This window comes from Pseudomonas sp. NPDC089406 (genome assembly GCF_044900265.1).
Lineage (GTDB): Bacteria > Pseudomonadota > Gammaproteobacteria > Pseudomonadales > Pseudomonadaceae > Aquipseudomonas > Aquipseudomonas fakonensis.
The window spans coordinates 170,156-216,036 of sequence record NZ_JBJDNC010000005.1 but is presented as its reverse complement, the minus strand read 5'-3'; the positions used below and the strand labels follow the sequence as shown (position 1 = coordinate 216,036).

44 protein-coding genes (1 of these 44 cut by a window edge) are annotated in these 45,881 nt (G+C 65.1%); 28 read left to right on the top strand and 16 right to left on the bottom strand.

Annotation, left to right across the window (positions count from 1 at the left end; translation table 11 throughout):
* Positions 1-142: 142 nt before the first annotated feature.
* From ACI2KK_RS05820 to ACI2KK_RS05805, 4 genes are all read right to left on the bottom strand, one after another.
* On the bottom strand, positions 143-901 hold the full coding sequence (locus tag ACI2KK_RS05820) for a collagen-like protein (protein WP_404668220.1): 759 nt from the start codon (positions 899-901) through the stop codon (positions 143-145).
* A complete protein-coding gene (locus ACI2KK_RS05815; RefSeq protein ID WP_404668219.1) occupies positions 894-1,169 on the bottom strand; it encodes a DUF1145 domain-containing protein in 276 nt (91 codons plus the stop codon). The genes ACI2KK_RS05820 and ACI2KK_RS05815 overlap by 8 nt, the downstream gene beginning before the upstream one ends.
* Positions 1,170-1,267: 98 nt before the next feature.
* On the bottom strand, positions 1,268-1,990 hold the full coding sequence (locus tag ACI2KK_RS05810; RefSeq protein ID WP_404668218.1) for an OmpA family protein: 723 nt from the start codon (positions 1,988-1,990) through the stop codon (positions 1,268-1,270).
* 89 nt (positions 1,991-2,079) lie between these two features.
* Positions 2,080-2,772, bottom strand: coding sequence for an OmpA family protein (locus tag ACI2KK_RS05805; protein WP_404668217.1), 693 nt, complete (start codon positions 2,770-2,772; stop codon positions 2,080-2,082).
* Positions 2,773-2,934: 162 nt separating this feature from the next.
* Between ACI2KK_RS05805 and ACI2KK_RS05800 the strand changes: the two genes are divergently transcribed.
* From ACI2KK_RS05800 to pdeM, 9 genes are all read left to right on the top strand, one after another.
* Positions 2,935-3,429, top strand: coding sequence for a DUF6231 family protein (locus tag ACI2KK_RS05800; RefSeq protein WP_404668216.1), 495 nt, complete (start codon positions 2,935-2,937; stop codon positions 3,427-3,429).
* 4 nt (positions 3,430-3,433) lie between these two features.
* Complete coding sequence (locus tag ACI2KK_RS05795) at positions 3,434-3,910, top strand: YchJ family protein (protein ID WP_404668215.1); 477 nt, start codon at positions 3,434-3,436, stop codon at positions 3,908-3,910.
* Positions 3,911-3,971: 61 nt separating this feature from the next.
* Positions 3,972-4,175 (top strand): SEC-C metal-binding domain-containing protein, encoded by a 204-nt coding sequence (locus ACI2KK_RS05790; protein ID WP_110701992.1) that lies wholly within the window; start codon positions 3,972-3,974, stop codon positions 4,173-4,175.
* A 191-nt stretch (positions 4,176-4,366) separates the two neighbouring features.
* Positions 4,367-6,796 carry a penicillin acylase family protein gene (locus ACI2KK_RS05785; RefSeq protein ID WP_404668214.1) on the top strand — a complete coding sequence of 810 codons (2,430 nt, stop codon included), beginning with the start codon at positions 4,367-4,369 and terminating at the stop codon, positions 6,794-6,796.
* Positions 6,797-7,292: 496 nt separating this feature from the next.
* On the top strand, positions 7,293-8,309 hold the full coding sequence (locus ACI2KK_RS05780) for a ligase-associated DNA damage response exonuclease (protein ID WP_404668213.1): 1,017 nt from the start codon (positions 7,293-7,295) through the stop codon (positions 8,307-8,309).
* Complete coding sequence (locus ACI2KK_RS05775) at positions 8,306-9,958, top strand: ATP-dependent DNA ligase (protein WP_404668212.1); 1,653 nt, start codon at positions 8,306-8,308, stop codon at positions 9,956-9,958. Before ACI2KK_RS05780 ends, ACI2KK_RS05775 begins: the two co-directional genes overlap by 4 nt.
* A 76-nt stretch (positions 9,959-10,034) precedes the next feature.
* Positions 10,035-11,150 carry a succinylglutamate desuccinylase/aspartoacylase family protein gene (locus tag ACI2KK_RS05770; protein ID WP_404668211.1) on the top strand — a complete coding sequence of 372 codons (1,116 nt, stop codon included), beginning with the start codon at positions 10,035-10,037 and terminating at the stop codon, positions 11,148-11,150.
* Positions 11,151-11,216: 66 nt separating this feature from the next.
* On the top strand, positions 11,217-13,664 hold the full coding sequence (locus tag ACI2KK_RS05765; RefSeq protein WP_404668210.1) for a ligase-associated DNA damage response DEXH box helicase: 2,448 nt from the start codon (positions 11,217-11,219) through the stop codon (positions 13,662-13,664).
* Positions 13,657-14,313, top strand: a complete 657-nt coding sequence (gene pdeM, locus ACI2KK_RS05760; protein ID WP_404668209.1) for a ligase-associated DNA damage response endonuclease PdeM — start codon at positions 13,657-13,659, stop codon at positions 14,311-14,313. Before ACI2KK_RS05765 ends, pdeM begins: the two co-directional genes overlap by 8 nt.
* On the opposite strand, the gene ACI2KK_RS05755 is transcribed toward pdeM, so the two are convergent.
* Positions 14,314-14,544 (bottom strand): hypothetical protein, encoded by a 231-nt coding sequence (locus ACI2KK_RS05755; protein WP_194789305.1) that lies wholly within the window; start codon positions 14,542-14,544, stop codon positions 14,314-14,316.
* A gap of 99 nt (positions 14,545-14,643) precedes the next feature.
* On the bottom strand, positions 14,644-15,210 hold the full coding sequence (dcd, locus tag ACI2KK_RS05750) for a dCTP deaminase (RefSeq protein ID WP_050704036.1): 567 nt from the start codon (positions 15,208-15,210) through the stop codon (positions 14,644-14,646).
* A gap of 343 nt (positions 15,211-15,553) precedes the next feature.
* Between dcd and ACI2KK_RS05745 the strand changes: the two genes are divergently transcribed.
* Positions 15,554-15,763, top strand: coding sequence for a cold-shock protein (locus ACI2KK_RS05745; RefSeq protein ID WP_003254922.1), 210 nt, complete (start codon positions 15,554-15,556; stop codon positions 15,761-15,763).
* Positions 15,764-15,933: 170 nt separating this feature from the next.
* Here the strand turns inward: ACI2KK_RS05745 and apbC are convergent, their stop codons facing one another.
* Entirely contained in the window at positions 15,934-17,028 is a 1,095-nt protein-coding gene (gene apbC, locus ACI2KK_RS05740; RefSeq protein WP_404668208.1) for an iron-sulfur cluster carrier protein ApbC, read from the bottom strand.
* Positions 17,029-17,186: 158 nt separating this feature from the next.
* Between apbC and metG the strand changes: the two genes are divergently transcribed.
* From metG to ACI2KK_RS05705, 7 genes are all read left to right on the top strand, one after another.
* Positions 17,187-19,229: a methionine--tRNA ligase gene (gene metG, locus ACI2KK_RS05735; RefSeq protein WP_404668207.1), complete on the top strand. Its 2,043-nt coding sequence runs from the start codon at positions 17,187-17,189 to the stop codon at positions 19,227-19,229.
* Positions 19,230-19,316: 87 nt separating this feature from the next.
* Positions 19,317-19,865: an Rnf-Nqr domain containing protein gene (locus tag ACI2KK_RS05730; protein ID WP_404668206.1), complete on the top strand. Its 549-nt coding sequence runs from the start codon at positions 19,317-19,319 to the stop codon at positions 19,863-19,865.
* The gene (locus tag ACI2KK_RS05725) at positions 19,862-20,842 is read left to right on the top strand and encodes an RnfABCDGE type electron transport complex subunit D (protein WP_404668205.1); all 981 of its coding nucleotides are present in this window, start codon (positions 19,862-19,864) and stop codon (positions 20,840-20,842) included. The genes ACI2KK_RS05730 and ACI2KK_RS05725 overlap by 4 nt, the downstream gene beginning before the upstream one ends.
* Entirely contained in the window at positions 20,839-21,453 is a 615-nt protein-coding gene (locus ACI2KK_RS05720) for an RnfABCDGE type electron transport complex subunit G (protein WP_404668204.1), read from the top strand. Before ACI2KK_RS05725 ends, ACI2KK_RS05720 begins: the two co-directional genes overlap by 4 nt.
* Positions 21,446-21,946 carry an Rnf-Nqr domain containing protein gene (locus ACI2KK_RS05715; protein WP_404668203.1) on the top strand — a complete coding sequence of 167 codons (501 nt, stop codon included), beginning with the start codon at positions 21,446-21,448 and terminating at the stop codon, positions 21,944-21,946. The genes ACI2KK_RS05720 and ACI2KK_RS05715 overlap by 8 nt, the downstream gene beginning before the upstream one ends.
* A 25-nt stretch (positions 21,947-21,971) precedes the next feature.
* On the top strand, positions 21,972-22,610 hold the full coding sequence (nth, locus tag ACI2KK_RS05710) for an endonuclease III (protein WP_404668202.1): 639 nt from the start codon (positions 21,972-21,974) through the stop codon (positions 22,608-22,610).
* 103 nt (positions 22,611-22,713) lie between these two features.
* Positions 22,714-22,890, top strand: a complete 177-nt coding sequence (locus ACI2KK_RS05705; RefSeq protein WP_217842098.1) for a PA3496 family putative envelope integrity protein — start codon at positions 22,714-22,716, stop codon at positions 22,888-22,890.
* A gap of 41 nt (positions 22,891-22,931) precedes the next feature.
* On the opposite strand, the gene ACI2KK_RS05700 is transcribed toward ACI2KK_RS05705, so the two are convergent.
* Positions 22,932-23,558: a response regulator transcription factor gene (locus ACI2KK_RS05700; protein WP_217888003.1), complete on the bottom strand. Its 627-nt coding sequence runs from the start codon at positions 23,556-23,558 to the stop codon at positions 22,932-22,934.
* A 367-nt stretch (positions 23,559-23,925) separates the two neighbouring features.
* On the opposite strand from ACI2KK_RS05700, the gene ACI2KK_RS05695 reads away from it, so the two are divergent.
* Positions 23,926-24,411 carry a hypothetical protein gene (locus ACI2KK_RS05695; protein ID WP_404668201.1) on the top strand — a complete coding sequence of 162 codons (486 nt, stop codon included), beginning with the start codon at positions 23,926-23,928 and terminating at the stop codon, positions 24,409-24,411.
* A 55-nt stretch (positions 24,412-24,466) separates the two neighbouring features.
* Here the strand turns inward: ACI2KK_RS05695 and ACI2KK_RS05690 are convergent, their stop codons facing one another.
* Together ACI2KK_RS05690 and ACI2KK_RS05685 are read right to left on the bottom strand one after the other, a co-directional pair.
* Positions 24,467-25,690, bottom strand: a complete 1,224-nt coding sequence (locus tag ACI2KK_RS05690) for an argininosuccinate synthase (RefSeq protein ID WP_217842096.1) — start codon at positions 25,688-25,690, stop codon at positions 24,467-24,469.
* A 128-nt stretch (positions 25,691-25,818) separates the two neighbouring features.
* The gene (locus tag ACI2KK_RS05685) at positions 25,819-26,790 is read right to left on the bottom strand and encodes an OmpA family protein (protein WP_404668200.1); all 972 of its coding nucleotides are present in this window, start codon (positions 26,788-26,790) and stop codon (positions 25,819-25,821) included.
* Positions 26,791-26,920: 130 nt separating this feature from the next.
* Between ACI2KK_RS05685 and pyrC the strand changes: the two genes are divergently transcribed.
* Together pyrC and rnt are read left to right on the top strand one after the other, a co-directional pair.
* Positions 26,921-27,967, top strand: coding sequence for a dihydroorotase (gene pyrC / locus ACI2KK_RS05680; RefSeq protein WP_404668199.1), 1,047 nt, complete (start codon positions 26,921-26,923; stop codon positions 27,965-27,967).
* Complete coding sequence (gene rnt / locus ACI2KK_RS05675) at positions 27,964-28,638, top strand: ribonuclease T (RefSeq protein ID WP_217842093.1); 675 nt, start codon at positions 27,964-27,966, stop codon at positions 28,636-28,638. Before pyrC ends, rnt begins: the two co-directional genes overlap by 4 nt.
* Positions 28,639-28,774: 136 nt before the next feature.
* On the opposite strand, the gene ACI2KK_RS05670 is transcribed toward rnt, so the two are convergent.
* Positions 28,775-29,377 carry a peroxiredoxin gene (locus ACI2KK_RS05670; protein WP_217842092.1) on the bottom strand — a complete coding sequence of 201 codons (603 nt, stop codon included), beginning with the start codon at positions 29,375-29,377 and terminating at the stop codon, positions 28,775-28,777.
* A 213-nt stretch (positions 29,378-29,590) separates the two neighbouring features.
* Here ACI2KK_RS05670 and ACI2KK_RS05665 point away from each other — a divergent pair, with 213 nt between their 5' ends.
* Together ACI2KK_RS05665 and bfr are read left to right on the top strand one after the other, a co-directional pair.
* On the top strand, positions 29,591-29,812 hold the full coding sequence (locus tag ACI2KK_RS05665) for a bacterioferritin-associated ferredoxin (protein WP_046854452.1): 222 nt from the start codon (positions 29,591-29,593) through the stop codon (positions 29,810-29,812).
* Positions 29,813-30,014: 202 nt separating this feature from the next.
* Complete coding sequence (gene bfr, locus ACI2KK_RS05660) at positions 30,015-30,488, top strand: bacterioferritin (RefSeq protein ID WP_217887998.1); 474 nt, start codon at positions 30,015-30,017, stop codon at positions 30,486-30,488.
* A 165-nt stretch (positions 30,489-30,653) separates the two neighbouring features.
* Here the strand turns inward: bfr and grxD are convergent, their stop codons facing one another.
* Both grxD and ACI2KK_RS05650 read right to left on the bottom strand, forming a co-directional pair.
* A complete protein-coding gene (grxD, locus tag ACI2KK_RS05655; RefSeq protein WP_103449407.1) occupies positions 30,654-30,989 on the bottom strand; it encodes a Grx4 family monothiol glutaredoxin in 336 nt (111 codons plus the stop codon).
* 91 nt (positions 30,990-31,080) lie between these two features.
* Positions 31,081-33,189, bottom strand: a complete 2,109-nt coding sequence (locus ACI2KK_RS05650; RefSeq protein ID WP_404668198.1) for a molybdopterin oxidoreductase family protein — start codon at positions 33,187-33,189, stop codon at positions 31,081-31,083.
* 364 nt (positions 33,190-33,553) lie between these two features.
* Here ACI2KK_RS05650 and argF point away from each other — a divergent pair, with 364 nt between their 5' ends.
* Together argF and ACI2KK_RS05640 are read left to right on the top strand one after the other, a co-directional pair.
* The gene (gene argF, locus ACI2KK_RS05645) at positions 33,554-34,474 is read left to right on the top strand and encodes an ornithine carbamoyltransferase (protein WP_404668197.1); all 921 of its coding nucleotides are present in this window, start codon (positions 33,554-33,556) and stop codon (positions 34,472-34,474) included.
* A complete protein-coding gene (locus ACI2KK_RS05640; RefSeq protein WP_404668196.1) occupies positions 34,471-35,580 on the top strand; it encodes an ABC transporter ATP-binding protein in 1,110 nt (369 codons plus the stop codon). Before argF ends, ACI2KK_RS05640 begins: the two co-directional genes overlap by 4 nt.
* A 60-nt stretch (positions 35,581-35,640) precedes the next feature.
* On the opposite strand, the gene ACI2KK_RS05635 is transcribed toward ACI2KK_RS05640, so the two are convergent.
* Positions 35,641-36,426, bottom strand: a complete 786-nt coding sequence (locus ACI2KK_RS05635) for a PhzF family phenazine biosynthesis protein (RefSeq protein ID WP_217842087.1) — start codon at positions 36,424-36,426, stop codon at positions 35,641-35,643.
* A 344-nt stretch (positions 36,427-36,770) separates the two neighbouring features.
* Entirely contained in the window at positions 36,771-37,241 is a 471-nt protein-coding gene (gene ybaK, locus ACI2KK_RS05630) for a Cys-tRNA(Pro) deacylase (RefSeq protein WP_217887994.1), read from the bottom strand.
* Positions 37,242-37,546: 305 nt separating this feature from the next.
* Here ybaK and ACI2KK_RS05625 point away from each other — a divergent pair, with 305 nt between their 5' ends.
* The 4 genes from ACI2KK_RS05625 to glpD all read left to right on the top strand — a co-directional run bounded on the left by ACI2KK_RS05625 (position 37,547) and on the right by glpD (position 42,810).
* Positions 37,547-38,398: an MIP/aquaporin family protein gene (locus ACI2KK_RS05625; protein ID WP_404668195.1), complete on the top strand. Its 852-nt coding sequence runs from the start codon at positions 37,547-37,549 to the stop codon at positions 38,396-38,398.
* A gap of 66 nt (positions 38,399-38,464) precedes the next feature.
* Positions 38,465-39,964, top strand: coding sequence for a glycerol kinase GlpK (gene glpK / locus ACI2KK_RS05620; RefSeq protein WP_369990061.1), 1,500 nt, complete (start codon positions 38,465-38,467; stop codon positions 39,962-39,964).
* Between the two features lie 314 nt (positions 39,965-40,278).
* On the top strand, positions 40,279-41,034 hold the full coding sequence (gene glpR / locus ACI2KK_RS05615; RefSeq protein ID WP_369990060.1) for a DNA-binding transcriptional repressor GlpR: 756 nt from the start codon (positions 40,279-40,281) through the stop codon (positions 41,032-41,034).
* Positions 41,035-41,277: 243 nt separating this feature from the next.
* Complete coding sequence (gene glpD, locus ACI2KK_RS05610; RefSeq protein ID WP_404668194.1) at positions 41,278-42,810, top strand: glycerol-3-phosphate dehydrogenase; 1,533 nt, start codon at positions 41,278-41,280, stop codon at positions 42,808-42,810.
* Positions 42,811-42,872: 62 nt separating this feature from the next.
* Here the strand turns inward: glpD and ACI2KK_RS05605 are convergent, their stop codons facing one another.
* Positions 42,873-45,881, bottom strand: the 3' portion of a protein-coding gene (locus ACI2KK_RS05605) for an NEL-type E3 ubiquitin ligase domain-containing protein (RefSeq protein WP_404668193.1). Its footprint extends 1,317 nt past the window's final position; 3,009 of the gene's 4,326 nt are visible here — the last part of the coding sequence; its start codon lies off the right edge, out of view; the stop codon is at positions 42,873-42,875.

Below are 45,881 nucleotides of genomic sequence, written 5' to 3'. Positions count from 1 at the left end.
GCACGGTTTTTGGTTACTTTTTTCCACGAAAAAAAGTAACCCGCCGTAAGGGCGGAAAGGTGAATAAGCGTCACTACAAATAATGAATGCGCATAAAACTCTAAAAACCAACCAACCAACCAACCAACCAACAACCCAAAAATCACAACCGCTGCAATATCAACTCCCCAGAAGCCCCCGCCAACCCAGGCGCCCCCTCGGCCCCAGGCCGCCCATTGCCCCCCGCATCAGTGCGATAAACCAGGCACCCCTTGCTGGCCCCACCCTTGCCAGGCTTGCCAGCCGCCCCAGGCTTACCCGCCGCCCCGCCATCAACCCGCACCACAATCCGATCCCGTTCAAACCCCTCCGGCACCGCCAGGCGAACCCGCCCACCGGCAGCACCATCATGCCCATTACCCCCATCATCGCCATTGGCCCCACGGCTGGCCTGCCCCCAGGTGCAACCACCCGGCTTGCCATTGGCCCCGTCGAGCCCCACATACCCCGGCGCCCCGGCACCACCCCGGGCATCGATGGCCAACTGCTCGGCCTCCAGCGCCTCCAGGCGTAAATCCAGGTTACGCCCGGGCCGCGCCGCACGCTCATAACTGCCCGCAGCCCCAGGCGCACTGAACTCGCTGCCAGCCCCAAGATACGCGCTGGCAGCAACGATGCGCAGGTCATGCTCGGCCGGCGCAATGGCAATACGCGCATCACGCCCCAGCTCCAGCCGGTCGATTTTCAGTTCGGTGAGCGAGGCCGGCAGCAGCAGGGTGGCCGAATCAGCCACACGCAGTTGCTCAAGGTGCACGCTGGCCGCCTTGTTGGGCAGGCGCAGCATCGAGTGGGCGGCGACTTCAAGGCTCTCGGCCTGGGCCATGGGCGTGGCCAGGGCGGCCAGCAACAACAGTTTACGCACGGCTAGACGCCTCTTCAGGTTTGCGGATGGACATCACATGGAAAATCCCGGTGAGCAGAATCTGCAACCGGTCGAACCAGCGGTGGCTACGCCCGCGCAGGCTGGCATTGAAGAACAGCACCTCCAGCACATGCAGCGTCAACAGCACGATACCGGCGGCATTGATCAGCAGATTGATCGGCACTGGCTGCGGCATGAACAGGTTGACCAGCACGATCCACCAGAACACCACCGTCAGCGCCTTGCCCAGGCCCAGGATGAACTTCATACCCCGCCCCCACTGGTTTTTTTGTTATGTCGGCGCGGCTCGTGCGAACGAACCGCGCCGGCAACAGTACCCCTGTTGCAGGGGCACGCGCCAGAGGGTCAGTTCAGGTGCAATTCCACCCGTCGGTTATGCGCCCGGCCCTCGTCGGTGTCATTGTCGGCCACCGGCTCGCTCTCGCCGCGGCCCTGGCTGGTGACCTTCTGCGGCGCCAGCCCCTGGCTGATCAGGTATTCGGCGACGCTGCTGGCCCGGCGCTCGGACAACCCCTGGTTGTAACTGTCCGACCCCACGCTGTCGGTATGGCCGATGACCTTGACGCTGCCCACGCTGGGGTCGTTCAGCTTCGGCATCAGGCTTTGCAGGCGCTGCCGGGCGCCGTCGTTGAGCTCGGCGGAATTGAAGGCGAACAATACCTGGCCCTGGTCATCGAGGGTGATCACCTCGGGCGCAGCAGCAACCGGCTCAGGCTTGGGTTGCACGGGCGGGTACTGGGGCAACGGGCAGCCCATGTGGTCGACCTGCGTACCGGCCGGGGTGTCCGGGCAACGGTCGCGGCGGTCGAAGACGCCATCGCCATCCTCGTCGCCATCCTGGGCATAGCAGATCAGGCCACCGGCGATTACCCCGGCAGCACCGGCACCGGCCGCCCAGCTGGAACTCTCGATGGCGCCCAGGCCACCGCCGACCAGCCCGCCGAGCAGGCTGCACAGAGGCCAGGTCCTTTGATTGAGGGGCGCACTGCCATCGCTGTGGGTGGCGCAACCGGTCAGCAGCCCGGTGGCCAGCACCAGCGGCAGCGCCGCCTTCGACATTACACTCATGCTGAATGCTCCTGTGTCACCGGCCACTACCGGTCACCCAGGAGTAAAGACGCGCCCGCGCCACTTCTCAAGGCGCGGGCGCACTGCACTTAACGCTGGATCTTGATCTCGGTACGACGGTTCATCGCCCGCCCGTCGACCGTGGCGTTGTCAGCCACCGGTTGGGTTTCACCGGCCCCCACCACCGAGACGAAGCTGCTGCGCGGCACGCCGCTTTCGACCAGGTAGTCGGTCACCGAATGCGCGCGGCGCTCGGAGAGCTTCTGGTTGTAGCGGTCGGAGCCGACGCTGTCGGTGTGCCCGGTAACGCTCAGGCGCGCGCTCGGTGCCTCTTGCTTGAGGCGCGTGGCCACGGTGTTCAGGCGCTCTTTGTCGGTGGCGGTCAGGCGCGCCGAGTCGAACTCGAAGTGCACGTCACGGATGACGATGACTTCTTCCTTCTGCACCACCACTTCTTCGGCCACTGGCGCCGGCGCTGGCGGGCAACCGTTGGCGTCCACCTGCACGCCGCGCGGGGTGCCGGGGCACTTGTCGCGGCTGTCCGGCACGCCGTCGCCGTCTTCGTCACCATCGCCATGGGCCCAGCAGTAGCCGGCCGCCAGGCCGCCACCGAGCAAGGCGCCCCAGCCCGCCCAGCTGGAACTCTCGATGGCGCCCAGGGCCGCGCCGCCTACGCCCCCGACGGCAGCACACTTCGGCCAGTCGGTTTTTTGCAAACCTGCACAACCAGTCAACACACTGGTGAGCAGAACCAGGGGTATCGCTGTGCGTACTATGCTCATCTTGTTGCCTCTCCATAGGGGGAATCGGTACAAAACCGACGCTCTGGGAGTAAAGACCGCCGTTTACCGCTCTGCCAGCAATAAGCCATGACCTCAGCCTCTTGCCTCTTTGCCCAACACCTCAGGACCGTTAGTCTTGAGCGACCTGAACGAGGAATGGCAATGACCGACGCTGTCTCACCCCGCACGCCGCAACAGGCCCTGGCCGCCCTGCTCGAGCGCTTCGCCCCGCGCACCCTGCTGCTGGTAGGCAGCCGCTTCCCGGCGCTGGATGCCTTTGCCGAGGCTCACCCCGACACCCGCATCGAGCTGGCCGCCCCCGGCGCGCTGCCCGCTGCACTGGCCGCGCAACGCTTCGACCTGGCGCTGCTGGTGGACTGCCTTGAGCACCTGCCCAAGCGCGATGGCCTGCAGCTGCTGGGCGGCATCCGCAACCTCAACGCCAGCCGCGTTGCGGTGCTGGCCGACCTGGCCGCCTGCGGCTGGCAAGCCACCGACTTTTTCTCGCTGGCAATGTCAGCCAGTGAAAAATTCCAGCGCGACGGGCAGCAGCTGAGCCTGTTCACCTATGATCTGCATGACTACAAACAGGTCCCGGACTGGCTCAACGCCAAGTTCTGGGCCAACCCGCAAAACTTCGGCAAGTACTGGTGGTGATTCAATGAGTGTCTCGGTCTGCCCCTGCGGCAGTGGCAACCTGCTCGATGCCTGCTGCGGGCATTACCACGCCGGCACCCCGGCGCCCGACGCACAGACGCTGATGCGCTCGCGCTACAGCGCCTATGTGCTAGGGCTGGTCGACTACCTGGTGGCGACCACCCTGCCGGCCCAGCAGGCCGGCCTGGACCGCCCGGGGATCAGCGCCTGGAGCGCCCAGAGCACCTGGCTGGGGCTGGAGGTGGAAGGCGCCGAGGTGCTCGGTGGGCAGCCCGAACATGCCTTCGTCACCTTCACCGCCCGCTGGCACGATGCACAGGGCGACCACCAGCACCGCGAACGCTCGGCGTTCGTGCAGAACAAGGGCCGCTGGTACTTCATCGACCCAACCGTGCCGCTCAAGGCCGGGCGCAACGACCCCTGCCCCTGCACCAGCGGGCACAAGTTCAAGAAGTGCTGCGCCAGCTACGTCGCCGGCTGACGCTGCACTTGTCGGCCAGTGGTGAGATAATCGCCGCCATCTTCAACCGGAGTACCCCGCAATGACCCAACAACCCCATGTCCATGGCCCCGACTGCGACCATGGCCACGACCATCACCACGACCACGATCACGGCCATGTGCACGGCCCGCACTGCAACCACGGCCACCAGGAGCCGGTGCGCAACGCCCTGAAGGACGTTGGCCGCAACGACCCGTGCCCATGCGGCAGCGAGAAGAAATTCAAGAAGTGCCACGGCGCCTGATCGGCGAAGCCCAACGCGCCGAGCACAACAATCGCGGGGCAAGCCCGCTCCCACGACAAGCGTGTGGGAGCGGGCTTGCCCCGCGCTGCATGACCACTGGTAAATAAACCGCCCCGGCACCTTGCACGGCGACTGCGCGCTCACTACCTTAGCGCCTTCCGAACCCCGCCACGCCCTGCAGGAGCCCCGTCATGGCCGTCCTTCCCCCCTTCCGCCTTCGCTTCGGCGGTGCTGCCGCGCTGCTCGGCCTGCTTGCGCTGGCCGGCTGCCAGATGGGCGGCTATCAGGACAGCGTGCCGCCAACCACCGGCGTGCAGCCGCTCAAGGGCCTGGCGCAGAACGTTTCGGTGCGGCGCAACGCCATGGGCGCGCCGCTGATCGAGAGCAGCAACTTCCACGACGCACTGTTCAGCCTGGGCTATGTGCACGCCGGTGACCGCATCGGCCAGATGCTCAGCATGCGCCTGCTGGCCCAGGGCCGCCTGGCCGAGCTGGCCGGCCCCGACGCGCTGGAAATCGACCGCCTGATGCGCGCAGCCAACCTCAAGCAAAGCGCCGCCCAGCTTTACGCCGACGCCTCGCCGCGGCTCAAGCGCTTCTTCGAGGTGTACGCCCGCGGGGTCAACGCCTACCTGTTCCGCTACCGCGACAAGCTGCCGGCCGAGCTCGCCGGCAGCGGCTACCGCCCTGAATACTGGAAGCCCGAGGACTCGGCTCTGATCTTCAGCCTGTACGCGTTCAGCCAGTCGGTGAACCTGCAGGAAGAACTCTCGGCCCTGACCCTGGCGCAGAAAGTCGGCAGCGACAAGCTGGCCTGGCTGCTGCCCGGTGCCCCGGACGAACCCCTGGCCCATGCCGAAACCGACAAGCTCAAGGGCATCAACCTGGCCAGCCAATTGCCGGGCCTGGCCTCGCTGGCCGCCGCCGGCCAACAACTGGCCGACCTCGGCCTGCTCGGCGCCCCGGGCTCGGCCAACCTGGCTCTGGGCCCGCAGCGCAGCCGCAGCGGCAAGAGCCTGTTGGCCAGCGACAGCCGCGCCGCCTGGGCACTGAGCCCAGTGCAGATCCACACCGGCAAGTACCAGGTGGCCGGCCTGTCGCTGCCCGGCCTGCCGATCGTGCTGGCCGGTTACAACGGCAAGCTGGCCTTCAGCGCCAGCGCGGTAATGGCCGACAACCAGGACCTGTTCCTCGAGCAGGTGCGCCGCCAGGGCAACCAGCTGACCTACCTGGCCGACGGCAAGTGGCAAGCGGCCCGCGCGCGCAACGAGACCTTCTTCGTCCGTGGCCAGCGCCCGCAGCGCGAGGTGATGTACGACACCCGTCACGGCACCCTGCTGCCGGGCCACGGCAGCCTGGCATTGGCCCTGCACCTGCCGCAGCTCAAGGATGACCGCAGCCTCGATGCGCTGTTCGACCTGACCCGCGCCAGCAACCTCGAGCGCGCCTTCGACAGCACCCGCGAAGTGGGCGCGGCGGCGCTCAACTTCGTGTTCGCCGAGCCCGAGCACATCGGCTGGCAGGTCAGTGGCCGCTACCCCAACCGCCGCGACGGCCAGGGCCTGCTGCCCTCGCCGGGCTGGGACGGGCGCTATGACTGGGACGGCTACGCCGACGCCATGCTCCACCCCTACGACCAGGACCCGCCCAGCGGCTTCATCGGCCACGCCAACCAGCGTAGCCAGCCCAAGGGCTATGGCATGCAGCTGTCGAGCACCTGGTACTACCCCGAGCGCGCCGAACGCCTGGCCGAACTGGCCGACAATGGCCGCCACGACAGCCGCAGCCTGATGGCCCTGCAAAACGACCAGGTGACCCTGCTGGCAGCCAAGCTCAAGCAGATGTTCGATGCCCCGGGCATGGCCCAGCCGCTCAAGCAGGCCATCGATGCCCTGCCCGCGGCGCAACGCGACAAGGCCCGCGAGGCACTCACCCGGCTCAAGGCCTTCGACGGCCGCCTGAGCCCGGTGTCGGCCGATGCCGCGCTGTACGAGCTGTTCCTCCAGGAAGTCACCCGCCAGGCCTTCCTCGACGACCTCGGCCCGGAATCCGGCCCGGCCTGGCAGGCCTTCGTCGGCAACGCGCAGTTGTCGTACTCGGCCCAGGCCGACCACTTGCTGGGCCGCGACGACAGCCCGTTCTGGGATGACCGCAACACCCCGCAAAAAGAAGACAAACCCGCCATCCTGGCCCGCAGCCTGGCCGGCGCGATCGACGCCGGCACCGCGCAGCTTGGTGCCGATAGCCGCGCCTGGCAGTGGGGCAAGCTGCACCAATACCAGTGGCCAGCGGCCAATTACCAGGGGCTCGGCGACAGCCTCAAGCGCTCGCCGATGGCCGCCGGTGGCGACTTCAGCACCCTGGCGTTGACCCCTTATGCCTGGGGCAGCAACTTCGACACCCGCCTGCCGGCCTCGGCGCGGATGATCGTCGACTTCGGCCAGGCCGAACCGCTGCAGCTGCTGACCAGCAGCGGCCAGTCGGGCAACCCGGCCAGCCGTCACTACAGCGACGGGCTGGATGCCTGGTTCAAGGGGCGCTTCATGAGCCTGCCGCTGCAGCCGCAGAACTTCGGCCGGGCCTATGGCAGCCAGCGGTTGACGCTGGTGCCGGGGAAGTAGGTTCAAGCAACCATGAAAAAGCCGCCTCTACAGGCGGCTTTTTCATGGTTGGGTGGTTTCTGGCGGGGATGGGTGAAGGCTGCCATGTGTTCGCCGAACGCCTTGCAGCGCCTGTCAGATCGAGCGCCGCCCGCGCGGCGCTTCGCGGGTGAACCCGCTCCCACAGTTTTTTTCAGGCCAGTCTTTCCTGTGCCAACACCTGGTCCGCCTTGTTGATTCGACGCGGTTTCAGCGTGTGCGTTGCCGCCGCTCCACATGACTCGAGGCATGCACTAAAGCAGGCGCCGGTACTTGCGCAGAAATAATTGGCCCGAAACAAATGTGGGAGCGGGTTCATCGGGGTGCCGAACCACCGCGAAGCGCCGCGCGGGCGGCGCTCGATCTCATAAGCGCTGAAGAATCTTCGCCGGACACCTTCCAACCCCCCTACCCAACCGAACTTTCCCCTCCCCCCCACGCTCCCACCTTGTACCACCCACCACCGCCGCCCCCCGCCATGGACCTCGTCATCGCCCGCCCCGAAGGCCTGTACTGCCCGCCCGGCGATTTCTACATCGACCCCTGGCGCCCGGTGGAACGCGCGGTGATCACCCATGGCCACGGCGATCATTCCCGCCCCGGCAACCGCCACTACCTGACCGCCGCCGCAGGCGCCGGCGTGCTGCGCAGCCGCCTGGGCGCGGGAATCGACTTGCAAACCCTGCCCTATGGCGAACGCCTGCTGCACCACGGCGTAACCTTGAGCCTGCACCCGGCAGGCCACGTGCTGGGCTCGGCCCAGGTGCGCCTGGAATACCAGGGCCAGGTGTGGGTAGCCTCCGGTGACTACAAGGTCGAGCCCGACGCCACCTGCGCTGCATTCGAGCCGGTGCGCTGCCACACCTTCATCACCGAATCGACCTTCGGCCTGCCAATCTACCGCTGGCCAAGCCAGGCCGAGGTGTTCGCCCAGATCAACGCCTGGTGGCGCGGCAACTGCGCGCAAGGCAAGGCCAGCGTGCTGTTCTGCTATGCCTTCGGAAAAGCCCAGCGCATCCTCCACGGGTTGGACGCCAGCATTGGCCCGGTTGTCGTGCACGGTGCAGTGGAGCCACTGAACCGGGTGTACCGCGAGGCCGGCGTGCAACTGCCAGCCACCCTGTACGCCAGCGATATACCGCGCAACGACCCGCTGCTGCGCCAGGCGCTGATACTGGCCCCGCCCTCGGCGTCCGGCAGCAGCTGGATGAAACGCTTCGGCGACTACAGCGACGCCTTCGCCAGCGGCTGGATGCGCCTGCGCGGCACCCGCCGGCGGCGCGGCGTGGACCGCGGTTTCGTGCTCTCCGACCACGCTGACTGGCCGGGCCTGTTGTGGGCCATCGGCCAGACCGGCGCCGAACGGGTGATGGTCACCCACGGTTCGGTGAATGTATTGGTGCGCTACCTCACCGAGCAGGGGCTGGATGCCCGCGCTTTCGTCACCGAATACGGCGAAGAGGATGATGTGCCTACCACGGACGCCGAGGCATGAAAGCCTTCGCCGAGCTGTACCTGCGCCTGGACGCCACCACTTCGAGCAACGCCAAGTTGCAGGCACTGCGTGACTATTTTGCCAGTGCACCCGCCGCCGATGCCGCCTGGGCGGTGTACTTCCTGGCTGGCGGGCGACCACGGCAGATGGTGCCGAGCCGCCTGCTGCGCGAACTGGCCACGCAACTGTCGGGGCTGCCCGAGTGGCTGTTCGAAGAAAGCTATCAGGCCGTCGGCGACCTGGCCGAGACGGTCTCGCTGCTGCTGCCGGAAAACCCCAATGGTAGCGACGCCGGGCTTGCCGACTGGGTCGAACAGCACTTGCTGCCATTACGCGGCCAGCCAGCCGAGCAGGTACGCGAACGCCTGCCGCAGCTGTGGGTGCAACTGGACCGGCCGAGCCTGATGCTCAGCCTCAAACTGGTCACCGGCAGCTTTCGCGTGGGGGTGTCGAAACTGCTGGTCACCCGCGCCCTGGCGCAACTGGCCGGCCTCGACGCCAAACGCGTGGCCCAGCGCATGGTCGGTTACACCGACCTCAGCCATCGCCCGGTCGCCGCCAGCTACCTCAAGCTGATCGCCGCGGAGTCGGCCGACGAACACCAGCAGCGTGGCGGGCAGCCCTACCCGTTCTTCCTGGCCCATGCCCTGCAACTGCCGGTAGAGCAGTTCGACGCCCTGCTCGGTCCGCCACAAGGCTGGCAGGTGGAATGGAAGTGGGACGGCATCCGCGCCCAGGTGGTCAAGCGTGATGGCCAGCTGTGGGTGTGGTCGCGCGGCGAAGAGCTGGTCACCGAGCGCTTCCCCGAGCTGCACGGCCTGGCGCACATGCTGCCCGACGGCAGTGTGCTCGATGGCGAAATACTGGTCTGGAAACCCGGCGTCGAGGGCATCGCCGTGCAACCCTTCGCCCTGCTGCAACAACGCCTGGGGCGCAAGACCCTGGGCAAGAAACTGCTGGCTGATGCCCCGGTGGTGCTGCAGGCCTACGACTTGCTGGAATACCAGGGCGAGGACTGGCGCAACCACCCGCAGCACGTGCGCCGCCAGCAACTGGAGCTGCTGCTGGCGGAACACCCGCTGGCCCCCGTGCTGCTGTCGCCGCTGCTGGCCGGCGACAGCTGGGCCGACCTCGCGGGCCTGCGCGAGGCATCGCGCAGCCTGGGGGTCGAGGGGCTGATGCTCAAGCAGCGTGACGCGCTGTACGGCGTGGGCCGCACCAAGGATATGGGCCTGTGGTGGAAGTGGAAAGTCGACCCGTTCAGCATCGATGCCGTACTGATCTACGCCCAGCGCGGCCATGGCCGGCGCGCCAGCCTGTACAGCGACTACACCTTCGCCGTGTGGGACGCCCCGTTCGGTACGCCTGGGCGCAGCCTGGTGCCGTTCGCCAAGGCTTACTCCGGGCTCAGCGACGAAGAAATGCGCCGGGTCGATGGCATCATCCGCAAGACCACCGTGGAAACCTTCGGCCCGGTGCGCAGTGTCACCCCGACGCTGGTGTTCGAGCTGGGCTTTGAAGGCATCGCCCTGTCCAAACGGCACAAGAGCGGCATCGCCGTGCGTTTTCCGCGGATGCTGCGCTGGCGCCACGACAAGCCAGTGGAACAGGCCGACGACCTGGCAACCCTGCAGGCACTGCTCGGCTGAGGGTGCACCGGGGCCGAAGTTGTGCTTCTATCCTTGATCCCGGCCCTTGTCACACAACGTTTCAATCAGGACCCCCATGCACCATTCGACCCACGACCTGTTGTCTCCCGTGCCCGGCATCGCCCGCCAGTTGCACAGCTTTCACTTCGGCCCGCGCGATGGCGCCAAGGTGTACATCCAGGCCTCGCTGCACGCCGACGAACTGCCCGGCATGCTGGTGGCCTGGCACCTGAAGCAGCGCCTGGGCGAACTTGAGCAGCAAGGCCGCCTGCGCCGCGAAATCATCCTGGTGCCGGTGGCCAACCCGGTGGGGCTGGAGCAGGTGCTGCTGGACGCGCCCCTGGGCCGTTTCGAGCTGCAAAGCGGCGAGAACTTCAACCGCAACTTCGTCGACCTGGCAGACAACATCGGCGACCAGGTGGAAGCCCACCTGACTCAGGACCCAGCCCACAACCTGGCGCTGATCCGCGAATACCTGCGCCGTGGCCTGGACGCCCACCCGGCACGCACGCCCCTGCAATCGCAACGCCTGACCCTTCAGCGCCTGGCCTGCGACGCCGACATGGTGCTCGACCTGCACTGCGACTTCGAGGCCGTGGAGCACCTGTACACCACCCCCGAAGCCTGGCCCCAGGTCGAGCCACTGGCACGCTACCTGGGCGTGCAAGCCAGCCTGCTGGCCACCGACTCGGGCGGCCAATCGTTCGACGAGTGTTTCAGCCTGGTCTGGTGGCAGCTGCAGCAACGCTTCGGCAAGCGCTTCCCGATCCCCCTGGGCAGTTTCTCGGTGACCATCGAGCTGCGCGGCCAGGCCGACGTCAGCCACGCCCTGGCCAGCCAGGACTGCCAGGCGATCCTCGACTTTCTCACCCACAGCGGCGTGATCGAAGGCCAGCCCGTCCCACTGCCGGCGCTACGCCAGCCGGCCACGCCACTGGCCGCCGTAGAACCTGTGACCGCACCGTTGGGCGGTTTGCTGGTGTTCCATGCCAAACCCGGGCAGCAGCTTGAAGCCGGGCAACTGGTGGCCGAGGTGATCGACCCGCTCAGCGACCGGGTGACCCCGCTGCACACCACCCAGGCCGGGCTGATGTACGCCCGCAGCCTGCGGCGCATGGCCACGGCAGGCATGGTGGTGGCCCATGTGGCCGGCCAGAAGGTGTGCCGCAGCGGTTACCTGCTGGGTAACTGACCCGGTAAAACCAAACGCAGGCGCGCAGGGTCATTAGAAGCACAGCCTTCGAAGGACCCGCGCCGCATGCCCGACCTCGCCCTAGCATGGTTCGCCAGCCGCGGCTGGAAGCCGTTCGCCTTCCAGCGCCAGGCGTGGGCCGCCATCGGCCGTGGCGACAGCGGCCTGCTGCACGCCAGCACCGGTGCTGGCAAAACCTACGCGCTTTGGCTGGGCGCGCTGCGCGCCTTCGCAGACGCAACCCCCAGCCGCCAACCCGCGCCGTTGCAGGTGCTGTGGATCACCCCCATGCGCGCCCTGGCCGCCGACACCGCGCGGGCCTTGCAGGCGCCACTGGATGAGCTGGGGTTGAACTGGAGCGTAGGCGTACGCAGCGGCGACACCGGCGGCGCCGAGCGCGCCCGCCAGGCGCGGCGCCTGCCCAGCGCGCTGATCACCACCCCCGAGAGCCTGACCCTGCTGCTGACCCGTGCCCAGGCCGAACAGGACTTCGCCAGCCTGCGCCTGGTGGTGGTGGATGAGTGGCATGAGCTGCTGGGCAACAAGCGCGGGGTGCAACTGCAACTGGCCCTGGCGCGCCTACGCCGCTGGCGGCCGCAGTTGGTGGTGTGGGGGCTTTCGGCAACCCTGGGCAACCTCGAGCATGCCTTGCAGGTGCTGGTACCGGATGGCGGCCTGCTGCTCAAGGGGCGCCAGGGCAAGCGCCTGATCGTCGACACATTGATCCCGGCGCAGCTCGAACGCTTCCCCTGGGCCGGGCACATGGGCCTGAAGATGCTCGCCCAGGTGGCCACCGAACTGGACGCCAGCGCCAGCAGCCTGGTGTTCACCAACACCCGCGCCCAGGCCGAGCTGTGGTACCAGGCGCTGCTGGAAGCGCGCCCAGAGTGGGCCGGGCTGATCGCCCTGCACCACGCCTCGCTGGCCCGGGAAACCCGCAACTGGGTCGAAGGGGCGCTCAAGCAGGGGCAACTCAAGGCCGTGGTGTGCACCTCGAGCCTGGACCTGGGGGTGGACTTTTTGCCGGTAGAGCGGGTGCTGCAGATCGGCTCGGCCAAGGGCATCGCCCGGCTGATGCAGCGCGCCGGGCGTTCCGGGCATGCGCCGGGGCGCACCTCGCGCATCACCCTGGTGCCCACCCACAGCCTGGAGCTGGTGGAGGCGGCCGCCGCCCGCCAGGCGCTGACCGCCGGGCACATCGAGGCGCGGCGCTCGCCACGGCTGTGCATGGATGTGCTGGTGCAGCACCTGGTGAGCATGGCCCTGGGCGCCGGCATGCGCCCCGAGCAACTGCTGGCCGAGGTGCGCAGCACCTGGGCCTACCGCGACCTGCAGGCCAGCCAATGGCAGTGGGCGCTGGCGTTCGTGCACAACGGCGGCAGCGCCTTGAGTGCCTACCCTGACTACCAACGCGTAGAGGCCCACGCCGACGGCATCTGGCGGGTGACCAGCGAACGCCTGGCGCGGCGCCATCGCATGGGCATCGGGACCATCGTCAGCGAGGCCAGCCTGCAACTGAAATTCTGGAGCAAGGGCGGCGGCGGCAAGGCGCTGGGTAGCGTTGAAGAGGCTTTCATCGCCCGCCTGCGCCCCGGCGACACACTGATGTTCGGCGGGCGGGTGCTAGAGCTGGTACGGGTCGAGAACATGACCGCCTATGTGCGCCGCAGCACCTCGCGCAAGGCAGCGGTGGCGCGCTGGAATGGCGGGCGCATGCCGTTGTCCGGCGAGCTGGCCGACGCCCTGGTCGAGCAACTGGAGGCCGCCGCCCACGGCCACTTCGAAAGCCCCGAGCTGCGCGCGGTGCGCCCGCTGCTGGCATTGCAAGCAAGCTGGTCGGCACTGCCCACCCGTACCACCCTACTGGCCGAAACCCTGAGCAGCCGCCAGGGTTCGCACCTGTTCCTCTACCCGTTTGCCGGGCGCATGGCCAACCTGGGGCTGGCCAGCCTGATCGCCTGGCGGGTCAGCCGCGAGCAGCCGCTGTCGGTATCGATTGCGGTGAGTGACTATGGCTTCGAACTGCTCACCCCCAGTCAAGTGGACTGGGCGGCCCATTTGCCGCCAGCATTAAGCGCCGGGCAGGTGCTCGAAGACGTGCTGGCCAGCCTCAATGCCAGCGAAATGGCCCTGCGCCGCTTTCGCGAAATCGCGCGGATTTCCGGGTTGGTGTTCGGGGGGTACCCGGCGGCGCAAAAAAGCACCCGGCAGATCCAGGCCTCCAGCGGGCTGTTCTTCGAGGTGTTTCGCAAGCATGACCCGGGCAACCTGCTGCTGGGCCAGGCCCGTGACGAAGTGCTGGGCGAGGAGCTGGAAATCGACCGGTTGCAAAGGCATTTGCAACGCATGGCCAGCCAACGGCTGGACCTGCATTCCCTCAAACGCCCTGGCCCGATGGCCTTCACCCTGCTGGTGGAAGGCATGCGCGAAACCCTGAGCACTGAGAAACTGGCCGATCGCATCGCCCGCATGGTGGCTGAACTGGAAAACGCCGCAGGCAACGGGTATGGCTGAACTGGCAGTCGACTATGCAGGCGAAGCCCTGCTGCTGCTCGCCGACAAGGCCGTCTACTGGCCCAGGCGGCAGGCGCTGCTGGTGGCCGACCTGCACATCGGCAAGGCCGCCAGCTACCGGGCGCAGCACCAACCGGTGCCGCGCGGCACCACGCAAGCGACGCTGGCCAGGCTCGACGCGCTGCTGGCCGCCCATGCTTGCTCGACGCTGATCGTGCTGGGCGACTTTCTGCATGCCCGCAGCGCCCGCACTCCGGGCACCCTGGCTGCCCTGCAGGCCTGGCGCGAACGCCACCCGGCCCTGCAGATCGTGCTGGTGCGTGGCAACCACGACCGCCATGCGGGTGACCCGCCTGCGCAGTTGGGTATTAGGCTGCATGAAGAACCCTGGCTGCTGGAGCCCTTTGCCCTGTGCCACGAACCCGAGCCCCATGCCAGCCACCCGGTACTGGCCGGGCACGTGCACCCGGCCTACGTGTTGCGCGGGCGGGGCCGCCAGCGACTGCGCATGCCCTGTTTCGTGTTTGGCCCGCGGGTAGCGCTGCTGCCGGCGTTCGGTGAATTCACCGGTGGCTGGAATGTGCTGCCAGAGGCCGGCACGCGCCTTTATTTGGCGGGCGCCGGGCGGGTCTGGCCGCTGGGGGCATGATCAAGCAACAGGAGCGGGAGGCGGCTCGTCAGGCAAGGTTGGCTCGCCCGGCTCCATCGGCGGGTGCTCGCCGGGCTCCGGCGGTTGCGGGGTGTCGGGGTCAGGCTGGTGCGGCACGCCGCCGGCCTGCAGCGGCGTAGGCGGGTGGGCCAGCAGCGACCAGGCCGGCAAGCCGATCTGGTTCGGCTGCAGCACGGCCAGCTTGGCGCTGATTGCGGGGTCGAGTTTCATGGGGCAGCTCCTGACTAGAGCCGGCGCACGTCATGCGCGCCGGGACCGTTCAGGATTTGGAGTGCACTGCCCGCCAACAATTCCCCGCAGTTGGTCGGCTCAGGTACGCGGCAGGGTGACGCCGCGCTGGCCCTGGTACTTGCCGCCACGGTCCTTGTACGACACTTCGCATGCTTCGTCGGACTGCAGGAACAGCATCTGCGCCACGCCTTCGTTGGCGTAGATCTTCGCCGGAAGCGTGGTGGTGTTGGAGAACTCCAGGGTCACGTGGCCTTCCCACTCCGGTTCCAGCGGGGTGACGTTGACGATGATGCCGCAACGGGCGTAGGTGCTCTTGCCCAGACAGATGGTCAGCACATCGCGCGGAATGCGGAAGTATTCGACGGTGCGGGCCAGGGCGAAGGAGTTCGGCGGGATGATGCACACGTCGCTCTTGATGTCGACGAAGCTGCCGGCATCGAAGTTCTTGGGGTCGACGGTGGCCGAATTGATGTTGGTGAACACCTTGAATTCGTCGGCGCAGCGCACGTCGTAGCCGTAGCTGGAGACACCGAAGGAGATGACCCGGCTGTCCTGCTCGCCGCGCACCTGGCGCTCGACGAACGGTTCGATCATGCCGTGTTCCTGCGCCATGCGGCGAATCCACTTGTCCGATTTGATGCTCATGGCGGGGTGTCCTGAGAGTGCAAGGTGAAAAAAATCGTGACGCGCATCTTACCGGTCCCGGCGCCTGCGGCAAAGTCAGATCCCTCATCCATGCTGCAATCCCCGCCGGACGGGGCTTGCAGGCGCCGTCGATCCGAATTGCGACAAACATGCCCAGGGTTATTGGCAGGTCAGGGAAAGTGGGTTAAGGTTACGCCCACTGTGCTGCACGCGACACCGAAGATCTGTTTGATGCACGATTTACGATCGGCCCATCTCCTGACACCTTCTGCTCCTTTGCACTCAGTTCACGGCTCGGGGTTTTCCCAGGCCGCCACAAAACTTTGTCCAAGGAGACAGAAAAATGTCCAACCGTCAATCCGGTGTTGTTAAGTGGTTCAACGACGAGAAAGGCTACGGCTTCATCACCCCTCAGTCGGGCGACGACCTGTTCGTGCACTTCAAAGCCATCCAAGCTGACGGCTTCAAAACCCTGAAAGAAGGCCAGGCTGTTACTTTCGTCGCTACCCGCGGCCAGAAAGGCATGCAGGCTGAAGAAGTTCAAATCGCCTAAGTCGATTTAGCTTCCTCGCTTCAGGAAAAACCCGCCATTGGCGGGTTTTTTTGTGGCTGCTCGAAATGCAATCGGGCGGGGGCAACTGTCTTGTGCTGGCTGTGCCGGCCTCATCGCCGGCAAGCCGGCTCCTACAAGGACAGCACAGGCCCGAAGCTTATGCGTGGCAATCAATCTTCGCTGATGGTGATGCTCGGCATCGCTGGTGCCGCTGCTTCCTGTAGCACAATGCGCGCGCCAACCTGCCGCGCCAGCTCCTGGTAAACCATGGCGATCTGGCTTTCCGGCTCAGCGATGGCGGTCGGCTTGCCACTGTCGGCCTGCTCACGGATCAGCATCGACAGCGGCAGCGAAGCCAGCAGTTCGACGCCGTACTGCGCCGCCAGCTTTTCACCACCGCCTTCACCGAACAAGTGCTCGGCGTGGCCGCAGTTGGAACAGATGTGCACGGCCATGTTCTCCACTACGCCCAGCACCGGAATGTTGACCTTGCGGAACATCTCGACGCCCTTCCTGGCATCCAGCAAGGCCAGGTCCTGCGGCGTGGTGACGATCACCGAGCCTGCCACCGGCACCTTCTGCGCCAGGGTCAGCTGGATATCACCGGTACCCGGCGGCATGTCGATCACCAGGTAGTCCAGGTCATCCCAGGCAGTCTGGGTGACCAGTTGCAGCAATGCACCGGAAACCATCGGGCCGCGCCAGACCATCGGCGTGTTGTCGTCGGTGAGGAAAGCCATGGACATCACCTCGACACCATGGGCCTTGATCGGCACGAACCACTTCTGCTCGCGCACCTGCGGTCGGGTACCTTCGGGGATACCGAACATCACGCCCTGGCTGGGGCCGTAGATATCGGCGTCGAGAATGCCCACCCGGGCACCTTCGCGGGCCAGCGCCAAGGCCAGGTTGGCCGCAGTGGTCGACTTGCCCACGCCGCCCTTGCCCGAGGCCACGGCGATGATGTTCTTCACGTTGGCCATGGCCGGCACCTGGGCCTGGGCCTTGTGGGTGGCGATCTGGCAGTCGATGGTGACGCTAGCCGCACTCACCCCGTCGAGGTTGCCGATGGCCGTCTGCAGCACCTGGGCCCAGCCCCCCTTGAACAGCCCGGCGGCATAACCAAGCTGCAGCTGCACGCTGACCTGCCCGCCCTGGATGTCGATGGCCCGCACGCAGCCGGCGCTGACCGGGTCCTGGTTCAGGTAAGGGTCGGTGTACTGGCGAAGCACGCCTTCGACGGCGGCACGGGTGACGGCACTCATGGACACTCCCATTGGCAAACTGAATACGAAACAGGCGCCTATGCTAACCCGTCAATCGTCAGCATATGCGTTCGCGGGGTGAAATATCTTCGCCAGCCCTTTATAGTGGCCGATCACCCTCATTTTTACCCCGTAGCCAGATAAGTAGCCGAGCCACCATGTCCGAGCCACGTCAGATTCTCGTCACCAGCGCCCTGCCCTATGCCAATGGATCGATCCACCTTGGCCATATGCTGGAGTACATCCAGACGGACATGTGGGTGCGCTTCCAGAAGCTGCGTGGCAACCAGTGCATCTACGTCTGCGCCGACGACGCCCACGGTTCGGCCATCATGCTGCGCGCCGAAAAAGAAGGCATCACCCCGGAGCAACTGATCGCCAACGTTCAGGCCGAGCACAGCGGCGACTTCGCTGATTTTCTGGTGGACTTCGACAACTTCCACTCCACCCACAGCGACGAAAACCGCGAGCTGTCGAGCCTGATCTACGGCCGTCTGCGCGACGCCGGGCACATCGCCACCCGTTCGGTCACCCAGTACTTCGACCCTGAAAAGGGCATGTTCCTCGCCGACCGCTTCATCAAGGGCACCTGCCCCAAGTGCGCGGCCGAAGACCAGTACGGCGACAACTGCGAAAAATGCGGCGCCACCTACGCCCCGACCGAACTGAAAAACCCCAAGTCGGCGATCTCCGGTGCCACCCCGGTGCTGCGCGACTCCCAGCACTTCTTCTTCAAGCTGCCGGACTTCCAGGCCATGCTGCAGCAGTGGACCCGCAGCGGCACCCTGCAGGACGCGGTGGCCAACAAGCTCGCCGAATGGCTGGACTCGGGCCTGCAGGAGTGGGACATCTCCCGCGATGCGCCGTACTTCGGCTTCGAGATCCCGGGCGAACCTGGCAAGTACTTCTACGTCTGGCTGGATGCGCCGATCGGCTACATGGCCAGCTTCAAGAACCTTTGCGCACGCCGCCCGGAGCTGGACTTCGACGCGTTCTGGAACGAAGGCTCCAAAGCCGAGCTGTACCACTTCATCGGCAAGGACATCGTCAACTTCCACGCCCTGTTCTGGCCGGCCATGCTCGAAGGCGCGGGCTTCCGCAAGCCGACCGCAGTGAACGTGCACGGTTATCTCACCGTCAACGGCGCCAAGATGTCCAAGTCGCGCGGCACCTTCATCAAGGCCCGCACCTACCTCGACCACCTGCAGCCGGAATACCTGCGCTATTACTACGCGGCCAAGCTCGGCCGTGGCGTGGATGACCTCGACCTGAACCTCGAGGACTTCGTGCAGAAGGTCAATTCCGACCTGGTGGGCAAGGTGGTCAACATCGCCAGCCGCTGCGCAGGCTTCATCCACAAGGGCAACGACGGCGTGATGGTTGCCGGCGACGCCGCCCCCGAACTGACCGAAGCCTTCCTGGCAGCCGCGCCGTCGATTAGCGACGCCTACGAGGGCCGCGACTTTGGCCGCGCCATGCGCGAAATCATGGCCCTGGCCGACCGTGCCAACGCCTGGATCGCCGACAAGGCGCCGTGGTCGCTGGCCAAACAGGAAGGCAAGCAGGACGAAGTGCAGGCCATCTGTGCCCAGGGCATCAACCTGTTCCGCCAGTTGGTGATCTTCCTCAAGCCGGTACTGCCAGTGCTGGCCACTGATGCCGAAGCCTTCCTCAACGTCGCCCCGCTGACCTGGAACGATCACCAGTCGCGCCTGGAAAACCACCAGTTGAACCCGTTCAAGGCGCTGATGAGCCGGATCGAGCTGAGCAAAGTCGAAGCCATGGTCGCCGCCAGCAAGGAAGACCTGCTGGCCGCCGAATCCCAGCAGGCGCCGGCCGGCAATGGCGAGCTGGCCAAGGACCCGCTGTCGGCCGAGATCGAGTTCGACACCTTCGCCGCCGTCGACCTGCGCGTGGCGCTGATCGTCAAGGCCGAAGCCGTACCGGGTGCCGACAAGCTGCTGCAACTGACCCTGGACATCGGTGACGAGCGCCGCAACGTGTTCTCCGGCATCAAGTCGGCCTACCCCGACCCAAGCCAGCTGGAAGGCCGCCTGACCATGATGGTGGCCAACCTCAAGCCACGCAAAATGCGCTTCGGCGTTTCCGAGGGCATGGTCATGGCCGCCGGCCCCGGCGGTGAAGAAATCTACCTGCTGAGCCCGGACAGCGGCGCCAAGCCTGGCCAGCGCATCAAGTAAGCCCCCTGCCCCGGCCACTGGCCGGGGCATTTGCATCTGCCGCCCGCTGCCCGATAATCAGGGCAACCCCCGGCCTTCGGCATGTTCATGAGCGACTTCGTCCTGGCCCTGTTCAGCGCCGCGCTGATCAATATCCTGGCACTCGAGCCCGAGCGGCCTGACTACCGTCGCCTGCATGCCCTTAGCGCCTGCAGCGCGCTGCTGATGGTCGTGGCGCTACCTGTGGGCTACCTGTTGCAGCACGAACTGCTGGCCCCGCTCGGGCTGCAGGCCATCCGCCTGTTCCTGCTGTTACCACTGCTCGCCGCCCTGGCCTGGTGCCTGCCGCTGCTGGTGCAACGCCTGCGCCCTGGCTGGCCAATATCCGGTTTGCAAATAGTGTTACTGGGCAATGTCGCCGCACTGGGCTTGTTGCTAGAGCTGGGCCGGGATGGCAACAGCGCCTGGCAGGCCCTGCGCTGGGGGCTCATTGCCGGTGCTGGCTTCTGGCTGGCGTTGTTGCTGCTCGCAGGCGTGCTTGAACGCAGCCGGCATGCAGACATCCCAGCAGCCTTGCGTGGCCTGCCCATTACGCTGATCGGCGCCGGTATCATGGCGATGGCGTTCTCGGGGCTAATCGGAATGTTCGGGCCATGACCCCGCAGCTCATACCCGACCCGCGCTTGCGTAACGCCATGAACCTGGTGCTGCTGGCCTGCGCCCCTGGCCTTGTGACGCTGTTCTGGCTGCATGGCTGGGGCATTGCGATCAACCTGCTGCTGTGCACCCTCAGCGCGCTGGCCTGCGAGGCGGCGCTGTTGTGGGGGCGCCGGCAACCCATCGGCCCGACACTGGCCGACGGCAGCGCCATGGTAAGCGCCGTCTTGCTGGCCGCCGCCCTGCCCGCCCAGGCGCCTTGGTGGCTACCCGTGACGGCATCCTGCGTCGCTATCGGCCTGGGCAAGCAAGCGTTCGGCGGTGTCGGGCGCAACCTGTTCAACCCGGCAATGCTGGGCTACGCAGTCGCCCTGTTGAGTTTCCCGGCGCAGTTGAACCACTGGCCGAACCAGGCGCCCGGCCTGCTCGACAGCCTCAACCTGAGCTTCGCCGCCAGCCCAGGCATCGACGCCTGGGCCAGCCCCACGGTACTCGATACCTTGCGCCACAACCGCAGCCTGACCATCGACGAACTGTTCGCCAGCCACCCAGCCTTCGGCCACCTGGGCGGGCGCGCCAGCGAGTGGGTGAACCTGGCGTTCCTGCTGGGCGGCCTGTGGCTGCTGCAGCGCAAGGTATTCACCTGGCATGCACCCGCCGGGCTGCTGGGCGGACTTCTGCTGTTCAGCCTGCTGGGCTGGAACGGCTCGGGCTCGGACTCCCATGGCTCACCGCTGCTGCACCTGTTCAGCGGCTCGACCATGCTGGCGGCTTTCTTCATTGCCACCGAACCGGTCTCCGGCTGCAAGCGCGCCCTCGCACGGCTGGCCTTTGGCTTGTGCGCCGGCCTGCTCATCTATGCCATGCGCACCTGGAGCAGCCTGCCCGATGGCACTGCATTCGCCATCTTGCTGATGAACCTGGCGGCCCCCACTCTCGACCGCTGGGCCGAGCGCCGGGAGGCGGCAAGCACATGAACGCACGCACGCGCAGCATGCTGCTGCTGGTACTGGTGACGGGCCTGGCGCTGGCGCTGAGCCTGGCCTGGCAGCGGGCCACCGAGCACCCCATCGCCGAAGCCGAACGCCAGCTGCGCGAGCAGGCGTGGCTGACCGTGCTGCCTGCGGGCAGCTATGACAACCAGCCGCTGCGCACGCCCCTGCCGCTGGCCGACACACACCTGGGCCACAGCCGCCTGCTGGCCGGCTACCGGGCGACCCTTGCCGGCCACGCCGTCGCCATCCTGCTGCACAGCGAATGCCAAGGCTATGCCGGGCCAATCGAACTGGCCATCGCCATCGCCGCCAATGGTCGCTTGCTGGGCATTCAGGTATTGCAGCAGCAGGAAAGCCCCGGCCTTGGCGACCAGCTGGCCGATCCAGCGCGGCATTGGCTGCAGCAGTTCGTCGGCAAAGGCCTCACCGACACACCGGCACAGGCCTGGGCACTAAAGCGTGACCAGGGCCAGTTCGACCAATTGGCGGGGGCGACCGTCACCTCACGCGCGGTGATCGACGCCACGCAAGATGCCTTGCGCTATTTCGACGAACATCGCCGGTCGCTGCTGGCAGAGCCCGCCGATGAATAGGCCACTGCTGTTGATCGCCTGCCTGGGTCCACTGCTGGGCGCCACCTCGACATTGGCCCAGGCCGCACTGGCCGGCGCCTGCTGCCTGGGCCTGATCACAGCGCACCAAGGCCTGATGGCCCCGCTGCGGCCACACCTTGGCGGCGCAGCACGGACTTGGGCCGCCCTGATGCTGGCCGCCGCATTGGCAACCTGCCTGCAACTGACGCTGGATGCCTGGGCCATGGCGCAGGCGCAGGCGTTCACCCACTACCCGGCGATCATCGCCCTGCAGTGCATGAGCATCGAATACCAGTTGCCCACCCAGCGCCGCTGGCAAACGCTGCTCAAGGGACTCGGCGGGGTACTGCTGGCCTGCCTGGCCCTGGGCCTGGGCCGCCAGTGGCTGGCCGGCATGGGTCTGCACATTGCCGCAATAGCACCGGGCGCACTCATACTGCTCGGCCTGCTGCTGGGCCTGTACAATCGCCTGCGCCCTTCGCCTTCACCTTAATGCCGTCAAGGAACCCTTTGACCCCATGAATGCCGCCAAACGCCTGGAGATTTTTCGCAGGCTGCATGAAGACAACCCGGAACCCAAGACCGAGCTCGCCTACACCACGCCGTTCGAATTGCTGATCGCCGTTATTCTCTCGGCACAGGCCACCGACGTGGGCGTGAACAAGGCCACCGCACGCCTGTACCCGGTCGCCAATACGCCACAGGCCATTCATGCCCTGGGCGTGGATGGGTTGAGCGAATACATCAAGACCATTGGGCTGTACAACAGCAAGGCCAAGAACGTCATCGAGACCTGCCGCCTGCTCATCGAACTGCACGGTGGCGAGGTACCGCAAACCCGCGAAGCGCTGGAAGCCCTGCCGGGTGTGGGCCGCAAAACCGCCAACGTGGTGCTGAACACGGCATTCGGGCAACTGGCCATGGCGGTCGACACGCATATCTACCGGGTCAGTAACCGCACCGGCATCGCCCCCGGCAAGACCGTGCTGGAGGTGGAAAAGAAGCTGCTCAAGTTTGTCCCCAAGGACTACCTGCTCGACGCCCACCACTGGCTGATCCTGCATGGCCGCTATGTTTGCCAGGCGCGCAAGCCGCGCTGCGGCAGTTGCCGCATCGAAGATTTGTGCGAGTACAAGCTCAAGACTTCCGACGATTGATGCAATAGAGGAAATTGCAATATTCGATTGAAAAAATCTTTTTTACCGGCTTCGCGAATCCAGCTATAAGGACGGCCAATGGCCCTTTGGCTTGGAGTGACGCATGAGCACTGATAAAGAAGACCTTGCTGCCGACGACGAATTCACCAGCGCGGAAGAGGAAGTGGAGCCCCAGGTCGAAACGGCCAAAACCAACCTCAGCAAGCGCCGCACCATCGACAACATGCTGGAAGAGCGCCGCCTGCAAAAGCAACTGGCAGACTTCGATTACGACCTCTGATGCACGTGGTAGAAAGCCTCCTGACACGGAGGCTTTTCTATTCAGGCCAGGCCGTGGCGCTGGGCCAGTTCGATGAGGTCGACCAGCGAGCGGGCGTTGAGCTTGAACAGCAGGCGGGTTTTGTAAGTGCTCACTGTCTTGTTGCTGAGGAACATGCTGTCGGCGATTTCCTTGTTGCTCCTGCCGCGCGCCAGTTGCTGCAGTACCATCATTTCACGCCCTGACAGGCGCTCGACCATTTCCGTTTCGCTCCCAGTACTACTGACCGGCCTGCCCTTGTGCAACGCCTGGTTGGGGAAGTAGCTGTAACCGGACAACACCGCCTTGATGGCGCTGAGCAGTTCGGTCAGTTCCTGTTGCTTGCATACATAGCCGGCAGCCCCAGCCTGCATGCAACGCATGGAGAAATGCCCAGGGGCCTGCGAGGTCAGCACCAGCACCTTGCTCGCCGGGCTCACCAGTTCCAGGCGGGCAACCACCTCGAGCCCATCGAGCTTGGGAATCCCGATATCCAGGATGACGATGTCCGGCAAATGCTCGCGCGTAAGCTGCAAGGCATCGACGCCGTTGTCGGTTTCTGCCACCACCTCGTAACCATGCCGCTCCATCAGCATGCGCACAGCCAGCCGAATGACCGGGTGATCATCCACGATCAGCACTTTGTTCATGCGTTACCCATTGATTCGTGATTTTGATTTCGACCACTCACCATAACCGAGCGTCGGCAATCAATAAGCAGCGATTTCCCCGGAAGATGCATGTAAAGAGCAGTACTACATGCATTAAGGAAACTTCCTACATGCAAGACTTTTCCGGGGTGCATCATCCGCAGGAACATCGAATAAGCGCTGCAACTTATCAAGCTGGGCATCATCGACAAAGTGCCGAAAAGGGATAGCAGGTGCGGGAAATTTCGCCCCTTGCCACAGGACGCATGGATTAGCCAGGCTGATCCAGCTGACAGGGAAAGCCGCCGCCCTTATACCCCGGAACAAAAAGCCCTACAGATGAGCAAAGCCTTTCGGGTTCATCATCATGAAGCAGCCATCACTCAGCCCCCTGAGCCTCATTGCGGTCTTTGCCGGTGTCGTCGAAGCGTCGGCGCTGGCATCGCTGCCGTTTCTCAATGACTCCAGCCAGTCGATCTACACATGGTTCCTGGTCGGATTCCCGTTTTTCCTGACTGTATTGTTCTTCCTTACCCTCAACTTCAACGCCAACTCACTGTTTGTCCCAGAAAAGGCCGACCTCGCATCGGAACAGACATCGCTGTTCAACCTACCACTGGCGCCGGCCACCAACCGGGGACAGTCGCCAGCGGCAAGCAGCAGCCCGATCATAATCGCCTTGTCCGGGCCGCAGAGCCGCACCACCATCGAACAACACATGTGCAGCGCGCTCAATCCGCCCTACTCGGCGGTTCGCAACTGGGTTTTTTATGACCTCGACCAACGTACCTGTATCAAGCTGTCGGTCGGGCCGATGCAGGACAATGCGCATGGGCCCTTCATGAACTCTTGAGGCACAGAAACAAAAAAACCGGCCATGGCCGGTTTTCTTGTCGCTAACGCTCGACTTACAGCATCGAACGGCCTTTGTTGGCCGCAATGCGCATGCGCAGTGCGTTGAGCTTGATGAAGCCAGCGGCATCGGCCTGGTTGTAGGCGCCGCCATCTTCTTCGAAGGTCGCGATGTTGGCATCGAACAGGGTGTCGTCCGACTGGCGGCCAACCACGCTGACGCTGCCCTTGTACAGCTTCAGGCGTACCACGCCGTTCACGTTGGCCTGCGAAGCGTCGATCATCTGTTGCAGCATCAGACGCTCCGGGCTCCACCAGTAGCCGGTGTAAATCAGGCTGGCGTACTTGGGCATCAGCTCGTCTTTCAGGTGAGCGACTTCGCGGTCCAGGGTGATCGACTCGATGGCACGGTGCGCCTTGAGCATGATGGTGCCGCCAGGCGTCTGGTAGCAACCGCGGGACTTCATGCCGACGTAGCGGTTTTCAACGATGTCCAGACGGCCGATGCCGTTGGCACCGCCGACGCGGTTCAGTTCGGCCAGCACGGTGGCCGGGGACTTCTCGACGCCGTCGATGGCGACGATGTCACCGTTGCGGTAGGTCAGCTCGATGTAGGTCGCCTGGTCTGGCGCAGCTTCCGGAGAAACGCCCCAGCTTGGCAGCCACATGTCGTCTTCGGCCTCGGCCCACGGGTCCTCCAGCACGCCACCCTCGTAGGAGATGTGCAGCAGGTTGGCGTCCATCGAGTATGGCGACTTCTTCTTGCCGCTGTTCTCGATCTTGATGCCGTGCTTCTCGGCGTAGCCCATCAGCTTCTCGCGGGACAGCAGGTCCCACTCGCGCCAGGGTGCGATGACCTTGACGCCTGGCTTGAGCGCGTAGGCACCCAGCTCGAAACGTACCTGGTCGTTACCCTTGCCGGTTGCGCCGTGGGAAATGGCGTCGGCGCCGGTTTCGTTGGCGATTTCGATCAGGCGCTTGGCGATCAGCGGGCGAGCGATGGAAGTACCCAGCAGGTACTCGCCTTCGTAGACGGTGTTGGCACGGAACATCGGGAACACGAAGTCGCGCACGAACTCTTCGCGCAGGTCGTCGATGTAGATTTCTTTAATGCCCAGCGCCTCGGCTTTGGCGCGGGCCGGCTCGACCTCTTCGCCCTGGCCCAGGTCAGCGGTGAAGGTCACCACTTCGCAGTTGTAGGTGTCCTGCAGCCACTTGAGAATCACCGAAGTATCAAGGCCGCCGGAATACGCCAGTACGACCTTTTTTACGTCCGCCATGCCATCACTCCACGGGGTTGTACGGAAAGCCTTCGATTCTAACGGCCTTGCCGCAAAATTTACAGTGGGGCGACAGCTTGTGATGACAAAGCGACAGGAACTGTCGCCAGCGCGACCAACGGTCGCGCTCAGGCCTTCTTCGCGGGGGCTGCCTGCGCCGCAGGTGCAGCAGGGGCTGCAGCCGGGCTGGCTGGCGCTGCTGCCGGGGCTGGCGGCGCTACCGGTGCTTCCACCGGTTTTTCGACAGGCGTGACGCGGTCGAGCTGGATGTTCACCCGACGGTTGCGTGCGCGGTTGGCGGCGCTGTTGTTCTTCACCAGCGGGTAGCGCTCGCCATGGAAGCGCACGGTGATCTGCTCTTCCGGCACACCATGGGCCTTGAGGTACTCAGCCACCGCCAGGGCACGGCGCCGCGAGTTGTCACGGTTGGTCAGGCGGTTGCCGCTGTTGTCGGAGTGGCCGTCGAGCTCGATGTGGTTGACCGACGGGTCAGCGCGCAGGTAGTCGAGGATCACGTCCAGGCGCGCCCGCGCCGAGCTGTCCAGCTCAAGGCCCGTGCCCGGGAAGCCGATCTGGGTCTGGCGGATCTGGTCGTAGTTCATCGGCAGCAGCTTGGCCGCACACACTTGATAGTCGCTGTAGGCCTTGGCGAAGCTGACCGGCAGCATGCGCACCTCCATCGGGCGCCCGCCTTCACCGGTGTAGTTGCGCACCACCGTGCTGCGCCCGTCCAGCAGCCCGTTGATCAGGCGGCTGGCCTGGCCTTGGCTAGAAGTGAACAGCACCCCGGTACGGGCCATGCGTACCGCGCCCAGGTTGATGTCGCCACGCCCCGGCTGCCAAGGCGCCGCCGCGGCCAGCAGGGTGGCGGAGCCTGCGCCCAGTACGTTGCTGTCCGAACGCAGTTGGAAGGTCGGCTGCTCGCCGGCGCGGCGCACGAACTCGCCACTGCCGAAACCTTCGATCGGCTGGGTCAGGCGGCATTCGAACTGGTCCCCCTCAACCTTCCAGGCGACGCTCTCGACGCGGGTCTGGAAAGTCATTGCCCCGGCCGGAAGGCTGGCAACGAGAGTGAACAGGGCTAGATAACGCTGGCGCACGGGCGGCTCCACAAATTCTGACGGCTTACCCCAAGGCTATCGGACGCCCCGCAGAAAACTTGATAGCCGTGCTCGTGCCGGGGTTTTCCGGTAGCATTGGCGCCTGAGTTCGACCCGCCTGGAATCCCCAATGTCCGATCGCCTGACCCTCCTGCGTCCCGACGACTGGCACATCCATCTGCGCGATGGTGCCGTCCTGCCCCATACCGTTGCTGATGTGGCCCGCACCTTCGGCCGTGCCATCATCATGCCCAACCTGGTCCCGCCGGTACGCAATGCCGTCGAAGCCGCTGCCTACCGCGAGCGCATCCTCGCTGCCCGCCCGGCCGGCAGCCGCTTCGAGCCGCTGATGGTGCTGTACCTCACCGACCGCACCAGCCCCGAGGACGTTCGCGCAGCCAAGGCCAGCGGCTTCGTGTACGCTGCCAAGCTGTACCCGGCCGGCGCTACCACCAACTCCGATTCCGGCGTTACCAGCATCGACAACATCTTCCCGGCCATCGAAGCGCTGGCCGAAACCGGCATGCCGCTGCTGGTACACGGTGAAGTGACGCGCAGCGAGATCGACGTGTTCGACCGCGAGAAGCGCTTCATCGACGAGCACATGCGCCGCCTGGTCGAACGCTTCCCCACGCTCAAAGTGGTGTTCGAGCACATCACCACCAGCGACGCCGCGCAGTTCGTCGCCGAGGCGCCGGCCAACGTCGGCGCCACCATCACCGCCCAGCACCTGCTGTACAACCGCAACCACATGCTGGTCGGTGGTATTCGCCCGCACTTCTATTGCCTGCCGATCCTCAAGCGCAACACCCACCAGGTGGCGTTGCTGGACGCGGCCACCAGCGGCAGCCCGAAGTTCTTCCTCGGCACCGACTCGGCACCCCACGCCCAGCACGCCAAAGAAAACGCCTGCGGCTGTGCCGGCTGCTACACCGCCTACGCCGCCATCGAGCTGTATGCCGAGGCGTTCGAGCAGCGCAACGCGCTGGACAAGCTCGAAGGCTTCGCCAGCAAGCACGGCCCGGACTTCTACGGCCTGCCACGCAACACCGACACCATCACCCTGGTGCGTGACGAGTGGACCGCACCGGCCAGCCTGCCGTTCGGCGACAACACCGTGATCCCGCTGCGTGCCGGTGAAAAACTGCACTGGCGTCTGCTGGAGGACAACGCGTGAGCGAAGACCTCTACGACGACGAACAGGACGGCCAGGCCAGCAGCGGCTCGCGCCACCCCATGGCCGAGCGCTTTCGCGGCTACCTGCCGGTAGTGGTGGATGTCGAGACCGGCGGCTTCAACAGCGCCACCGACGCCCTGCTGGAAATCGCCGCGGTGACCATCGGCATGGACGAAAAGGGCTTCCTGTTCCCCGAGCACACCTACTTCTTCCGGGTCGAACCGTTCGAAGGGGCCAACATCGAACAGGCGGCGCTGGAGTTCACCGGCATCAAGCTGGACCACCCGCTGCGCATGGCGGTCAGTGAAGAGAGCGCGCTGACCGACATTTTCCGTGGTGTGCGCAAGGCGCTGAAGGCCAACGGCTGCAAGCGGGCGATCCTGGTCGGCCACAACAGCAGCTTCGACCTGGGCTTCCTCAACGCCGCGGTGGCGCGCAACGACATCAAGCGCAACCCGTTCCACCCGTTCTCCAGCTTCGACACCGCAACGCTGGCCGGCCTTGCCTACGGCCAGACCGTACTGGCGCGGGCCTGCCAGAGCGCCGACATCGACTTCGACGGGCGTGAGGCGCATTCGGCGCGATACGACACCGAGAAGACCGCCGAGCTGTTCTGCGGCATCGTCAATCGCTGGAAAGAAATGGGCGGCTGGCGCGACTTCAACGATTGAAGGCAGTTGCAAGCTGCAAGCTATAAGCCGCAAGAGAGCGCAGACCGCGTACGCCGTGCCTTCTCTTGCAGCTTGCAGCTTGAAACTCGAAGCAAAAAAAACCGGCCACCAGGGCCGGTTTTTTTATACGTGGCGATTACAGCTTGCCAGCGTTCTCGCTCAGGTAGGCGGCAACGCCTTCTGGCGAAGCGTTCATGCCCTTGTCGCCTTTCTTCCAGTTGGCAGGGCAGACTTCGCCGTGCTCTTCGTGGAATTGCAGGGCGTCGACCAGGCGCAGCAGCTCGTCCATGTTACGACCCAGTGGCAGGTCGTTGATGATCTGCGAACGGACCACACCGTTGGTGTCGATCAGGAACGCGCCACGGAAAGCCACGCCGCCTTCGGACTCGACGTCGTAGGCCTTGCAGATTTCGTGGGTCATGTCGGCCGCCAGGGTGTACTTGACCTGGCCGATGCCGCCGTTGTTGACCGGGGTGTTACGCCAGGCGTTGTGGGTGAAGTGCGAGTCGATCGACACGCCGATCACTTCGACGTTGCGCGCCTGGAAGTCAGGGATGCGGTGGTCCAGGGCGATCAGCTCGGACGGGCAGACGAAGGTGAAGTCCAGCGGGTAGAAGAACACCAGGCCGTACTTGCCCTTGATGGCCGAGGCCAGGTTGAAGCTGTCGACGATTTCGCCGTTGCCCAGAACAGCCGGGACGGTGAAGTCAGGGGCTTTTTTACCAACGAGTACGCTCATGCGATTTCTCCTGATGAGGGGTGGAAAACCTTGCCCGGGCGGAACGCGTCCCCCGGAACCGGCAAAGGCCGACCATCATACACGGCTTATCGTGACAGGCCGAATCTGTGCCACCGGTCGCTCAAGCACGGCCCTTCCAGAAAGTGCTTTGACAAGCATTCTCATTACCATTACTCTGCAAACCATCGAATCAACCCGCGATGGTCAGCCTTTATGTATGTGTGTCTTTGTGTCGGTGTTACCGACGGACAGATCCGCGATGCGATCTACGAAGGATGCTGCAGCTACAAGGAAGTTCGAGCCGCCACCAACGTCGCCAGCCAGTGCGGCAAATGCGCCTGCCTCGCCAAGCAGGTGGTACGCGAGACCCTGACCGAGCTGCAACTCAGTCAGCAGGCTGCGCTGCCCTACCCCGTTGAATTCAACGCGGCGTAAACAACCCATTTTCGAAGAACCGGGCCCAGTGCCCGGTTTTTTTATGCCTGTAATTCAATAAGTTAGCGTTCTAACGCGGTTCACAAACATTCTTATTCCGATTAAATTTCACTTATTATTCAATAACTTAGGTTTGACATAGGTAGTTGTCGGGCTCAAACTTGTTTTCATTGGCTCAACTTCTACAGGGCAGGACCCCATCATGAAAGGCGACGTAAGCGTCATCCAGCATCTCAACAAGATCCTCGGAAACGAGCTGGTCGCAATCAACCAGTACTTCCTGCATGCACGCATGTACGAAGATTGGGGCCTGAACAAGATCGGCAAGCTTGAGTACAAAGAGTCCATCCAGGCGATGAAGGACGCTGACAAGCTGATCAAGCGCATCCTCTTCCTCGAAGGCATCCCCAACGTCCAGGACCTGGGCAAGCTGATGATCGGCGAGCACACCAAAGAGATGCTCGACTGCGACCTGAAGCTTGAAAAACGGGCCCACGGCGACCTCAAGGCCGCCATCGCCCACTGCGAAACTGCTGGCGACTTCGGCTCGCGCGATGTGCTTGAAGACATCCTCGAAGACCAGGAAGAACACATCGACTGGCTGGAAACCCAGCTGGGCCTGATCGACAAGATCACGATCGAGAACTACCTGCAATCGCAGATGGGCGAAGAGTAAGTTCCTGGCCTGAACAGCATCGCCGGCAAGCCGGCTCCTACAGGGTTATGCGATCCCCTGTAGGAGCCGGCTTGCCGGCGATGCTGTTTAAGGCCCAACACGGACTTAGGCCCCAACAAAAAAGCCCCGCATTCGCGGGGCTTTTGCATTCCGGCTGAAACGCAATCAGGCTTCGGAAGCCTTGGCCTTGGCGGCCGCGTCCTTGATCAGGGTCTGCAGCTCACCCTTTTCGAACATTTCCAGCATGATGTCGCTGCCGCCGACCAGTTCACCGGCCACCCACAGTTGCGGGAAAGTCGGCCAGTTGGCGTACTTGGGCAGGTTGGCGCGGATTTCCGGGTTCTGCAGGATGTCGACGTAGGCGAACTTTTCGCCACAACCCATCACAGCTTGCGATGCCTTGGCCGAGAAGCCGCACTGCGGGGCATTCGGCGAACCTTTCATGTAAAGCAGAATGGTGTTGTTGGCGATCTGCTCTTTGATTGTATCGATGATATCCATGAAGCACCTCGGCTGAACTTTGCGACGTGATCGTCGCCACGGTGGCGCATTGTATCGGAAAGCCGAGCAGCGTGCTCGGCCTTGCCGATCTTCATGCGGCCTCCACGTGCACCGGCACGCCATTGAGCGCGGCATTGCCCGACACGCCGTCGCGCAGGTGCTCATCGGTCAGGTCGTTGGCGCTCACCCCGGGCTGCGCTGCAGCCACCTGCAGCTGCGCACCCGCGCGGCTATGGCCGTAGCCATGGGGCAGGCTGACCACCCCGGGCATCATCTCCTCGCTGGCCTGCACCGGCACCTCGATCACCCCGGTGCGCGAACGGATGCGCACGGTCTGGCCGTCCTGCAACTGGCGCTGGCGCAAATCGTCGGGGTGCATCAGCAGGTGGTGGCGCGGCTTGCCTTTTACCAGGCGGTGGAAGTTGTGCATCCACGAGTTGTTGCTGCGCACATGGCGGCGGCCGATCAGCAGCAGTTGGCCAGGCTCTGAAGGTGCCTGGCTGGCCAAGCGCTGCAGGTCGGCCAGCAACACCGCTGGCGCCGCCTCCACGGCCTGGCTTGGGGTACGCAGGCGGGCGGCCAGGTTCGGCTGCAACGGCCCCAGGTCCAGGCCGTGGGGGTGCTGGTCGAGGGCCTTAAGCGACAAGCGCTGCGGCGCATCATCACCATAACGGCCCTTGCGCAGGGCATGGTCGATCATCTGCGCCGGTGGCAGGGTCGGTTTGAGCTCGACCTGGGCGCGCGCGGCGAAGGCCTTGGCCAGCCCGACGAAAATCTCCCAGTCATGCAGCGCCCCTTCAGGCTTGCGCAGGATCGCCCGGTTGAAACGGGTGACATTGCGCACCGCCAGCAGGTTGAAGGTGGAATCGTAGTGGTCGTTCTCCAGCGCCGAGGTGGACGGCAGAATCAGGTCGGCGTGGCGGGTGGTCTCGTTGATGTACAGGTCGATGCTGAGCATGAAGTCGAGCCCCTCGAGCGCCTGGTCCAGGCGCCGCCCGTTGGGGGTGGACAGCACCGGGTTGCCGGCCACCGTCACCAGTGCCCGCACCTGGCCCTCGCCGGGTACCAGGACTTCCTCGGCCAGGGCCGACACCGGCAGCTCGCCGCCGTACTCCGGCAGCCCGGACACACGGCTCTGCCACTGGTTGAAATGCCCGCCCGAGGTGGTTGCCACCAGGTCCACCGCAGGCTCGGTGCACAGTGCCCCGCCGACGCGATCAAGGTTGCCGGTGATCAGGTTGATCAGTTGCACCAGCCAGTGGCACAGCGAGCCGAAGGCTTGGGTCGACACGCCCATGCGCCCATAGCACACCGCCTTGCCGGCGCTGGCGAAGTCCCGCGCCAACTGGCGGATGGCATCTGCCGGGATGCCGCAATGGGCGCTCATGCGGTCGGCGTCGAACGGCTGAATGGCCTGCTGCACCTGCTCCAGGCCATTGATTGGCAGGTGCGAGCCCTTGGCTAGGTGTTCTGCAAACAAAGTATGCAACAGCGCGGCCAGCAGCGCCGCATCGCCGCCGGGGCGTATGAGCAGATGCTGGTCGGCCAGTGCCGCCGTCTCGCTGCGCCGCGGGTCGATGACCACCAACCGCCCACCGCGGACTTTCAGCGCCTTCAGGCGCTTCTCCACGTCGGGCACGGTCATGATGCTGCCGTTGGACGCCAGCGGGTTGCCGCCAAGAATCAGCATGAAGTCGGTGTGGTCGATGTCGGGAATAGGCAACAGCAACCCATGCCCGTACATCAGGTGGCTGGTCAGGTGCTGGGGCAACTGGTCCACGGAAGTCGCAGAAAAGCGGTTACGGGTTTTCAGCAAACCGAGGAAGTAGTTGCTGTGGGTCATCAGCCCGTAGTTGTGCACGCTCGGGTTGCCCTGGTACACCGCCACCGCGTTGCGCCCATGGGCCTGCTGCACCGCCCACAGTCGCTCGGCAGCCAGGGCGAAGGCCTCCTCCCAACCGATCGCCTGCCACTGCCCATCAACCCGCCGGTGCGGCTGGCGCAGGCGGTCCGGGTCTTCCTGAATGTCTTGCAGGGCCACCGCCTTGGGGCAGATGTGCCCGCGGCTGAACGGGTCTTGGGCATCGCCCTTGATCGAGGCGATACGGGCCCGGCCGTCGGGCTCGACGCTGACTTCGATGTTCAGGCCGCAGATGGCCTCGCACAGGTGACAGGCTCGGTGATGCAGGGTCGTGGTCATGGCCGCCTCTGCCTTGTTGTTGTTGAACGCCGACTATGCGCCGGCGCAACAGGCCCGGCCAGCGCACTTCGCGGCGTGAATCGGCCGACATCAGGCAGGCGATTCGCGACAGCGGGTTTGCCAAAGGCGCGCCGGGCCGTGTACAACCGCTGTAGCAAATAAAAAACAGCACGTCTGCAAGGGGTTACGACACTCGCTGACACAGACGCACTGTTTCCCCTCTTGGTTTGAGGCGACATTTAATTATAGTATTGCGCCTTTCCCTATTCCGTCCGCCCCGTGCGGCTTACGCCGCAGGTCACTCCCGTTGTCAACAAAACCCATACGGTCGACCTGCACACCGTTGCAGATAAGGTAGTCAATCATGAGCGCTAGGCACTTTCTCTCCCTGCTGGATTTCACCACCGACGAATTGCTCGGTGTGATCCGCCGAGGCATCGAGCTGAAGGACCTGCGCAAGCGCGGCGTGCTGTTCGAGCCCCTGAAGAACCGCGTGCTGGGGATGATCTTCGAAAAATCCTCCACCCGCACCCGTGTGTCGTTCGAGGCCGGCATGATCCAGCTCGGTGGCCAGGCCATCTTCCTGTCGCCGCGCGACACGCAACTGGGCCGTGGCGAGCCCATCGCCGACAGCGCCATCGTGCTGTCGAGCATGGTCGATGCGGTGATGATCCGCACCCATGCCCACAGCACCCTCACCGAATTCGCCGCCAACTCGAAAGTACCGGTGATCAACGGCCTGTCAGACGAATCGCACCCGTGCCAGCTGCTGGCCGACATGCAGACCTTCTTCGAACACCGCGGCTCGATCCAGGGCAAGACCGTCACCTGGATCGGCGACGGCTTCAACATGTGCAACTCGTACATCGAGGCCGCCTGCCAGTTCGACTTCCAGCTGCGCATCACCTGCCCCGAAGGCTATGAGCCCGATGCCCGCTTCCTGCAACTGGGTGGCGAGCGCGTGCAGATCATCCGCGACCCGAAAGAAGCCGTGCGCGGCGCGCACCTGGTGACCACGGATGTCTGGACTTCCATGGGCCAGGAAGAGGAAACTGCACGGCGCCTGGCGCATTTCGCGCCTTATCAGGTCACCCGCGAACTGCTCGACCTGGCGGCACCCGACGCCCTGTTCATGCATTGCCTGCCCGCCCATCGCGGCGAGGAAATCAGCAACGACCTGCTCGACGACCCCCGTTCGGTCGCCTGGGACGAAGCTGAAAACCGCCTGCATGCACAGAAGGCCCTTCTGGAATTCCTTGTAGAACCGGCTTACCACCACGCATGAGTCAACCCCTACTGCTCAACCTGCGCAACCTCGCCTGCGGCTATGGCGACCAGCGCATCGTCCAGAACCTCAACCTGCACCTGAACGCAGGCGACATCGGTTGCCTGCTGGGCTCGTCCGGTTGCGGCAAGACCACCACGCTGCGCGCCATCGCCGGCTTCGAGCCGGTGCACGACGGTGAAATCCAGCTGGCCGGCGAGGTCATCTCCCGCGCAGGCTTCACCCTGGCGCCCGAGAAGCGCCGCATCGGCATGGTGTTCCAGGACTACGCGCTGTTCCCGCACCTCACCGTGGCGCAGAACATCGCGTTCGGCATCGGCAAGCACCCCAAGCAGGCCGAGGTGGTCGAAGAGATGCTCGAGCTGGTCAAGCTCGGCGGCCTCGGCGGGCGCTACCCGCACGAGCTGTCCGGCGGCCAGCAGCAACGTGTCGCCCTGGCCCGCGCCCTGGCCCCCGAGCCGCAACTGCTGCTGCTCGACGAGCCGTTCTCCAACCTCGACGTAGAGCTGCGCCGGCGCCTGAGCCACGAGGTACGCGACATTCTGAAAAGCCGCGGCACCAGCGCCATCCTGGTCACCCACGATCAGGAAGAAGCCTTCGCCGTCAGCGACCAGGTCGGCGTGTTCAAGGAAGGCCGCCTGGAGCAGTGGGACACCCCCTACAACCTCTACCACGAACCGCAAACACCGTTCGTGGCCAGCTTCATCGGCCAGGGTTATTTCATCCGCGGCCAGATGAGCAGCCACGAGGCGGTCACCACCGAGCTTGGTGAGCTGCGCGGCAACCGCGCCTACACCATGGCCCTGGGCAGTTCGGTAGATGTGCTGCTGCGCCCGGACGACATCATCCACGCGCCCGACAGCGCACTGCGTGCACAGATCGTCGGCAAGAGCTTCCTCGGCGCCTCCACCCTGTACCGCCTGCAACTGCCCACCGGCAGCCAGCTCGAGGCGATCTTCCCCAGCCACATCGACCACCAGGTCGGGCAGGACGTGGGGATTGCCGTGGCGGCGGACCACCTGGTGCTGTTCCCGGTGCCAGGCAGCGTGGCCGCGCAACTGAGCGCGCAGGAGAACGGCGTGCGCCGCTACAGCTCGGCGCATTGAGCAACGGCTGATAACGCTGTATCGCTCCCTGTAGGAGCCGGCTTGCGCATCAGCACTTGCTCAGAGCGTCAGCGTACCGCTGGCCACCCGCGTGGCATGCCCGCCAATTTTCACCCGCTCCCCTTCCAGCCTGCAAAACAGCTCGCCGCCCCGCGCCGAGCGCTGGGCCGCGCGCAGTTCGGTCTTGTCCAAACGTTCGGCCCAGTACGGAATGAGCAGGCAGTGGGTAGAGCCGGTCACCGGGTCCTCAGGGATACCGATGGCCGGAGCGAAGTAGCGCGAGACGAAATCATGCTGGTCACCACGCGCGGTGACGATTACCCCAAGCCCTGGCAGGTTGGCCACTGCAGCCATGTCCGGCGTGCAATCGCGCACGGCCTGCTCCGAAGGCAACACCACAAACAGCTCCTTGCCCTTGCTGTGGCGCACCTCGAGCACCTCGCAACCCAGCGCCTCGGCCACCGGTAGCGGCTGGTCCACCGGTTGCGGGTCGATGCGCGGGAAGTCCAGTAGCAGGCGGTCACCCTCACGGCTGACACTCAAGGGGCCGGACTGGCTGTGGAAGTCCAGGCGCGGCTTCTGCTCGCCGTACACCTCGAACAGTACATAGGCACTGGCCAGGGTGGCATGGCCGCACAGCGGCACTTCGGTGGTGGGGGTGAACCAGCGGATCTCGTAGGCTTCGCCCCTGGCCACCACAAAAGCGGTCTCGGCCAGGTTGTGCTCGGCGGCGATGCGCTGCATCAGCGCTTCGTCGAGCCACTGTTCGAGCAGGTAGACCATGGCGGGGTTGCCGGCGAACGGGCGGTCACTGAAGGCGTCGACCTGATGAAAGTGCAACTGCATGACACGGTCCTTCTGTCCTGGTTATCGAGGGCCGAGCATGGGGCAAGGCGCGCCAGGCGAACAGTGACAGAGTGCGGATATTTGTGACCATACAGATCAGGGTGCTGCAGAGCTTTGCAGCTCATGCGATCCCTGTGGGCGCAACTGTCTTGTGCTGCCTGAACCGGCCTCATCGCCGGCAAGCCGGCTCCTACAGGTACGGCACTGGCCTGAAGCTTATGCAGTCCCTGTGGGAGCGGCTTTAGCCGCGAAGCAGACGACGCGGTGGATGGCACCGGCTCTGCCGGTGTTCGCGGCTAAAGCCGCTCCCACACCAACCCATCACATGTGGGCCTGGGCAAAGGTCAGCCGCGGCCAATCCCGGCAAACTGCCCCTGGGTGTGCTCGGCCAGCACCGCTGCCGCCAGTTCCACCTCCAGCCCGCGCCGGCCAGCGCTCACATGAATGGTTTCATGCTGTTGCGCAGACTGGTCGATGAAGGTGCGCAAGCGCTTCTTCTGCCCCAGCGGGCTGATGCCGCCCACCAGGTAACCGGTAGAGCGCTGGGCCGCCTGGGGGTCGGCCATTTCGCATTTCTTGACCCCGGCAGCCTGGGCCAGCGCCTTGAGGTCAAGGGTGCCCACCACCGGCACCACCGCCACCAGCAGCTCGCCCTTCTCGCTGCTGGCCAGCAATGTCTTGAACACCCGCTGCGGGTCAAGGCCGAGCTTTTCCGCCGCCTCCAGCCCGTAAGAGGCGGTTTTCGGGTCATGTTCGTAGCTGTGCACGCGGTGTTCGGCACGCGCCTTCTTCAGCAGGTCCAGGGCGGGGGTCATCAACGGCTCCAGTCGATCACAGGTCGGCGCTACTTTAGGGCAAATGCCCGGCGCCATCCAGCGCGCCCCCGGGCTAGAGCAGCGGCTGTGGATTCACAGGGCGCCGCAGCAGTCAGAATGTGGCTGAACGTTCATTTTCGACCTTTGACATCAGCGTTTCTTGTCTATATTTTTTCGTTTCTGAATAAGCGGTGCACTTATTAGGTGCACCTGATGCTACCCGTCCGACGTCAATGGGGATTGGCGCCGGGCCTATTGCTGTCGAGCGCCCAGCGCCTCACAACAACAAGAACCGAGGTCAATACATGACGACTGCTCTACGCCAGCCCACGCTGTCCGCCCAATGCATGGCCGAGTTCATCGGCACCGCACTGCTCATCTTCTTCGGCACCGGCTGCGTCGCCGCGCTCAAGGTCGCAGGCGCCAGCTTCGGCCTTTGGGAAATCAGCATCATCTGGGGGGTGGGCGTGAGCATGGCCATCTACCTCACCGCCGGTGTTTCCGGCGCGCACCTGAACCCGGCAGTGAGCATCGCCCTCACCCTGTTCGCCGGCTTCGAAAAGCGCAAACTGCCCTTCTACATCCTCGCCCAAGTGTGCGGCGCGTTCTGCGGCGCCGCGCTCGTATACACGCTATACAGCAACCTGTTCTTCGATTTCGAACAGGCCCACGGCATGCTGCGCGGCAGCCAGGCCAGCCTGGAGCTGGCCTCGGTGTTCTCCACCTACCCGCACCCGGCGCTGTCCACCGGCCAGGCGTTCCTGGTCGAGGTGGTGATCACCGCCATCCTGATGGCCGTGATCATGGCCCTGACCGACGACAACAACGGCCTGCCCCGGGGCGCCACTGCGCCGCTGCTGATCGGCCTGCTGATTGCCGTGATCGGCAGCGCCATGGGCCCGCTGACCGGCTTTGCGATGAACCCGGCGCGTGATTTCGGGCCCAAGCTGATGACCTTCCTGGCCGGCTGGGGCGAAGTGGCCTTTACTGGCGGGCGCGACATCCCGTATTTCCTGGTGCCGGTGTTCGCCCCGATCCTCGGCGCCAGCCTGGGCGCGGCCCTGTACCGCGGGCTGATTGCCCGCAACCTGCCAAGCGCGCAGGCCGCAGCCCCACAAGCAGACGATACTCCGCAGGGCGACACCCAGGTTTCCTGACGCCAGCGCCGGGCGAGAACGCCCGCCACGCCCTGACCTACTCCCATTTCGTGCAAGGCCATCGACATGACAGACACCCTGGACAAGAACTACATCATCGCCCTGGACCAGGGCACCACCAGTTCGCGGGCCATCATCTTCGACCGCGACGCCAACGTGGTCGGCACCTCGCAGCGCGAGTTCGCCCAGCACTACCCGCAAGCGGGCTGGGTCGAGCACGACCCGATGGAAATCTTCGCCACACAAAGCGCAACCATGGTCGAGGCCCTGGCCCAGGCGGGCATCAGCCACGCCCAGGTGGCCGCCATCGGCATCACCAACCAGCGTGAAACCACCGTGGTGTGGGACAAGCAAACCGGCCGCCCGGTGTACAACGCCATCGTCTGGCAATGCCGGCGCAGCACCGAGATCTGCGCCCAGCTCAAGCGTGACGGCCACGAAGACTACATCCGCGAAACCACGGGCCTGGTCACTGACCCGTACTTCTCCGGCACCAAGCTCAAGTGGATTCTCGACAATGTCGAAGGCGCCCGCGAACGCGCCGAGCGCGGCGAGCTGCTGTTCGGCACCGTCGACAGCTGGCTGATCTGGAAATTCTCCGGTGGCAAGGTGCACGTCACCGACTACACCAACGCCTCGCGCACCCTGATGTTCAACATCCACAGCCTGCAGTGGGACGACAAGCTGCTGGAAATCCTCGGCATCCCACGGCAGATGCTGCCCGAAGTACGCCCATCGTCCGAGGTCTACGGCCACACCAAAAGCGGCATCGCCATCGCCGGTATCGCCGGCGACCAGCAATCGGCGCTGTTCGGCCAGATGTGCGTGGAGGCCGGCCAGGCCAAGAACACCTACGGCACCGGCTGCTTCCTGCTGATGAACACCGGCAGCCAGGCGGTGAAATCGTCCCACGGCCTGCTCACCACCATCGCCTGCGGCCCGCGTGGCGAGGTGGCCTACGCGCTGGAAGGCGCGGTATTCAACGGAGGTTCCACCGTGCAGTGGCTGCGTGACGAGCTGAAGATCGTCAACGACGCCCACGACACCGAGTACTTCGCCAGCAAGGTCAAGGACAGCAACGGCGTGTACCTGGTGCCCGCCTTCACCGGCCTGGGCGCCCCCTACTGGGACCCGTATGCCCGTGGCGCGCTGTTCGGCCTGACCCGCGGGGTCAAGGTCGACCACATCATCCGCGCAGCGCTCGAGTCGATCGCCTACCAGACCCGCGACGTGCTCGACGCCATGCAGCAGGACTGCGGCCAACGCCTGAGCGAGCTGCGTGTGGACGGCGGCGCGGTGGCCAACAACTTCCTCATGCAGTTCCAGGCCGACATCCTCGGCACCTGCGTCGAGCGCCCGAAAATGCGCGAAACCACCGCCCTGGGCGCCGCCTACCTGGCCGGCCTTGCCTGCGGCTTCTGGAGCGGCCTGGACGAGCTGCGCGACAAGGCGATCATCGAACGCGAGTTCAGCCCGCAGCTGGATGAAGCCTCGAAAGAAAAACTCTACAAAGGCTGGCGCAAGGCCGTGGACCGTACCCGCGACTGGGAAGATCACGACGCCTGATATCGACCGCAGCGCAGGGCACCCGTGGAGCAACTGTCTTGTGCTGCCTGAGCCGGCCTCATCGCCGGCAAGCCGGCTCCTACAGGTACAGCGCAGGCCTGAATGTAGGAGCCGGCTTGCCGGCGATGAGGCCGGTGTGGGCAACATCAATCCGTGGCTGGTTTGGCATCGGCAAGCCCCTACCGCCCCTAGTGGTTCAAACGCCGAGCCTGCCGCGATGGCTAGCTGATCGTTTGCGCAAAAACCACGCTGGTCCTACACAACGTCCTACGGCATCATTGCAGCATTTGTCCGGCAGCCCCCAAGGACCGCCCATGAATCTGCCCCCACGCCAACAACAAATCCTCGAGCTGGTACGCGAACGCGGTTACGTCAGCATCGAGGAAATGGCGCAGCTGTTCGTCGTCACCCCCCAGACCATCCGCCGCGATATCAACCAACTCGCCGAAGTGAACCTGCTGCGCCGCTACCACGGTGGCGCGGCGTATGACTCGAGCATCGAGAACACCGCCTACGCCATGCGCGCCGACCAGATGCGCGACGAAAAGCAGCGCATCGCCGAAGCCGTGGCCCGGCAGATCCCCGACCACGCCTCGCTGTTCATCAACATCGGCACCACCACCGAATCCATCGCCCGCGCGCTGCTCAACCACAACCACCTGAAGATCATCACCAACAACCTGCACGTGGCGGCCATCCTTGGCGCCAAGGATGATTTCGAGGTGCTGGTGGCCGGCGGCACGGTGCGCCGCGACGGCGGCGTGGTCGGCCAGGCCAGCGTCGACTTCATCAGCCAGTTCAAGGTCGACTTCGCCGTGGTCGGCATCAGCGGCATCGACGAGGACGGCAGCCTGCTGGACTTCGACTATCAAGAGGTACGGGTTTCCCAGGCGATCATCGCCAATGCCCGCCAGGTGATCCTCGCCGCCGACTCCAGCAAGTTCGGCCGTAATGCCATGGTACGCCTGGGCCCGATCAGCCTGATCGACTGCCTGGTGACCGACCAGCCCCCCACCCCCGCCCTCACCCAGCAGCTCAACCAGCACAAGATCCGCCTCGAGGTGGTTTGAGCCCCCTGTAGGAGCCGGCTTGCCGGCGATAGGGCCGGCCCTGCAATAGCGCCTACCTGCACGGACGCTATCGCCGGCAAGCCGGCTCCTACAAGTTATCTGTTCGTTTATGTTCATTTGATTGTCATCTGATCAGTTTTTTCTATGAAGACTGACTGGCGACCGCCTGTTCATTGCGCTAGTATTTTCGAAAACGAACATCAATGTTCATATTCGCTATGAGCAGCCCCAGGAGGCCTTGCCGTGTCCCAGCCCGTTTCGCCACAACCGCTCGACTGTTACGACCTCGCCGTGATCGGCGGTGGCATCAATGGCGTGGGTATCGCCGCCGATGCCGCCGGGCGTGGCCTGAGCGTGTTCCTGTGCGAAAAGGACGACCTGGCCCGGCACACCTCGTCGGCCAGCAGCAAGCTGATCCACGGCGGCTTGCGCTATCTGGAACACTACGAATTCCGCCTGGTACGCGAAGCCCTGGCCGAGCGCGAAGTGTTGCTGGCCAAGGCCCCGCACATCGTCAAGCCGATGCGCTTCGTGCTGCCGCACCGCCCGCACCTGCGCCCCGCCTGGATGATCCGCGCCGGCCTGTTCCTGTATGACCACCTGGGTAAACGCAAGCGCCTGGGCGCCTCGCGCAGCCTGCGCTTCGGCCCGGGCTACCCGCTCAAGCCGGCGATTACCTGCGGCTTCGAATACGCTGACTGCGCCGTGGACGACGCCCGCTTGGTGGTGACCAACGCCATGGCCGCCCGTGAAAAGGGCGCGCACATCCATACCCGTACCCGCTGCCTGCGTGCCGAGCGTGTCGATGGCCTGTGGCAAGTCGAACTGCAGCACGCCGACGGCAGCCTGCAGACCATTCGCGCCCGCGCCCTGGTCAACGCCGCCGGCCCCTGGGTCGCCAGCTTCATCAAGGACGACCTCAAGCTCGACGCGCCGTATGGCATCCGCCTGATCCAGGGCAGCCACCTGATCGTGCCGCGCCTGTACGAGGGCGAGCACGCCTACATCCTGCAGAACGAAGACCAGCGCATCGTGTTCTGCATCCCCTACCTGGACCGCTTCACCCTGGTCGGCACCACCGACCGCGAGTACAGCGGCGACCCGGCCCAGGTGGCGATCACCGAACAGGAGACCGACTACCTGCTCAAGGTGGTCAACGAACACTTCAACCACCAGCTGGACCGGGCCGACATCCTGCATACCTACTCCGGCGTACGCCCACTGTGCAACGACGAGTCGGACAACCCCTCGGCGGTGACCCGCGACTACACCCTGGCGCTGTCTGCCGGCGCAGGCGAGGCGCCGCTGCTGTCGGTGTTCGGCGGCAAGCTCACCACCTACCGCAAGCTGGCCGAATCGGCCATGGCCGAACTCAAGCCGTTCTTCACCCAGATGCGCGGCAGCTGGACCGCCGACGCACCGCTGCCAGGCGGCGAAAACATGACCACCGTGCAAGCCCTGGTCGACTCCGTGCTGGCAAGCCACGGCTGGCTGCCAGTGGATATCGCCAAGCGTTGGGCGGTCACCTACGGTAGCCGCGTGTGGCAGTTGCTGGATGGCGTACAAGGGCCGCAAGACCTGGGCCAGGCCATCGGTGGCGGCCTGTTCACCCGTGAAGTGGAATACCTGTGCAGCCAGGAGTGGGCGGTCAGCGCCGATGACATCCTCTGGCGCCGCACCAAGCTCGGCCTGTTCACCAGTGCCGCCGAGCAGCAGGCACTGGCCGATTACCTGGCAAACGCCGAGCAGAGCCGCGGGCGCGTTCGCGCGGCGTAAGGCAGCGCAGGCGTGCTTGGGCCACATCGCAGGCAAGCCTGCTCCTACAGAGGCGCTTGAACTCAAGGGTTCGAGCGCTCATAGGCCTCCTGCGCCAGGGTACGAATGAGCGCCCGCTCGGCACGCTCAAGCTCGACCATCAATGCATTGCTCTGCTCCAGGTACAGTTGCTCACCGGTTTCCCCAACCGCCGCCTCGATCACTTCGAGGCGCTGATGGAAAGGTTCGGCCAAGGTCTCGAAGCGCTCCAGATAATGTTCACGCACGTAACGCTCCCAGAACGGCCGTTGCGCCAACGACTCGATCACCCGCTCGCGGGTCTCCGTGGCCAGCACCTGCGCCTGGGCACGCTTGAGGTCACTGGTGGTGACCTTGGCGAAACTTTCGTAATGCATGGCTGACGGCTGCGCAGGCAGGCGTAACGCCGCCGCCAGCCTTATGCGCAAGAACAGCCGCACCTCGATTTCATCGATCAGGGCGATGTCGCGCTCATGCAAGGCTTGCACATGCCGGGCAGCGAAGCGGTCCAGCTCATCCAGGCGCAGCAAGCTGCGCCCCAGTTGCACAAGCCGCCTTTCCACATGGGCCGCAGGCCCGTCGAACACCGCCTGTTCGGCCAGTACCGCCAGCTCGAGCTGGCTCAGGGTCAGCAGCAGGCGGTCTTCGCAGGTGCGCGGGCCACTGGCTTCGCTGAACAGACGCAAGCGCAGCGGCTCATGGGCATCGCAGGCTTCAAGTATGTGCCAGACCCGATTGCGGTAGTACTCCGGGTATTCGTCGAAATCATCGATCTGCGCGAAGTCGGCCAAAAAACGAAACAGGTCAGCCGAGTCAGGCTCGGCCTGCAGCGCATCCCATATCCTCTGGTGCTGCTGGCGGGCTTCGCCGCGCTCCTGCCCCAACCACAGCTCGCGCAAGGCGAAATCAGCCGCGCCATGCTCACCCCTTGGCTCATTCACGCCACTGGCCTGCTCCAGCAGCGCTTCGTCGGCTTCGTCCAGCGGGTTGTCGTGCAGGCTCAGGCGGCCCAGGCGCAGGCGCAGCGCGTTCAAATCGATGCGCAACTGGCGAATGCTGTTGTCGCGCAGGTCGGCCAGGCCACGCCAGGACAGGCGGCGCGCCGGGGTTGGCAGCGCATCCAGCCCGGTCGCCCGCAGCAGTACCCGGCGTAAATGGCGCAAACCCGCCAAATCCGGCGCCTGGCCCAACGGGTTGTGGCTCAGGTCCAGGGTATGCAGGCTGGTCAGCGGGGCCAGGCGGGCATTGCCGGCCGTGTCCAGGGTGATCTGGTTGCGCGCCAGGTGCAGTTGGCGCAACTGCGTCAGGCGCTCGACCCCGGGCGGAATCGCCTCCAGCGCATTTTCGCGCAGGTCCAACTCGACCAGGTTGGGGAAGCGCGCGAGAAAGTCCGCATCGACCTCCGTCAACCCCATGTTCCTCAACGTCAGGCGCCGCACATGGGAAAAATCCACGCCCGCCGGCAGCACCGGCAAGCGCCCCACCCGCTCCCCCTCGATCACCAGCACCGGGTCACCGCCCAGGTCGACCAGCTTGCGCCGCCAACTGCGGCGGATCGCATCTGCTACCCGCTGCCGCCTGAGCAGGTCCAGGGGGTTGGGCGCCGCGTCACGCCAGGCCCGCAGCTGCCCACGCAGCTCGGCAAGCTGGCGTTGCAACAGGCTGTAATGCTCCCACAGGTCCACCCGCCGGCTGAGCAGGTCCAGCACATACGCCTCCATCTGCAGGTGGGTCAGGGTCGGGAAGATCTGGTGAATGCCCCGCCGTATCGCTTGCCGGCTGCTCTCGCCCCGGCCACTGAGCGAGTAACCGATGCGCCCGTCACCCAGCCGCCGGGGCGCTCGCAACCCGCGCCCGACGGGCGCCATGCCGATCAACCCGGCAGCCTGCTCACGATCAGCACCAGCACTGGCAGCCAAACGCTCGGCAAGCGCCTGGTCATCCTCCACTGCCGCCCCCAAATGGGCCTTCTGCCCGTCGTCCAGGCTCAGCCATAACGCCCGCAGCAGACTGTCGCGGGTGGTGGCCTGCCCGGCACCCGGCCCTTTCTGCAGCGCATATCCCGTTTTCATCTTGACCACCCGATACACCTTGCCCGCCTCTGCGGCCCCCTGGGAGGCCAGCAGAGCGCCATCGGCCTTTGCCTCGCGCAACTCGATACGCACATCAGCCGGCCAGGGGGCCAGGCGATCAACCAACCCCAAGGCCAGCCGCTCGCAATCGGGGTTGACCGCCTGGGGCAGGCGCAGGCCGGCGCAGGCGCGATCCAGGCGGCTGTCGCGTAACTGCCAGCGTGCCCGCTCGGCCAAGGCCAGCGGAATGCGCCCATGTTCCAGCATCCGCTCTACCTGCTCGCTACTGGCCTGGTCGACGATTTCTTCGGCGCAGCGCGCCGTCAGCCCAGGGAAGTCCCGGCGCAACACGCTGGCGGCTGTGCCTGGCACCCTCTCGCGCTCAGCCAGGTAGCCATCGAAAGCCGCACCACGCAGGGCCGGATACTGCTGGTGCAACTCACGGCGCTCGAAAGCATCGAGCAAGCGTGCTGGCGGCGGCGCATTCTCCAGGTGCAATTGGCGCAGGTGCGCCTCAGCAAAACCGGTGGCCTCGACCAGCGCCCGCGCGGCATCGTCCGGGACCGCCGCCAACTGGCGGCCCAGGCGCCGCAGCAACAGGCCAGCGCCTTGCCACTGCTGCGGCTGCTCCAGCTCATGACGCCAGCCGCCGCTGCCATTGTGTTCGAGTTTCGGGGCATAGGCGGCGCTGCGTAGCGGGTGCCCGATGCGCCATTGCCCGCTGGCCGCTTGCTGGTGCACCTGGTAGGCGCCGTCATGCATGCGCAAGCGCCAGCCATCCCCCTCACGCACCTGATGGCCCACAGCAAGCGCCTGGTCGTCCTGCCGGTAAGCGTCCAGCGCCTCGCTGGCCAGCTTTACCGAACCTGCGTCGGTGCGCACCGGCTGCATGTCGTCGACGAACGGCAGCCGGCGGGTCAGGCGCAAGGCCGTCGCCCCTGCCTTGCCGACCAGCACCCCGACCGCCAGGCTCTGGGCCAC

Coding starts and splice junctions, on each gene's coding strand:
- ACI2KK_RS05670 (WP_217842092.1), bottom strand. CDS start 29,377: ATGAGCGTACTCGTTGGTAAAAAAGCCCCTGACTTCACCGTCCCGGCT.
- ACI2KK_RS05720 (WP_404668204.1), top strand. CDS start 20,839: ATGAACGCACGCACGCGCAGCATGCTGCTGCTGGTACTGGTGACGGGC.
- ACI2KK_RS05800 (WP_404668216.1), top strand. CDS start 2,935: ATGACCGACGCTGTCTCACCCCGCACGCCGCAACAGGCCCTGGCCGCC.
- ACI2KK_RS05765 (WP_404668210.1), top strand. CDS start 11,217: ATGCCCGACCTCGCCCTAGCATGGTTCGCCAGCCGCGGCTGGAAGCCG.
- ACI2KK_RS05640 (WP_404668196.1), top strand. CDS start 34,471: ATGAGTCAACCCCTACTGCTCAACCTGCGCAACCTCGCCTGCGGCTAT.
- apbC (WP_404668208.1), bottom strand. CDS start 17,028: ATGAGTGCCGTCACCCGTGCCGCCGTCGAAGGCGTGCTTCGCCAGTAC.
- ACI2KK_RS05805 (WP_404668217.1), bottom strand. CDS start 2,772: ATGAGCATAGTACGCACAGCGATACCCCTGGTTCTGCTCACCAGTGTG.
- ACI2KK_RS05755 (WP_194789305.1), bottom strand. CDS start 14,544: ATGAAACTCGACCCCGCAATCAGCGCCAAGCTGGCCGTGCTGCAGCCG.
- ACI2KK_RS05775 (WP_404668212.1), top strand. CDS start 8,306: ATGAAAGCCTTCGCCGAGCTGTACCTGCGCCTGGACGCCACCACTTCG.
- ACI2KK_RS05795 (WP_404668215.1), top strand. CDS start 3,434: ATGAGTGTCTCGGTCTGCCCCTGCGGCAGTGGCAACCTGCTCGATGCC.
- ACI2KK_RS05700 (WP_217888003.1), bottom strand. CDS start 23,558: ATGAACAAAGTGCTGATCGTGGATGATCACCCGGTCATTCGGCTGGCT.
- ACI2KK_RS05745 (WP_003254922.1), top strand. CDS start 15,554: ATGTCCAACCGTCAATCCGGTGTTGTTAAGTGGTTCAACGACGAGAAA.
- ACI2KK_RS05715 (WP_404668203.1), top strand. CDS start 21,446: ATGAATAGGCCACTGCTGTTGATCGCCTGCCTGGGTCCACTGCTGGGC.
- ACI2KK_RS05810 (WP_404668218.1), bottom strand. CDS start 1,990: ATGAGTGTAATGTCGAAGGCGGCGCTGCCGCTGGTGCTGGCCACCGGG.
- glpK (WP_369990061.1), top strand. CDS start 38,465: ATGACAGACACCCTGGACAAGAACTACATCATCGCCCTGGACCAGGGC.
- pdeM (WP_404668209.1), top strand. CDS start 13,657: ATGGCTGAACTGGCAGTCGACTATGCAGGCGAAGCCCTGCTGCTGCTC.
- ACI2KK_RS05780 (WP_404668213.1), top strand. CDS start 7,293: ATGGACCTCGTCATCGCCCGCCCCGAAGGCCTGTACTGCCCGCCCGGC.
- ACI2KK_RS05695 (WP_404668201.1), top strand. CDS start 23,926: ATGAAGCAGCCATCACTCAGCCCCCTGAGCCTCATTGCGGTCTTTGCC.
- ACI2KK_RS05690 (WP_217842096.1), bottom strand. CDS start 25,690: ATGGCGGACGTAAAAAAGGTCGTACTGGCGTATTCCGGCGGCCTTGAT.
- metG (WP_404668207.1), top strand. CDS start 17,187: ATGTCCGAGCCACGTCAGATTCTCGTCACCAGCGCCCTGCCCTATGCC.
- ACI2KK_RS05650 (WP_404668198.1), bottom strand. CDS start 33,189: ATGACCACGACCCTGCATCACCGAGCCTGTCACCTGTGCGAGGCCATC.
- argF (WP_404668197.1), top strand. CDS start 33,554: ATGAGCGCTAGGCACTTTCTCTCCCTGCTGGATTTCACCACCGACGAA.
- ACI2KK_RS05625 (WP_404668195.1), top strand. CDS start 37,547: ATGACGACTGCTCTACGCCAGCCCACGCTGTCCGCCCAATGCATGGCC.
- ybaK (WP_217887994.1), bottom strand. CDS start 37,241: ATGACCCCCGCCCTGGACCTGCTGAAGAAGGCGCGTGCCGAACACCGC.
- dcd (WP_050704036.1), bottom strand. CDS start 15,210: ATGAGCATCAAATCGGACAAGTGGATTCGCCGCATGGCGCAGGAACAC.
- ACI2KK_RS05815 (WP_404668219.1), bottom strand. CDS start 1,169: ATGAAGTTCATCCTGGGCCTGGGCAAGGCGCTGACGGTGGTGTTCTGG.
- ACI2KK_RS05785 (WP_404668214.1), top strand. CDS start 4,367: ATGGCCGTCCTTCCCCCCTTCCGCCTTCGCTTCGGCGGTGCTGCCGCG.
- ACI2KK_RS05770 (WP_404668211.1), top strand. CDS start 10,035: ATGCACCATTCGACCCACGACCTGTTGTCTCCCGTGCCCGGCATCGCC.
- ACI2KK_RS05705 (WP_217842098.1), top strand. CDS start 22,714: ATGAGCACTGATAAAGAAGACCTTGCTGCCGACGACGAATTCACCAGC.
- pyrC (WP_404668199.1), top strand. CDS start 26,921: ATGTCCGATCGCCTGACCCTCCTGCGTCCCGACGACTGGCACATCCAT.
- ACI2KK_RS05635 (WP_217842087.1), bottom strand. CDS start 36,426: ATGCAGTTGCACTTTCATCAGGTCGACGCCTTCAGTGACCGCCCGTTC.
- ACI2KK_RS05665 (WP_046854452.1), top strand. CDS start 29,591: ATGTATGTGTGTCTTTGTGTCGGTGTTACCGACGGACAGATCCGCGAT.
- grxD (WP_103449407.1), bottom strand. CDS start 30,989: ATGGATATCATCGATACAATCAAAGAGCAGATCGCCAACAACACCATT.
- glpR (WP_369990060.1), top strand. CDS start 40,279: ATGAATCTGCCCCCACGCCAACAACAAATCCTCGAGCTGGTACGCGAA.
- ACI2KK_RS05730 (WP_404668206.1), top strand. CDS start 19,317: ATGAGCGACTTCGTCCTGGCCCTGTTCAGCGCCGCGCTGATCAATATC.
- bfr (WP_217887998.1), top strand. CDS start 30,015: ATGAAAGGCGACGTAAGCGTCATCCAGCATCTCAACAAGATCCTCGGA.
- nth (WP_404668202.1), top strand. CDS start 21,972: ATGAATGCCGCCAAACGCCTGGAGATTTTTCGCAGGCTGCATGAAGAC.
- ACI2KK_RS05790 (WP_110701992.1), top strand. CDS start 3,972: ATGACCCAACAACCCCATGTCCATGGCCCCGACTGCGACCATGGCCAC.
- ACI2KK_RS05725 (WP_404668205.1), top strand. CDS start 19,862: ATGACCCCGCAGCTCATACCCGACCCGCGCTTGCGTAACGCCATGAAC.